The 57671-nt window shown below is 72.0% G+C and carries 31 protein-coding genes and 1 tRNA gene (1 of these 32 running past the window's edge); 17 read left to right on the top strand and 15 right to left on the bottom strand.

Annotated features, from left to right (window positions below; genetic code table 11):
- Both ACGFIV_RS15130 and ACGFIV_RS15125 read right to left on the bottom strand, forming a co-directional pair.
- Positions 1-17198, bottom strand: the 5' portion of a protein-coding gene (locus ACGFIV_RS15130; RefSeq protein WP_392835166.1) for an amino acid adenylation domain-containing protein. 4798 nt of this gene lie to the left of the window's left edge; only the first 17198 of its 21996 coding nucleotides appear in the window; its start codon is at positions 17196-17198; its stop codon lies beyond the left edge, outside the window.
- Complete coding sequence (locus ACGFIV_RS15125) at positions 17195-30844, bottom strand: SDR family NAD(P)-dependent oxidoreductase (protein ID WP_392835163.1); 13650 nt, start codon at positions 30842-30844, stop codon at positions 17195-17197. The genes ACGFIV_RS15130 and ACGFIV_RS15125 overlap by 4 nt, the downstream gene beginning before the upstream one ends.
- Between ACGFIV_RS15125 and ACGFIV_RS15120 the strand changes: the two genes are divergently transcribed.
- The 4 genes from ACGFIV_RS15120 to ACGFIV_RS15105 all read left to right on the top strand — a co-directional run bounded on the left by ACGFIV_RS15120 (position 30845) and on the right by ACGFIV_RS15105 (position 35164).
- Positions 30845-31024: a hypothetical protein gene (locus ACGFIV_RS15120; protein WP_358551175.1), complete on the top strand. Its 180-nt coding sequence runs from the start codon at positions 30845-30847 to the stop codon at positions 31022-31024. It abuts the gene before it with no gap.
- Between the two features lie 653 nt (positions 31025-31677).
- Entirely contained in the window at positions 31678-32436 is a 759-nt protein-coding gene (locus ACGFIV_RS15115; RefSeq protein WP_392835158.1) for a thioesterase II family protein, read from the top strand.
- Between the two features lie 72 nt (positions 32437-32508).
- Positions 32509-33933: an amidase gene (locus ACGFIV_RS15110; RefSeq protein ID WP_392835155.1), complete on the top strand. Its 1425-nt coding sequence runs from the start codon at positions 32509-32511 to the stop codon at positions 33931-33933.
- A 445-nt stretch (positions 33934-34378) separates the two neighbouring features.
- Positions 34379-35164 carry a pentapeptide repeat-containing protein gene (locus tag ACGFIV_RS15105; protein ID WP_392835361.1) on the top strand — a complete coding sequence of 262 codons (786 nt, stop codon included), beginning with the start codon at positions 34379-34381 and terminating at the stop codon, positions 35162-35164.
- Here ACGFIV_RS15105 and ACGFIV_RS15100 read toward each other — a convergent pair.
- Positions 35142-35864, bottom strand: a complete 723-nt coding sequence (locus tag ACGFIV_RS15100) for a 4'-phosphopantetheinyl transferase (protein WP_392835152.1) — start codon at positions 35862-35864, stop codon at positions 35142-35144. The genes ACGFIV_RS15105 and ACGFIV_RS15100 overlap by 23 nt on opposite strands.
- Before the next feature lie 87 nt (positions 35865-35951).
- Positions 35952-36089: a hypothetical protein gene (locus tag ACGFIV_RS15095; protein ID WP_392835150.1), complete on the bottom strand. Its 138-nt coding sequence runs from the start codon at positions 36087-36089 to the stop codon at positions 35952-35954.
- A gap of 110 nt (positions 36090-36199) precedes the next feature.
- On the opposite strand from ACGFIV_RS15095, the gene ACGFIV_RS15090 reads away from it, so the two are divergent.
- A complete protein-coding gene (locus tag ACGFIV_RS15090; RefSeq protein ID WP_392835147.1) occupies positions 36200-36433 on the top strand; it encodes a hypothetical protein in 234 nt (77 codons plus the stop codon).
- A 345-nt stretch (positions 36434-36778) separates the two neighbouring features.
- Here the strand turns inward: ACGFIV_RS15090 and ACGFIV_RS15085 are convergent, their stop codons facing one another.
- Entirely contained in the window at positions 36779-36967 is a 189-nt protein-coding gene (locus ACGFIV_RS15085; RefSeq protein WP_392835144.1) for a hypothetical protein, read from the bottom strand.
- 23 nt (positions 36968-36990) lie between these two features.
- Positions 36991-37064, bottom strand: a tRNA-Pro gene (locus ACGFIV_RS15080).
- A gap of 215 nt (positions 37065-37279) precedes the next feature.
- On the opposite strand from ACGFIV_RS15080, the gene ACGFIV_RS15075 reads away from it, so the two are divergent.
- From ACGFIV_RS15075 to ACGFIV_RS15055, 5 genes are all read left to right on the top strand, one after another.
- Entirely contained in the window at positions 37280-37732 is a 453-nt protein-coding gene (locus tag ACGFIV_RS15075) for a hypothetical protein (RefSeq protein WP_358551163.1), read from the top strand.
- 133 nt (positions 37733-37865) lie between these two features.
- Entirely contained in the window at positions 37866-38645 is a 780-nt protein-coding gene (locus tag ACGFIV_RS15070) for a hypothetical protein (protein WP_358551161.1), read from the top strand.
- Between the two features lie 6 nt (positions 38646-38651).
- Entirely contained in the window at positions 38652-39515 is an 864-nt protein-coding gene (locus ACGFIV_RS15065) for a hypothetical protein (RefSeq protein ID WP_392835140.1), read from the top strand.
- Positions 39516-39518: 3 nt separating this feature from the next.
- On the top strand, positions 39519-39704 hold the full coding sequence (locus ACGFIV_RS15060) for a hypothetical protein (protein WP_358551157.1): 186 nt from the start codon (positions 39519-39521) through the stop codon (positions 39702-39704).
- A 63-nt stretch (positions 39705-39767) separates the two neighbouring features.
- Positions 39768-40187, top strand: coding sequence for a CBS domain-containing protein (locus ACGFIV_RS15055; protein WP_358551155.1), 420 nt, complete (start codon positions 39768-39770; stop codon positions 40185-40187).
- Between the two features lie 176 nt (positions 40188-40363).
- On the opposite strand, the gene ACGFIV_RS15050 is transcribed toward ACGFIV_RS15055, so the two are convergent.
- The 3 genes from ACGFIV_RS15050 to ACGFIV_RS15040 form a co-directional block, all read right to left on the bottom strand.
- Positions 40364-41728 carry an NAD(P)/FAD-dependent oxidoreductase gene (locus ACGFIV_RS15050; RefSeq protein WP_392835136.1) on the bottom strand — a complete coding sequence of 455 codons (1365 nt, stop codon included), beginning with the start codon at positions 41726-41728 and terminating at the stop codon, positions 40364-40366.
- Between the two features lie 43 nt (positions 41729-41771).
- Entirely contained in the window at positions 41772-42221 is a 450-nt protein-coding gene (locus ACGFIV_RS15045; protein ID WP_392835134.1) for an ATP-binding protein, read from the bottom strand.
- A gap of 162 nt (positions 42222-42383) precedes the next feature.
- Positions 42384-43166, bottom strand: coding sequence for a SigB/SigF/SigG family RNA polymerase sigma factor (locus ACGFIV_RS15040; protein WP_358551149.1), 783 nt, complete (start codon positions 43164-43166; stop codon positions 42384-42386).
- A gap of 225 nt (positions 43167-43391) precedes the next feature.
- On the opposite strand from ACGFIV_RS15040, the gene ACGFIV_RS15035 reads away from it, so the two are divergent.
- Positions 43392-43760 (top strand): STAS domain-containing protein, encoded by a 369-nt coding sequence (locus ACGFIV_RS15035; protein WP_358551147.1) that lies wholly within the window; start codon positions 43392-43394, stop codon positions 43758-43760.
- A gap of 26 nt (positions 43761-43786) precedes the next feature.
- Here ACGFIV_RS15035 and ACGFIV_RS15030 read toward each other — a convergent pair whose 3' ends face one another.
- Entirely contained in the window at positions 43787-44515 is a 729-nt protein-coding gene (locus tag ACGFIV_RS15030; RefSeq protein WP_392835130.1) for a GAF and ANTAR domain-containing protein, read from the bottom strand.
- Between the two features lie 130 nt (positions 44516-44645).
- On the opposite strand from ACGFIV_RS15030, the gene ACGFIV_RS15025 reads away from it, so the two are divergent.
- Both ACGFIV_RS15025 and ACGFIV_RS15020 read left to right on the top strand, forming a co-directional pair.
- The gene (locus tag ACGFIV_RS15025; protein ID WP_392835127.1) at positions 44646-46541 is read left to right on the top strand and encodes a SpoIIE family protein phosphatase; all 1896 of its coding nucleotides are present in this window, start codon (positions 44646-44648) and stop codon (positions 46539-46541) included.
- 346 nt (positions 46542-46887) lie between these two features.
- Positions 46888-48063 carry a glycosyltransferase gene (locus ACGFIV_RS15020; protein ID WP_358551141.1) on the top strand — a complete coding sequence of 392 codons (1176 nt, stop codon included), beginning with the start codon at positions 46888-46890 and terminating at the stop codon, positions 48061-48063.
- Between the two features lie 80 nt (positions 48064-48143).
- Here ACGFIV_RS15020 and sthA read toward each other — a convergent pair whose 3' ends face one another.
- Positions 48144-49547 (bottom strand): Si-specific NAD(P)(+) transhydrogenase, encoded by a 1404-nt coding sequence (gene sthA, locus ACGFIV_RS15015; RefSeq protein WP_392835124.1) that lies wholly within the window; start codon positions 49545-49547, stop codon positions 48144-48146.
- 111 nt (positions 49548-49658) lie between these two features.
- Here sthA and ACGFIV_RS15010 point away from each other — a divergent pair, with 111 nt between their 5' ends.
- The gene (locus tag ACGFIV_RS15010) at positions 49659-50792 is read left to right on the top strand and encodes a family 16 glycosylhydrolase (RefSeq protein WP_392835121.1); all 1134 of its coding nucleotides are present in this window, start codon (positions 49659-49661) and stop codon (positions 50790-50792) included.
- Here ACGFIV_RS15010 and ACGFIV_RS15005 read toward each other — a convergent pair.
- On the bottom strand, positions 50777-51850 hold the full coding sequence (locus ACGFIV_RS15005) for a PucR family transcriptional regulator (protein ID WP_392835118.1): 1074 nt from the start codon (positions 51848-51850) through the stop codon (positions 50777-50779). The two genes, ACGFIV_RS15010 and ACGFIV_RS15005, sit on opposite strands and share 16 nt — an antisense overlap.
- 95 nt (positions 51851-51945) lie before the next feature.
- Here ACGFIV_RS15005 and ACGFIV_RS15000 point away from each other — a divergent pair, with 95 nt between their 5' ends.
- The 3 genes from ACGFIV_RS15000 to ACGFIV_RS14990 all read left to right on the top strand — a co-directional run bounded on the left by ACGFIV_RS15000 (position 51946) and on the right by ACGFIV_RS14990 (position 55543).
- Positions 51946-52863 carry a proline dehydrogenase family protein gene (locus ACGFIV_RS15000; protein ID WP_358551133.1) on the top strand — a complete coding sequence of 306 codons (918 nt, stop codon included), beginning with the start codon at positions 51946-51948 and terminating at the stop codon, positions 52861-52863.
- An 8-nt stretch (positions 52864-52871) separates the two neighbouring features.
- Positions 52872-54497 carry an L-glutamate gamma-semialdehyde dehydrogenase gene (pruA, locus tag ACGFIV_RS14995; protein WP_392835115.1) on the top strand — a complete coding sequence of 542 codons (1626 nt, stop codon included), beginning with the start codon at positions 52872-52874 and terminating at the stop codon, positions 54495-54497.
- 200 nt (positions 54498-54697) lie between these two features.
- On the top strand, positions 54698-55543 hold the full coding sequence (locus tag ACGFIV_RS14990) for a HEAT repeat domain-containing protein (protein WP_392835112.1): 846 nt from the start codon (positions 54698-54700) through the stop codon (positions 55541-55543).
- 432 nt (positions 55544-55975) lie between these two features.
- Here the strand turns inward: ACGFIV_RS14990 and ACGFIV_RS14985 are convergent, their stop codons facing one another.
- From ACGFIV_RS14985 to ACGFIV_RS14975, 3 genes are all read right to left on the bottom strand, one after another.
- The gene (locus ACGFIV_RS14985; RefSeq protein WP_358560446.1) at positions 55976-56389 is read right to left on the bottom strand and encodes a type II toxin-antitoxin system VapC family toxin; all 414 of its coding nucleotides are present in this window, start codon (positions 56387-56389) and stop codon (positions 55976-55978) included.
- Positions 56386-56610, bottom strand: a complete 225-nt coding sequence (locus ACGFIV_RS14980) for a hypothetical protein (RefSeq protein ID WP_358560448.1) — start codon at positions 56608-56610, stop codon at positions 56386-56388. Before ACGFIV_RS14980 ends, ACGFIV_RS14985 begins: the two co-directional genes overlap by 4 nt.
- A gap of 75 nt (positions 56611-56685) precedes the next feature.
- Positions 56686-57429, bottom strand: coding sequence for a lysophospholipid acyltransferase family protein (locus tag ACGFIV_RS14975; protein ID WP_392835108.1), 744 nt, complete (start codon positions 57427-57429; stop codon positions 56686-56688).
- Positions 57430-57671: the final 242 nt, after the last annotated feature.

The raw sequence follows: 57671 nt of genomic DNA, 5'->3' as shown, positions 1-57671 counted from the left end.
TCGGCGACGCGCCGTCCGAGCCCACCGAACGCGCCGGTGACGAGATAGGTCCCGCCAACGCGCAGCCCCGGGCGTGCGGTGGGCGCCGTAGCGACGTCAACCCGCTCCACCCGGCCCACATGGCGCACACCGGCCCGGTACAGCGCGCTGACCGGCCGTTCCTGGTGCTGCTCGGTGAGCAGCAGGTCGGCCCAGCGGGCGGCGGGCGCCTCGCCGTCGTGCATGACCACGCGCAGCGAAGTGCCGGGCAGCACCTCGGCGAGGGACCGCTCGTAGCCGATCAGCGAGTCGAGGACGGCCTCTTCCACGGCGTCGCGGAAGTGCCCGGCGACGAGCACATGGGGGACCTCCAGCCGGGCGCCGGCCAGGGCGCGCACCAGGGCGGCCACGCGCCAGGGCTCACCGAGGAGGGATGCCTCGGTCTCGTGTTCGGCCGACCACAGGTAGTGGATCGCGTCGACGCGCCCGGACTCGGCGGCGACCTCCTCCAGGACCCGCCGCAGGTCGTGCTCGCTGCCGGGGTCCGCCACACGGGCGGTGTCGCCGTCCCCGGCGCCGGAGGCCGTCCGGCCGACGAACACGGGCCGCACGCCCGGGGCGCGCTCGCGCAGTTCCCGCGCGTACGCCCGCTGCGCGGCCTCCCCGGAGAGGAAGCACAGGACGACCTGGTCACCGGCCGCGGGGGTGCCGACCGCGTCCGCCGGTACCCAGCGCTCCTCGAAGAAGTGCACCTGCGCGTCGGCCGTCTCCGGCTCGTCCGGGTCCGCGCCCAGCCAGTGGTACTCCTCGCTGAACGGATACGTCGGCAGGCTGACCCGGCGCGGCCGGTGCTCCCCCGTGTGCAGCTGGTGCCAGTCCACGGAGGCGCCGTCCACCCACAGGCGGGCCAGCTTGTCCAGCCTGCCCTCGGTGAGCCAGCGGCCGGTGAGCTCGCGCAGGTCGTCCTCGTCGAGCAGGGCTGCGGACGCGCCCAGGGAGCCGCGTGCGCACGCGGCGTGGTCGCGGCCGGCGGCGAAGTCCTCCAGTGCGTCCACGAGTTCACTCACGCTGTGCACCACGAAGGCCACCCGCTCCGGCAGGGCGGTGCGGCCGACCTGGAGGGTGTACGCCACATCCGCCAGCCACCGGGCCGGCGCGGTGCCCTCCGGCTCGGCGAGCCGGTGCGCGAACTCGCGGGCGTACCGCATGAGGTTCTCCGGCTTCGCGGCGGAGAGCGGTACGAGCTGCGGCCCGGTGAACGAGGTGCCCTCGTCGCCCGTGGTGGGCGGGGCCTCCTCCAGGATGGCGTGGACGTTGGTGCCGCCGATGCCGAAGGAGCTGACCGCCGCCCGCAGCGGCCCGGTCGTCGGGGTGAGCTCGGTGAGCCGGTCCACGACGTGGAAGGGCGAACGCGCGAAGTCGATCTGCGGGTTGGGCTCCCGGTGGTTGACGGTAGGGGGCACCAGCCGGTGGCCGAGGACCAGCGCGGTCTTGAGGACGCCCGCCAGGCCTGCGGCCGCGTCGAGGTGGCCGAGGTTGGACTTGACGGAGCCGATGCCGCAGAAGCCGGTCCTGGCGGTGTACCGCCGGTAGGCCTCGGAGACCGCCATGACCTCGATCGGGTCGCCGAGCCGGGTGCCGGTGCCGTGGGCCTCCAGGTAGGCGATCGTCTCCGGGTGAACCCCGGTGCGGTCGAGAACCGCCGAGATCAGCTCGGTCTGGCCGCTGACGCTGGGCGCATAGTAACCGGCCTTCCGGTCACCGTCGTTGTTCATCCCGACGCCGCGCAGCAGCGTGTAGACGTGATCGCCGTCGCGCACCGCCGACGCCGCGTCCTTGAGCAGCAGCACGACGACGCCCTCGCCGCCGACCATGCCGTCGGAGTCGGCCGAGAAGGGCTTGCAGTGCCCGTCGGCGGACAGGGTCATGCCCTCCTCGTGGAGGTAGCCGACGGCGAGCTCGCCGTACATGCCCGCGCCGCCGACGAGGGCGTGTCGGGTCTGCCCGGACTGGATGGACTGCACCGCGAGGGCCAGCCCGGCCAGGGAGGAGGAGCAGTTGCTGTGCACGTACAGGCTGGGGCCGCGCAGTCCGAGCCGGTGGGAGATGGTCGTGGGGATGGTGCCGGGCTGCGCCTGGAGGAAGGCGACGAGGCCCTCCGAGTCGCGCCGGGCGCCACGGCCGGCAAGCGGTGCCTGGTACAGGGCGTTGCTCGTGGACATGTACACGGCCGCATCCGCGACGTCGCCCGGCAGGTGGCCGGCGTCCTCCACCGCCTTCCAGGAGTGCTGGAGCAGCAGCCGCAGCTGCGGGTCCATCAGCTCGGCGTCGCGGGGCGTGACCTGGAAGAACTCCGGGTCGAAGTACCCCTTGCCGCGCATCGCGGCCCGCACGGGCACGTAGTCCGGATGCGCGAGCAGTTCCTCGTCCACGCCGAGGTCGCGCAGCTCCTGCTCGGAGCAGAGCTCCACGCTCTCCTCCCCGGCGACGAGGTTGCGCCAGAACTGGTGGTGGTCGTCCGCGCCCGGCAGACGGCAGGACACGCCGATGATGGCGACGCTGTCCCCGAGATGAGCGGGGAGGGCGGACGCGGGGGCGGCGGCCGCCGCCGGCGAGCGGTTCTCGGCGGGGCGCCCGGGCTGCTCGTCGCCCGCGCCCAGGGCGGTCAGGTGCTCGCTCATGCCGCGCGCGCTGACGCATTTGAAGACCTCGGCCGCGCCGAAGGGCAGCCCGTACCGCTTGCCCGCACGGTCGGCGAGCACGGCCGCCAGCACCGAGCTGCCGCCCGCGTCCAGGAACGCGTCGGTGGGGCGGAGGTTGGCGACCCCGAGGACGTCGCGCCACAGCGCGAGCACGTCGGCCTCGTCCGGTACGCCGGTGGCGGCGGCCGTGGCCCGTGCGGCGGGCCGGGGCGACTCCGGTACGGCCGGTCCGCGGGTCTCCGCTGCGGCGGGCCGGAGGGCGTCCGGTACGGCGGATTCGGCCGCCTCAGGCAGCGTCACGTCGCGTTCCTCCAGCGCCTTGCGGTCCACCTTGCCGTTCGGCGTCCGGGGCAGCCGGTCGACGGGGAGGAGGAACGGCGGAACCATGTAGTCGGGCAACCGGCGGCGCAGGTGCGCGGAGAGCTCACCGGCCTGCGCGCCCGTCCCGGCCGCTCGGGTGTAGTAGGCCACGAGCTGCTTGCTCTCGGACTGCGTCCGGGCCACGACCGCGCACTCGCGGACGGCCGGGTGGTCGGCCAGGACATGTTCGATCTCGCCGAGTTCGACACGGAAGCCGCGAATCTTGACCTGGGAGTCGATGCGGCCCAGGCACTCGAGGGAGCCGTCGCTGAGCCAGCGCGCCAGGTCGCCCGTGCGGTACAGCCGGGTGCCGGGTGCGAAGGGGTTGTCGGGGAAGCGTTCGGCCGTGAGTTCCGGCTTGTTGAGGTAGCCGAGAGCGAGCCCGTCCCCGGCGATGCACAGCTCGCCGGGGACGCCCGCGGGCACCAGCCGCCCCCGCTCGTCGAGGATGTGGATCCGGGTGTTGTCGATGGGCCGGCCGATGGTGGCGCGCCGGTGCGCCTCGATCCGCCCGGCCGTGGACCACACCGTGGTCTCGGTCGGTCCGAACAGGTTCCAGGCCTCGCAGCCGAGTCCGACGAGGCGCTCCCGCAAGGTCTCCGGCAGCGCCTCGCCTCCGCACAGGACGCGCACCCGCTCCTCGTTGGCCCACCCGGCGTGGAACAGCATCGCCCAGGTCGACGGGGTCGCCTGCATCACCGTCGGCCGGACGGCGCCGATCAGCTCCTTCAGGCGCTCGGGGTCCCGCGCGGTGGCGGCGTCGCAGACGTGGCAGAGGGCACCGGTGACGAGCGGCAGGAAGAGTTCGAGCACGGCGATGTCGAAGCTGTGCGTCGTCACCGCGAGCATCCGGTCGTCGGCCGTCAGGCCGGGCCTGCGGGCCATCGCGCACAGGAAGTTGGTGAGGGCCCGGTGTGGCACCATCACCCCCTTGGGGTTGCCTGTGCTGCCCGAGGTGTAGATGACGTAGGCCAGATCGGCTCCCCCGACGCGCTGCCACGGCACCCACGGGGCGTCGTCGGGCCGCTCCTCGTCGATGAGGACGACGTGCGGCGCGGCCGGCTCCGTCGTCAGCTCCCGGAGCCGGCCGTGCAGCCCCGAGTCGGAGACCACGACCCGCGGCCGGGCGTCGGCCAGGATGTATGCGAGACGGTCGCTCGGGTAGCCGGGGTCCAGCGGGATGTACGCACCGCCCGCCTTCATCGTGCCCAGCAGCGTGACCAGCAGCTCGGCGGAGCGCTCCATGTAGACGGCGATGAGGCTGCCGGGGCCGACACCCAGCGCCGCCAGGCGGCCGGCGAACCGGGTCGAGCGGGCGTCCAGTTCGGCGTAGGTGAGCGTGTCGGCGCCGCTCACCACCGCCACGGCGTCGGGTGTGCGCGCGGCCTGCTCGGCGAAGAGCTCGTGGACGCACCGGTCGGGCTGCGCCACCTCCGTGGCGTTCCACTCCACGGTCAGGGTGTGCCGCTCCTCGGGCGACAGCAGGGAGCACTCGTCGACCGGCAGGCCGGGCGCCTCCGACACCGTGCGCAGCAGATGCTCGTACTGGCGCAACAGTTGTTCGGCCGTCTCCGGGTCGAACAGGGCGGCGTCGTACTTGCAGTTGACGGTGAAGCCGGGTCCGTGCTCGCCGGGCTCGACGACCTCCAGGACGAGTTCGTACTCGCCCTCCTGGTGGATGCCCTCGACGTACCGGAACGACGGGGCGGGCGCGGTCACGTCCTCGTACCAGTCCTGGTACATGAAGACGCAGGTGAAGACCGGTGAGCCAGCGCCGGACAGGCCGAGTTCGCGCACCAGCGCCGTGAAGGGGTAGTCGTGGGCGAGGCCGTCGACCAGGGTCTTCTGGACGCTCGCGCACAGATCGGCGAAGGGTTCGGCCGGGCTGATCCGGCTGCGCACCGGCATCATTTTCACGAAGTGGCCGACCGTCGCGGCGAAGCCGTGCGCGGGCCGGGTGTTCACCGGCATGCCCACGATCACGTCGTTCTGCTGCGTGTACCGGCTCAGCAGCACCTTGAAGGCCGCGAGGAACAGCGCCGACGGGTAGAGGCCGTGGTCGCGGGCGGCCTGTGCGATCCGCTCGCTCAGCTCCGGCGACAGGCGCCGCGTCGCGGTGGCCCCGCGCACGGGGCCGGAGAGCGCGGAGCGCGGCCGGTCGGCGGGCAGCGCGAGCGCGGGCAGCGGCGGAGTCAGCCGGTCGCGCCAGTAGGCGAGCCGGGCGCCGGCGTCCGCGGCTCGCAGGCCGGCCTTCTCCAGCGCGACGAACTCCTCGTACCCGGCGGTAGGCTGGAAGGCGTCGGCGGGCGTGCCGTCCAGCCGCGCCTGGTAGCCGCGGAGCAGGTCCTTCACCAGGACGACGGCTGAGGTGCCGTCGAGGACGATATGGTGGGCGTTCAGCAGCACCCAGGACTCGCCGCCTGGCCCGTGGAAGACGCCGATCCGGCACAGGGGGCCCTGCTCCAGGTCGAACGGCGCCTTGGCCGCGGCGCGGACGCGCTCGAGCACCTCGGCCTCGCCGTACGTCGTGAGATGGTGCTCCGTCAGCCACTCTCCGTCCGCCGGGGCCTCAACGAGCAGCAGGAGGCCGTGCTCCTCCCGGACGACGCCGCGCAGGACCCGATGCCAGGAGCGCACGGCGTCGAACGCACAGCGCAGCGCCGCCACGTCGAGCCCGGTCACCCGGAAGCACAGAGGCACGTTGTAGGCGCTCGCGTCCGGTGCCGCCTTGTGCAGGGCCCACAGTCCCTGCTGGCCATCGGAGAGCGGGTGGCGCAGGACCGCATCGGCGGTGGTGTGGTGCCGTACGGCGTCGTCGGCGGCCTCCCGCGCGGCGGGGGCGGTGACGCCCCGCCCGGCCAGGTGAGCGGCGAGTTCGTCGACCGTGCCGTACTCGAAGAGGAGCGCGGTCTCGAACTCCGGGTCGAGGTCCCGGATCTGCCTGCCCAGCCGTACGAGCGCCATGGAGGACAGCCCGACACCGGTGAAGTCGTGGTCGGTGGGCACCTGGGACGCGTCGCGGCCGAGGTACGCCGCGACGGTCCTGCGCAGCCAGTCCCGCACGCCCTCCTGCTTGGCGGGCGCGGAGATTCCGCCGCTCGGAGCGGGGGCCGATGCCGGGCGCGGCTCCGTGTACCAGTGCGGGGTGCGCCGGAAGGGGTACGTGGGCAGGCTGACCCGCCGCGCCGGGCGGCCGGCGTACAGCGCGTCCCAGGAGACGGCCGCGCCCGAGAGCCACCTCCGGGCCGTCTCGTGCGGGTCGGCCCCGACGGCCACAGGCCCGTCGGAACCACTGTGGCCGGGACGCGGTCCACCGGTGAGGTCGGCGTACTCGTTGGCGCCCGCTTCCCCCGTCTCACGGAACTCCGTGAGACGGGCGGCGAGTTCCGCCGTGGACCGCACCACGTACGCCAGCCGGACAGGCAGTTCGTCCCGACCGACCTGCAGGGTGCGGGCGAGGCCGGGCAGCGCCACCGGGTGGGCGGTGCGGGCCGCGTCGGCGAGGAAGTCCGCCAGGCGCCCGGTCACGGTGCGCAGTTCCTCCGGGGTCCGCGCCGACAGCGGCACCAGGCAGGGCTCCTCGTGCGTGTGCTCCAGCGCCGGGGCCACGTCGCCGCCTCCACTGTGTTCCTCGATGATCAGATGTGCGTTCGAGCCGCCCGCGCCGAAGCAGGAGATGCCGGCGCGGCGCGGGAGGGCCCGGCCCTCGGCGTCGGTCGGCGTCCAAGGGGCGAGTTCGCGCGCCACGTGGAACGGTGACCGCTTGAAGACGATCCCCGTGTTGAGCTCCTCGGCGTTGATCGAGGGCGCGAGCTGCCCGTGCCGCATCTGCATCAGTACCTTGGTCAGGCTCGCGATGCCCGACGCGCTCTCGCAGTGCCCCAGGTTCGACTTGAGTGAGCCGACCGCGCAGTACTGGCCCGCGCGGTCGGTGCCGAACGCGCGCGACAGCGCCGCTATCTCGATGGAGTCGCCGAGAGCGGTGGCCGTGCCATGGGCCTCAACGTAGCTGACGGTGGCCGGGGCCACGCCCGCCTTCTCCAGGGCTCGCGCCACGACGTCCCGCTGCGCCTTCGGGCTGGGCATGCTGTACCGGCTGGTGCGCCCGCCGGCGTTGACCGCGCTGCCCTTGATGACCGCGTACACGTGGTCGCCGCCGTCTAGCGCGTCCTGGAGCGGACGTAGCAGTACGGCGCCCACACCCTCGGCCGCCAGGAAACCGTCCGCGTGCTCGGAGAAGGGCCGGCACCGGTCGCCGTCGGACAGCAGCCCGTGCTCAGCGAGGACGTCGAAGTGGTCCGCGTTCAGCAGCAGGTTGACCCCGCCCGCGATCGCGCAGTCGTTGTCGCCGCTGCGCAGGCTCTCCACGGCCAGGTGGACGGCGGTGAGTGAGGACGAGCAGGCCGTGTCGACGGCGATGCTGGCCCCCTGGAAGTCAAACAGGTGGGACGTGCGGTTCACGATCGACGAGTAGGCGGTGCGCCCGTTGTACGTCGAGTTCATGACGCCGGCGAACACACCGACCCGGCCCTGCCGGTTGAGGGCCTCGGCCGTGTAGCCGGCGTCCTGGACGCAGCTGTGGACCGTCTCGACGAACAGCCGCTCCTGGGGGTCCATGGCCGCCGCCTCGTCCGCGGGGATGGCGAAGTAGTCCGCGTCGAAGGAGGCCACGTCGTCCAGGAAGCCGCCCCACGGGCGGCCGCGCCCTTCCTCGTCCCAGCTCACCCACCAGCGGTCGGCCGGGTACGGGGCCGTGCAGTTCATGCCCCCGCGGACGTTCTCCCAGAGTTCGGCGGGGCTGTCGGCCTGCGGGTAGCGGCAGGCCAGACCGATCACGGCGATGTCTCCGGAGGGCCTGGTGGCGCCTCCGGTCCGCGACACGGCCGGTGTGTCGGTGGGCTCGACGGCGGGCGCCGGGGCGGTGAGCACGGTCCGGGGCGCGTGTACCTCGACCGGCGGCTCGGGGCGCTCGGAGTGCTCCGCGACGAGGTGCGCCACGACGTCCCTGATGGTCGGGCAGTCGAAGAACAGCGTGCTGCTGAGCCCATCGAAGTCCTGGCTCAGCGCGTTGTTGAGCTGGACGACGAGGATGGAGTCCAGGCCGAGGTCGAAGAGGTTGGCGTCGGGCGACAGCTCTCCCGGGGCCAACCGCAGTGTGGCCGCGACGAGTTCCGTGACCCGGCGCGTGGTGCGCTCGACGCGGGATGCGGCGGCAGGGCCGGATTCCGCGGCGGGCTCCGGCCGTTCGGCCGGCGCGCTGCCGAAGAGCCTGCGCAGCTCCGCCTCCCGGGTCTCCAGGAAGTGGCCGACCAGTTCGTCGAGGGTCCGCAGCTCGAAGAAGAGGGTGCTGCTGACGTCCTCGAAGTCCCGGGTGAGGGCGTTGTTCATGCCGGACACCAGGATGGAGTCCAGGCCGTAGTCGTGCAGGTCCTTGTGCGGGTCGAGGACCTCGTCCGGCAGGCGCAGCGCCTCGCGCAGCAGCCGTTCGAAGTACTCGGTGGTCCGCGCCCGCAGCGTGCCGTCCGGCACGGTGCCGCCGGACACGGTCGGCGGCCGCTCCTGCCCCCGCGGGCCGGTGTCGGCCTTCGTGCGCGGTACCCGGAACAGCCCGTCGCTCTCGGCGACGGTGAGCTGCTGGCCGAGGGCGTGCGCCTCCTGCTCCGGCTGGACGGCCCTGCGGAAACCCTCGCGGGCCAGCACGTCGAGCCAGCGCTCGGGGGTGAGCACCGGGCTGCCGGGGATGCGCAGCTCGGCGTCCTGCGAACGCCACCAGCCGTCGACGAGCCCGAAGGTGAGGTGGGCCAGGAGCGTGTTTCGGCTCATCTCGTTCAGGAACAGCAGTCCGCCGGGCCGCAGGGCCGCCTTGACGTTGCGCAGGGTCCGGGCGATGTCGGCGGTTGCGTGCAGGACGTTGGTCGCCACGACGACGTCGAAGGAGCCCGGTTCCAGGCCCTGTTCCCCGGGCGGGCGCTCGACGTCGAGGATGCGGGTCGTCACGTACGGGTGGCGCGGGAGCAGTTGCTCCTCGGCTCGAAACAGGAACGCCTTGGACAGGTCGGTGTAGCAGTACTCCTCGATGCGGTCGCGCAGCGGTTCGAGGGTCCCCAGGACCCGGGCGCTGGTGGCACCGGTCCCGGCGCCGACCTCCAGGATGCGCAGCCGCCGTGCGGGGTCGGCCGCGCCCCACCGGCGCACGGCGTCGGCGAGGAGTTCGCCGAGCCGGTCGTTGAAGTAGTCGGCGATGGGGTCGCCCCGGTAGATGCCCTCCACCCGGGACATGGACGAGCCGGGGAAGAGGATCTCGGTGGCGGGCCGAGCTCCGACGAGGACGTCGGGCAGCGCCCGCAGACAGGATTCGACGAGGTCGACGTGGGCTCGCTGGTGGGCGCCGTGGTGCCACTGCTGGCGCTCGTCGTGCCACTGGCGCCACAGTTCGGCGCTGTCGAGGCCGGCGGGCGCGAGGGCGACGCGGCGCCCGCCACGCACCTGGAGCAGTCCGGCGTGCGTCAGCACGCGGTCGCTCTCCTCCAGCCAGCGCCGGTACTTGGGGAGCACGCGCCGCTCCAGGCCGTCCAGGCCGAGGTCGCGCAGCGTGGTGACGAGCAGCCGTTCCGCGAGCTCGCACAGGCGGGGGTGCGGCAGGAAGCGGCTCAGCCGTGCGACCTCGCCGGGCGGCGGGCGGTGGTCCGCCACGACCCGGTCGAGCACGGGGGGCAGCGGGGCGGATCCGGCCACCTGCCGCTCGTCGAGGGCGAGGCCGTCGAGCGCCTCGTCGCCGAAGGTCCGCATGAGCGCCACCTGGTCGTGCTCGCCGCCGAGGAAGTGCGCCAGGTGGCGCAGCGCCTCCTCGGGGTCGAGGGAGTCGATGCCCTCGGCCGCCATGCGGCTGCGGTAGAAGTCGTCGCTGACGACACCGGTGGCGCCCCAGTAGCCCCAGTTGACGCTCTTCACGACGGTGTCCGGCCACTGTTCGCGCAGGGCGGCGGCAAGCGCGTCCTTGAAGGTGCACCCGGCCGCGTAGTTGGCCTGCCCGGCGTCCCGGACGTGGCTCTCCACCGAGGAGAAGAAGAGGACGAGTTCCAGGGGTTCGGCGCCGAAGACGCGGGCCATGGCGGCGCCGACGTCGACCTTGGAGGCCAATGCGGCGCGAAACCGCTCCTCGTCCATGTTGGCGAGCGTCTTGTCGGCCAAGACGATCGCGGAGTGCACCACGCCGTCGATGCGCGGGCGGCGCTCCTTGATCCGGCGGTGGGCGGCCGTGAGGCTGTCGACGTCGCGCGCGTCGGCCGGGACGTAGAGGGGTGCCTCCGCGCCGACGGACCGCGCCAGCGCGGCGAGTTCGGCGAGCCGGCGCTCGATGTCCTCGTCCTGCTGCCGCCGGCCGATCCATACGATCGCCGCCTGGTGGTGCTCCACCATGTACCGGCTCCACAGCTCGCCGATGCCGCCGGCGCCGCCGATGACGACGTAGCAGCCGCGGCGGCGGTAGGGCGCTCCGGCGGGCTCCAGGGCCGGGACGGGGAGGAGTTCGTGCGAGAACCACCGGCCCTCGCGCAGCGCCAGCGTGGTGCCGGGCCGCACGGCGGGCATCGCGTGCCAGGCCCGCTCCAGGGCCGGTACGACGTCCGCGCGGTCGTCGCCGGGCAGGTCGAGCAGGCGGACGGCCCACCGGGCGTGCTCCTTGGCCGCGCTGCCCATCAGCCCGTGCACGCTCGCGTGGGTGGCGGCGACCCGGTCGCCGGGGTTCACCCGCTGCGTGCCGTACGTCAGGACGGTCCAGGTGAGCCGCCTCGTGCCGTGTCCCAGGGACAGCAGCGCCCGGACGATCCGGTAGACCTCGATGACGCCGTGCTCTTGGCCGCGTACCAGGTCGCCGCCTTCGTGCGGGGCGACCCAGACGACGTGCGCGGGGGCGTCGTCGCCGCAGACCTCGCGGATCCGCCCGGCGATCTCCTCCCAGGTGGCGCCCGGGTGCAGCGAGACGCGCCGGTGGCCGGGTGCGCACGCGCTCAGGGCGTCGCCCAGCCGCCGGTCGGCGTCGAAGACCAGGACGACGCCCGGCTCCCCGGCAACGCCGTCCGCCGGGAGGGCGAGGTTCCGCGGCTCCCACACCGGGAGCAGGGTGCGCAGCGCCGAGTTCCGGCGCTCGCCGACGTCCGACTCTCCCGTGTCGACCGCGCGGTACGTCAGACCGCGCAGCGCCGCGCAGACGCGGCCGCGGGCGTCGGTCAGGTCGATGTCCAGGACACGGGCGACGCCCTCGGGCCGTGCCCCGGCCGCCGGGCGCACCCATGCGTACATCGACTCGCCGCAGTCGGCGAACACGTCGAGCCGGTCCAGGGCGAACGGCACCGCCATCGCAGCGCCGTCGTCCAGCAGCTCCGCGCCGGGCTCGTCGAGGGCGGTGTGCAGGCCGAGCGAGGCGTGGATCGCCGCGTCGAGGAACGCCGGGTGGAGCGTGTACCGCTGGAGCGAGTCGCGCGACGGCTCGTCGACGCGCAGCTCGGCCAGTACCTCGCGGCGCCCGTCGGGGGCGCCGCGCCAGAGCGTCCGTACGACGCGGAAGCCGGGCCCGTAGTCGACGCCGGCGCGCGCGATGTGGTCATAGCACTCGGCGCCGGTCATCGACCGCCGTGTCAGGGCGGCGCGCAGCCCGTCGAGGTCGACGGACGGCCGGGGGGCGGCGCCCGCGAGGAGCGCGCGGCCCTGCACATAGACCTGGCCGCTCTCGTCGGCGGAGGCGGTCAGCTCGAAGCGCAGCGGGCCGTCCGCCGTCCCCGGGCGCTCCTCGGCCAGGGTGAACTCGATGTCGAGGCCGTCGCCGTCGACGGCGACCGGGCGCACCCAGGTGACGTTCCTGAGCGTGATGCCGCGCTGTGCGGCGCCGGGCACCGCGCGTCGGGCGGCGGTGTACGCCATCTCCAGGCTCGCCACGGCCGGCAGCAGCCGTCCGCCGCCGACCACGTGGTCGCGGAGGACGAACTCCTCGCCGGTGAAGCGGGTGCGGTAGCGGACGGCGCCGAGGCCGGAAACGTTCTCGTGCAGCAGCGGATGCGCGGGGGCCGCGGTCTGCGGTGCCGGGGTGCCGGGGCGGGCCGGCCAGGGGTGGGCGACCTGGCTGAAGGGGTAGGTCGGCAGGCTGAGCCTCCGGCCCGCGACGGGCCGGGGCAGCCGCCGCCAGTCGACGTCGGCGCCGCCTGCCCAGGCCCTGGCGAGCTTCCTCAGCTTGCCCTTCTCCCACCAGCGCGCGAGCTTCGGCTCGGGTTCCCCGGAGGCGGCGGCGGGCGCCGTGTCGCCGGTGAACCGCCGCGGCGAGTCCTCGCCTTCGACGAACAGCGCGAGTTCGGCGGCCAGTTCGCCGAGGTCCCGCACGACGAACGCCACCCGTGCGGCCATGGGCACGCGGCCGACCTGAAGCGTGTACGCGAGGTCGCGCAGCCGGACGCCGGCCGCCCGGGGGGCGCGCAGATACGCCAGCAGGTCGCGCGCGTACCGGTCCAGGTTGGCGTGGGCGCGCGCGGACAGGGGCACGAGCTGCGGGGAGCCGTCGTCGGCTGGGGCGGCGTGGTCGGCGGCGTACTCCTCGAAGACGGCGTGCGCGTTCGTGCCGCCCAGTCCAATGGAGCTCTGCGCCGCCCGGCGCGGGGCCGGGCCGGAGGGCCAGTCCCGCAGCGTGTCCACGACGTGGAACGGCGACCGGTCGAGGCGCAGCTCCAGGTTGGGGCGGGTGTAGTTGAGGGTCGGGGGGATCTGCCGGTGGTAGAGGGACAGCAGGACCTTGATGCTGCCGGCGAGCCCCGCGGCGGAGTCGAGGTGGCCGAGGTTGGACTTCACCGAGCCGATGCCGCAGTAGCCGGTCGCGTCGGTGAAGTCGCGGTACGCCTCGGTGAGCGCGGCCAGTTCGACCGGGTCGCCGAGCTTGGTGCCGGTGCCGTGGGCCTCGACGTAGCCGATCGAGCGGGGGGCGATGCCCGTGCGCTCAAGGACGGCGCGGATCACGCGGCTCTGCCCGGTGACGCTCGGGCTGTAGAAACCGGTGGCGTCGGCGCCGTCGCTGTTGGTGGCGATGCCGCGCAGCAGGCCGTAGATGTGGTCGCCCGCGGCCACGGCGTCCGCGGCGCGGCGGATCAGTAGCACGGCGACGCCCTCGCCGCCGGCCATGCCGTCGGCTTCGGCGTCGAAGGCCTTGACGCGGCCGTCGCTGGAGAGGTTGAGGCCGGGCTGGTGGACGTAGCCCCGGCTGTCGGCGCTCGCCGCGGACGCCGCGGCGACCAGCGCGAAGTCGGTCTCGCCGGAGCGCACCGCCTGGGCGGCCAGCGAGAGCGCGGTCAGCGACGAGGAGCAGTTCGAGTGCACGGACATGCTCGGTCCGCCGAAGCCGAGCTGCTGCGAGATCATCGAGGCGACGGTGCCGCCCTGGCTCATCACCCACGACAGGTACTGCTCCGGGGTCTCGACGACGCCGGTGGGCGCCCCGTCGGGGGGCGCGCCGTAGAAGTGGTTACCGTGGGTGACGTAGACGGCGGTGTCGGGGATGTCGCGGTGGTTGTACCCGGCGTCCTCGACGGCCTTCCAGGCGTGCAGGAGCAGTTGGCGGAACTGCGGGTCCATCAGGGCAACGTGATGCGGTGATAGCCGGAAGAACTCGCCGTCGAAGAGTTCCTTGCCGTCGATGGAGGAGCGCAGCGGTACGAAGCGCGGATCGCGCATGAGGTGCTCGGGCACTCCGGCGTCGCGCAGCTCCCGCTCGCTCCACCAGCGGGTCGCCGCGTCGCCTCGCGTGAGGTTCTCCCAGAACTCCCAGTGGTCGTCGGCGTTCGCTAAGCGGCAGGCGATGCCGACGACCGCGATCGCGTCCGGCGGCACCGGCTGGGCCTGTTCCGGGGCCGGGCGGTCGGCCTCGGCCGGCATGTCGTCGTCCGCCTCGTCGCGCGGCGCCGCCGTCGTGGACACGTACTCGGCGATGGCGCGGACGCTGCTGTGCTTGAACAGATCGGCGGCCGCGAAGGGGACCCCGAACTCGCTGCCGATGCGCTGCGCTAGCAGCACCGCCGTCAGCGAGTTGCCGCCCACCTCGAAGAAGGAGTCCGTCGGGGCGATGTCCGCGACCTGGAGGACCTCGCGCCAGCAAGCGAGGACCCCCTCCTCGGTCTCGGCACGCGAGGCATACGCGGCGTGCGAGGCCCGCGAGGCGTGTGGGGCGGGCCGGTTCGGCTCGGGTGCGAGCGAGATCTCACGCCGCATCAGCGCGTTGCGGTCCACCTTGCCGCTGCCCGTCAGCGGGACGGCGTCGAGCGCGACGTAGAAGTCGGGGACCATGTACGCCGGAAGGCTCGCACGCAGATGCTCCTTGAAGGCCGCGGCGGCGCCCGCCCGCTCACGGGCGGGCACGTAGTACGCGACGAGATGCTTCGCCGCGTCCTCGCCGCGCGCGACGACGACGCACTGCGCGACGTCCTCGTGCCGGCCCAGGTGGTACTCGATGTCGCCCGGTTCGATGCGGTAGCCGCGGATCTTCACCTGGAAGTCCAGCCGTCCGAGGTACTCGATCTCGCCGTCGTCGGTCCAGCGGGCCAGATCACCGGTGCGGTAGATCCGGCCGCCGAGCGCGGTCGTGTGGTCGACGAACTTCTCCGCGGTCAGCTCGGGGCGGTTCACATAGCCGTCGGCGAGCCCGGTGCCGGCGATGCACAGCTCCCCGCTCTCGCCGGCGGGCACCGGCCGCAGCCGTCCGTCGAGGATGTGGACCTCGGTGCTAGGGAGGGGCCGGCCGATGGTGATCGGGGCGTCGGCGCGCACGAGCGTGCCGGTGGAGTACACCGTGGTCTCGGTCGGGCCGTAGAGGTTCCACAGCTCGGTGTCGGTGCTTAGGAACTGCTCCTTGAGCGTGCGGGAGAGGGCCTCGCCGCCGCAGAAGGCCCTCAGGCCCTCCGGGTTGCGCCAGCCGGAGTGGAAGAGCATGCTCCAGGCGGCCGGTGTGGCCTGCATAACGGTCGGCCGCACGCGCGCGATGCGCTCCTTGAGCCGCTCGACGTCCTTGAGCGTCGCGCTGTCGCAGACGTGGCAGCGTCCGCCGCGGACCAGCGGCAGGAACAGCTCCACCTGCGCCATGTCGAAGCTGATCGTGGTGACGGCGAAGAGCGTGTCCGTACGGTCCAGTCCGGGCTCTTCGGCCAGCGAGCGCAGCAGGTTGGTGAAGCCGCGGTGCGGGATCATCACGCCCTTGGGCTTTCCGGTGCTCCCAGAGGTGTAGATGACGTACGCCAGGTCGTACTCGGTCGCCGTGACCTCCGCGCGGTCGCCCCGGGCCGCGGCCTCGGCGAGTTCGGCGCGCTGCTCGTCCAGCACCACGAGGCCGCCCGCCGCCCTGGCTCCCCGGCCGGCGAACAGGCCCCGGGCCTGCTCCTTGTGGCGAGACTGGGTGACGACGAGGGACGTGCCGCTGTCCGTGACGATGTCGGACAGGCGGGCGGCAGGCAGTTCGGGGTCGAGGGGCACGTAGGCCGCACCGGCCTTGAGGATGCCCAGCAGCGCCACGACCACGGCCGCCGACCGGTCCAGCAGGACGGTCACCAGATCGCCCCGCCGCACGCCGCGCGCCACCAGGTGCGCCGCCAGGGCGTCGCTGCGGCGGCCGAGTTCGCGGTACGTCAGGACCTCGTCGTCGGCCTCGACCGCGACGGCGTCGGGGTGGCGGCGCGCGGCCGCCTCGACCATGTCGTGCACGCACGGACCGTCGCCCTGAGCCGTGCCGGGCTCGTCGGAGATCCGGCACAGCTCACCGACCGGGACCGCCGGCTCGCCGGTCACGGCCTGGAGCAGGCGCAGATAGCGGTCCGCGAGCCGCTCGACGAAGTCCCGGGTGAACAGCTCGGGGTGGTACTTCCAGTGCAGCGTGTAGCCGTCACCGGTGCGCCACGCCTCCACCGAGAGCTCGTACTCGCCCTCCTGGTGCACATCGTGGACCAGCTCGTACGGGAGGCCGGGGCCGCCGATGCCGTCGAGGACGTCCTGGTAGATGAACGCCGTCTGGAAGATCGGGGAGCGCTCCGGGGCCTGGCCCTGCGGCAGTTCGCCGACCAGGGCCGCGAATGGGTAGCTGTGTAGCATCCCGTCGACGAGGTCGCGCTGCACCCGGCCCGCCATCTGCCGGAAGGGCTCGTCCTCCTCGAGGCTCACCCGCACCGGCACCATGTTGATCATGAGGCCCATGGCCTCGGCGAGCGCCTCGTCCGCGCGCTCATTCACGGGCACGCCGACGACGAACTCCCGGTCGTCCGAGTACGTGGCCAGCACCGCCGCATAGGCGCTCAGCATCAGCGCCGAGGGGGTCACCCCCCAGCGGGCGGCCGACTCCGCGATCCCGGAGGCCAGCGCGGCCGGCAGCTCGCTCAGGTAGGTGTCTCCGGCGAACCGGTCCACGACCTGGCTGTGCGGCCGGTCGGTGGGCAGGTTCAGAGTCGGCAGCGGCCCCGCCAGCTTCTGACGCCAGTGGGCGAGCAACCCGGCGCACCGCGCGGGCAGGGTGGCCTGCTGCCGGTCCACGAAGTCGTGGAAGGCCGCCGCCGGTGCCGCCGGGTCGGGCTCGGCTCCGGCCAGGACGCGCGCATATGCCTCGAACAGCGCGCGCATCAGGATCCGGGCCGAGGTGCCGTCGAAGACGATGTGGTGGACGCTGACCAGCACGATCGACTCGTCCGCGGGGCGGGTGAAGACGCGGATGCGGACCAGCGCCTCCCCCTCCATCGCGAACGGGCGCTTGTGCTCGCGTTCGACGGCGGCCAGCGCTTCGGCGTCCGGGAGAGCCGATAGGTCCACCTCGGCTAAGTCGGGCTCACGACCGGGGTCCACCGACTGGTACGGCCCGTCCTCGTCGCTGCCGATCACCGTGGTGAGCACCGGGTGGCACTCGGACACGGCACGCCATGCCCGCAGGAACGCGGCGGTGTCCAGGCTACGGACGCGGAAGCACAGCGGCACGTTGTAGGCGGTGGCCCCGGGGTACGCCTTCTGCAGCGCCCACAGGCCGCGCTGACCCTCGGAGAGCGGGTACGTCCGCGCTCCCGACCTGAGCCGCCTCAGCAGGTCCCCGACCTCGGTGTCGGTGATCTTCCCGGCCCTGTAGTCGGCGATCAGGGCGCTGAGCTCGTGCTTCACTTCGTGCTTCTCTCTGCGTCGAGGAGCGCTATCGCGTCGTCGAGGTCCAAGGCGCCCGTCCCCAACCGCTCTAGCAGGCTGAGGACTTCGGGCCGCGGTGGGGCGGCTGGTGCCGTGAGCGGCTGCGGTCCCGCGTCGTCCCGGACCAGACGGGCCACCCGGTCGGGGTGGGCGCCGGTGAGGTGGGCGGCGAGCCCGGCGACCGTCGTGTGCTCGAAGAGCGTGCTCGGCACGAAGCCGGGCGCGATGGTCGCGTCCAGCTCCCGGGTCAGCCTGACGGCGCCCAGCGAGCTGAGGCCCAGCTCCAGAAAGCCCGTGTGTACGGGGATCTCCTCCGCGGCGCGGCCGAGTTGAGCGGCGAGCAGCTGCCGCACGAAACCGCGCGCCCTGGCCTCAGAGGACGCGTGGTCCTGCGCCGGGAGCGGTTCGCTCGCGGCGGCGAAGCGCCAGACCGGGCCAGCCGCGAGGGTCCGGGGCTGACGGGCCTCGGGTTCCGTGGCGGCGGCCGGGGCCGACGGCTCCGGCAGCGACTCGGTGGTCGGTGCGGCCGCAGCTATCCAGTGGCGCTCCCTGGCGAACGGGTACGTGGGCAGGTGCAGTCGCCGCGGCGTCCGCCCGTGGAGGCGGTGCCAGGGGACGTCGTAGCCCTCCAGCCACAGCTCGGCGATCTTGCTCCAGTGACCCTGGGCGGACCACCGGGAGACCAGGTCGTCGAGGACGTCGTCCTCATCCAGCAGCCGCGACTCCCGCGGGAGGTCCTCGGCGCGGGCCCACCACACGTTCGCCGGCCGCGTGCCCCGCAGGAAGCCACGCAGGGCGTCCTTCACCTCGTCGAGGCCGTGGGCCAGCAGCACCAGGCGCTCCTCCAGCGCCACGCGGCCGCTCTGCAGGGTGTGGGCGAGGGCCGCCAGGTCGACGTGGTCCCGCGCGTCGAGGAAGCCCAGGAGCCGCTCGGCGTAGGCGCGCAGCCGGTCCTCGTTCTTCGCGGACAGCGGGACGAGCACAGCGCCGGACGCGGCGGCGGGCCGCGGATCGCACGGACCGGGCGCCTCTTCGAGCACGACATGGGCGTTGGCGCCCGTGGCGCCGAAGGCGCTGACGCCCGCCCGGCGCGGGGAACCCGCCCCGGGCGTGACGACGGTCCACTCCTGCGTCTCCGTCTGGAGGCGGAATGGTGAGCCGTCGAGGTCGAGGTACGGGTTGTCCCGTTCCGCCCGGACGAGCGGGGTGAGCGTCCTGCGGTGGAGCTGGAGCACGGCCTTGGTCAGGCCGCCGATGCCGGCGGCCGCCTCAGCGTGCCCGATGGCGGACTTGAGGGAGCCCAGGGAGCAGAAGCCGGTGCGTTCCGTCCGCCTGCCGAAGGCCCGCTCCAGGCCCTGCAGTTCCATCAGGTCGCCGATCTCGGTGCCGGTGCCGTGGGCCTCCAGGCAGCCGAGCGAGGCCGGGTCGACGCCGGCCCGGTCGAGGCAGTCGGTGATCACCGCTTCCTGCGCGGCCGCCGACGGCACACGGAAGCCGGGGGTACGCCCGGAGTGGTTGACCGCGCTGCCCTTGATCACCGCGTAGACGGCGTCGCCGTCCTGAAGTGCCTTCTCCAGCGGCTTCAGCAGCACGGCACCCACGGCCTCGGCCGGAACATAGCCGTCTCCCCCGGCGCCGAAGGAGCGTGCGGGCCGGTCCTGTGCGAGCAGCCCGAGCCCGCCGTACGTCCGGTACTTGGCCGGATGCAGGGACAGGTTGACCCCGCCGGCGATCGCCGCCTCGCACTCGCCCCGGCGCAGCGCCTCGACGGCCAGGTGCACGGCGTTGAGCGAGGAGGCGCACACCGTGTCGACGGCCAGGGACGGGCCGTGGAAGTCGCAGACGTGCGAGACGCGGTGGGCGACGGTCGCCGCGTTGAGGGCCAGGGGGATGCGCTGCCCCCGGCGCACGGCCTCCTCCTGGAGCAGTGCGTAGTCCTGGTGCATGACGCCGACGTACACGCCCACGGCGCGCCGCGGGCCGGTGCCGCGGCCCCCGGCGAGCTCGGCCGGGGTGTAGCCGGCGTCCTCGATCGCCTCCCAGCAGACCTCCAGGAACAGGCGTTCCTGCGGGTCGAGGAGGGCGGCCTCGTCCGCCGGGATGCCGAAGAATCCGGCGTCGAAGCAGTCGACGTCGTCCAGGAACCCGCCCCAGCGGGACCCATCCGGCACCTCGCCGTGCGGCCAGCGGGTCTCCGGGACCTCGGTGATGCAGTCCCGTCCCGCCTTCAGATTCTCCCAGAACTCGGCGAGGTCCCGGGCCTTGGGATAGCGGCCGGCCATGCCGACGACGGCGATGTCCCCGGGGCCGCCTGTGCCGCTCACGTCGGGGGTCTGCTCATCGCCCGCTGCCGCATCGGCCCTCGGACCCTCGGCCCCGGTGACCGGGTGCGCACCAGCGAGATGCCGGGCCAGCTCGGCCACCGTGGGGTGCTCGAAGAGCAGCGTCGGGGAGAGCCGCGTGTCCAGCGCCTCTTCCAGGCGGGTCGCCGCCTGGAGCAGTTTCGCGGAGTCCAGCCCCATCTCGTAGTAGCTCGTGGTCGTGGAGACCTGGTTCGGGGGGACGCCGAGCTGCTCGGCGACCACGGACCGGACCACCTCGGTGACCCGGCGGCCGTCGACTTCCACCACCGTGGCCGCCGTCGCGGGAGCGGACGGCCGAGCCGTGTCGGCACCCCCGCGCGCGGGGTTGATGTGTCCAGCCTGGCGCACCGCCTTGCCGGTGTACTCCGCCAGCGCGCCGACCTTCCGCCCGTCGGCGTCGAAGAACTCCATGGTGAAGGTGAGGAGTTCCGCGTGCAGGTCGACGGAGTCCCGGCGGATGCGCGTCACACAGGCGTCGCGCAGCGGCGCGGCAGCCCGGAAGGACTTGTAGAACAACGGCAGGAACAGGCGTGACTCGCCGCGGGACGGCCCGGCGAGGACGTCGCTGGCCGCGACCGCGCTGCCGTCGATCAGGGCGGGGTGGAAGAGGTGGTCCTCCGGGTTCTCCCCCTCGTCTGCACGGACCCGCACCCAGAGTGCCTCGGGGGTGTCGGCGACCGAGCCGTGGGCCTTCATGGGGCCCGAGTGGGCCAGCTCCAGCTCCCGGTAGCCCCGGTACACCTCGTCGAGGCTCTTGGCCCCGGCGTCCTCGGGGACCTGGGCGCGCTCGTCATAGGACGTCGGAGCCACTCGGTGCATCTCGGCCGTGATGTAGCGCCCGGCGGCATCGCCGGCCTCGATACGCCAGCTGTCCGCGGTATCGCGGCGTGCCTCGATCCGGATGTCCAGGGCGCTGTCATCCACCGCGAGCGGACGGTAGATGGATAAGTTTCGCAGTTCGAGCCCCTCGCAGGCCGCACCGGACTCGGCGAAGCACCGGTACAACAGGTCGATCCAGGCCAGTCCGGGCAGCAGCCGGCGGCCGTAGACCCGGTGGTGATCCAGGACCGGGTGCGCGGGATCGAGGCGCCTGATCCATACGGTGGTGTCGTCGGGCACGACAGGGCCCGCGGTGCGCACGTCGGTGCGCGTCAGCTCGGGAAGGGCCACCGGCCCTCGGCGCACCGCGCCGGGAGGCGCGCTGTACCGGCCGACGATGACATGCCCGTTGGTGCCGCCGTCGGCGAAGCTGCTGAGCGCCGCGTACGACAGGTCGGCCGCCTCGGCCCGGCGGGGGAAGGCGAGGCCGGCCGCGTTGACGGAGAAGTGCTCCATCGGCTGGTGGCCCGACAGGAAGGGCACCAGGCGCTGGTGGTGCACCATCAGCGCCACCTTGATGAAGGCGGCGATGCCCTCGGCGCACAGCGGATGCCCGATGTTGGGCTTCATGGAACCGAGGTGCAGCACGGGGCTCGTATCGGTCGCCCCGTCGCGGTACACAGCCTGGACGGCTTTGAGTTCGAGCAGGTCGGTCAGCTGGGAGCCGGAGCCGTTGGCCTCCAGGTAGCGCAGCTGCCCGGGAGAGCGGCCCGCCCGGCGCAGCGCGTCGCGCATCACCCGCTGCTGCGCCTGGAGGTTGGGCGTGGCAGGGCCAGCCGTACGTCCGTCGTTGTTGACGGCGATGCCCTCGACCACCGCGTACACCGTGTCCCCGTCGCGCTCCGCCTGCGCGAGCGGCTTGAGGACCACCACACCGGCGCCTTCGCCGAGCACGACCCCGGCCGCGTGGCGGTCGAACACATGGAACTCGCCGTCCTCGCGCAGCAGACCGCGGCGCCGGAACAGCTCGTGGTCCGAGGGGTCGGTCAGCAGGCTGACGCCCGCCACCACGGCGAGATCGACGGAGCCCGCCACCAGGGCGTCGGTGGCCAGCTTCATGGCCACCAGCGAGGAGGAGCAGGCGGTGTCCAGCACCATGGCCGGGCCCTGCCAGTTGAAGAACTGGGAGATGTTGGCCGCCAGGTAGTTCTGGCCGACCGCCATGATCGGATTGCGGGCCGCGTCCACCAGCCCGGCGTCCGCACGGCCGCGGCCCCGGGCTCCCACGTACACACCGGTGTTGCTGCCGTCGAGGTCGTCGAACCGGTATCCCGCGTGGTGGATCGCCTTGAGGCTCTCCTCCAGCAGCACCAGCGCCTGCGGGTCCATGGCCCGCACGTCCTCGGCGTGCAGCATGAAGTAGCCCGGGTCGAAGCCGTACACGTCGTCGACAACGCCGGCCGAGAAGTCGGCGGGCCTCCCCCACCGGTCCTCGGGGACCCTGCGGATGGCAGACCTGCCCTCGGACAGCAGGTCCCAGTAGGCGGCGAGGTCGGGTGCGCCGGGCAGGCGGCAGGCCATGCCGATGACGGCGACGGGCGCCGCGGCGGGCTCGGCGGGTCCGGCGGGGGCGGGGCGTGCGGGCTCCAAAGCCGACGCCGGGCTCCTGGGCTCCGGGGTGAGGGGTGCGGCCCCCGAGGCCGGGCGCGCGGGCTCCAGGGCCATCGGGGCAGGCGGCGCGGTGGCCGGCGATGCGGGTTCCCCCTCCGCGGTGGTGCTCGGGGCGCCGAACTCGGAGGCCACCTCCGCCGCGTACGTGTCGAGCAGCCAGGCCGTCAGGTCGTGCAGCGTGGAGTGTTCGAGGAGCGCCGAGGGGTCCAGAGTGACATCCAGGCGTCGCCGGATCCTCTGCAGCACCTGGGCCAGGAGGATCGAGTCGGCACCGTAGTCGGCGTACGAGGTGCGCGCGTCGAGCACCCCGGGCTTCAGCCGGAGTTCGGCCTCGAAGGCCTCGCCGAGGAACGCCATGAGCCGCTCGGCCAGGGCGGAGCCGCCGACGTCGAAGGCGGGCGCGGGACCGGCGGGGTGCGTGGCGGGGCGGGGACCCGGGGCAGCGGCCGGGCGGCGCCTGGGGCGCAGCAGGGCGGCGGGGTCGAAGCGGGCGGCGTCGACGACCAGCGGCATGACGACCGGGGCGCGCCTCGACGTCAGGATCTCGTCGAGGAGGGCGAGGCCCTCGGCGTCGGTGATGCTGAGCATGCCGGTGTCGGTGTAGGCCTGGTTGGTGACCTCGCCGAATCCGGTGTCACGCCAGCTGGGCCACTGGATGCTCGTGACCGGCAGGGTTCCTTCGTACGCGTGGGCCACGTAGTCCAGGTAGGCGTTGCCCATGGCGTAGTCGCTCTGCCCGGCGCCCAGGGTGGGCACGGCCGCGGAGACGGAGGAGAACAGCAGCACGAACCGCGGCGCCGAGGCGTCCAGGGCGGCCAGCAGGTTGCGCGTGCCCTCGGTCTTAGGGGAGACCACTCGGGCGATGCCCGCGATGGACTTGCGGACGAACGCCGGGTTCTCCGTGTCGACCAGTCCGGCCGCGTGGACGACACCGGCGATCCTGCCCATCGATTCCTCTACGGAGCGCAGGCCCGCGCCGACCTCGTCGCCCCGGTCGAGCAGCAGCGCGAGCACGCGCACCTCGACACCCTCGGCCTCGAGGTCCAGTACCGCGCGGATCTTGCCGCGCACGGCGGGTTCGCAGGCGTCCGGGTCGTCCCACAACTGGCGCGGGGGCAGCGGGTCCCGGCCGATCAGCACGAGCCGCCGGACGCCGTACCGCCGCACCAGGTGCCGCGCGCACAGCATCCCGAGGCCGCGCGTGCCGCCGGTCACCAGGAGCACCTCGTCGTCGGCGAAGGTGAAGGCGGAGGCGTCGGTCGGCGCGGCCGGTTCGAGGTCGTCGAGCACGGGGGCGTAGCGGACGCCGTCCCGGTGGCAGACCTCCACCTCGTCGTCCGCTTCGTCTAGTTCGCGGCGGATGACGGCCGCCAGCCGTTCGTCGCCGGACACCGCGGGGTCCAGGTCGACATGGCGTGAGACAAGGCCGCCGTACTCGCTCTGGAGCATCCGGTAGAGCCCGGCGCGCGAGGCGCCGGCCAGGTCGGTCCGGGTGCGCGGGTGGGCTTCCAGTCCCTGGGTCACGTACAGCAGCCGCAGGTCGCGCGCCGCCTTGGCGGTGAGCAGCGTCTGGAGCAGCGCGAGCGACTCGCCGGACCGATCGTGCGCGGACAGGCCGGTGAGGTCGATCCAGGCGGAGCAGTCCTCGGCCCGGCGTCCGAGCCGCTGCTCGGCGCGGGGACCCGTCTCCACCAGGGTCGCGCCGTCGCACAGCCGGGCCAGCGCGGCGGCCAGGGGCGCGGTGGCGGCGTCATGCAGGACGACGACGGAGGCGGCCGCGTCGCCCGGCCGCGGGGCGGAGTGCGGCGCCGGGCGCCACCGCTTGGTGAGGAAACGGACCTCGCCGCGGGCCGGTTCGGCGGGGGTGGCATCAGGCACAGGTGCGGTCACGCTCGCCGCGAGCGCCTCCGGCACCCAGTGCCGTTCCCGAGCGAAGGGGTACGTCGGTGCGCTGATCCGGCGCGGTGCGCCGGCGGTGTGCAGTCCGCGCCAGTCGACCGACGCGCCGCGCACCCACAGGTCGGCGAGGCGGGACAGCTTGCCGTGCTCCAGCAACCGCCGCGTGGTCTCGGCGAGTTCGTCGGCGGGCAGGAGGGAGGCGAGGGTGTCGCGGGCGCGCTTGGCGTTGCCGCTGACGACGTCTTCGATGTCCCCGTCGCCCGCAAGGTACCGCTCCAGCTTGTCGGCGAGCGACGCCCAGGTGCCGGCCACGATCGCAAGACGCTCGTCCATGGCCTCGCGCCCGACCTGGAGGGTGTACGCCAGGTCCGCGGGTAGAGCCGTACCGGAGCCGGCGTCCTTCTCCCGTACGAATCGCAGCAGTTGAGCCGCGTAGGCGCGCAGGCGGTCCTCGTCCCTGGCGGACAGCGGGAACAGCACGGGCTGCCCGGAGGGCGGCGCCGGGCGCCGGTCGGTGTACTCCTCCACCAGCACATGGGCGTTGGAGCCGCCCGCGCCGAACGACGAGACACCGGCGAGCCGGGGCCGGACGCGGCCGTCGACGACGGGCCGTACCCACTCGCGCAGTTCCTGGTTGACGACGAACGGGGTCGCGGCGAAGTCGATGTTGGGGTTGAGCGTGCGGGAGTGCAGCGAGGGGGCGATCTGGCTGTGTTCCAGTTGCAGCAGGACCTTGGTGAGTCCGGCGATGCCCGCCGCGCTCTCGCAGTGGCCGATGTTCGACTTCACCGAGCCGAGGAGGCAGTACTGCCGCTCCGCGTCCTCGCCGAACGCCTGGCTGAGTCCGGTGATCTCGATGGGGTCGCCCAGCTTGGTGCCGGTGCCGTGCGCCTCGATGTAGCTGACGGCGCGGGGGTCGGCTCCGGCCTCGCGCAGCGCGTCGGCGATGGCCGCCTTCTGGGCTCGCGGGTTGGGCACGGTGTAGCCGTTGGTGCGGCCGCCGTGCGAGATGCCGATTCCCTTGATGACGCCGTAGATGTGGTCGCCGTCGCGTTCGGCGTCGCGCAGCGGCTTCAGTACGACGACTCCCACGCCCTCGCCCGGGATGTAGCCGTCCCCGCCGATGCCGAAGCTCTCGCAGTGGCCCTTGCCGGAGATGAACTGACCCGCGCTGAGGCTCAAGTACTTGTTGGGGTGGACGGTCACGTTGACACCGCCCGCGAACGCCAGCCTGGTGCGGCCGTCCCGCAGGTCCCGGCAGGCTAGCCCCAGCGCAGTCAGCGAGCTGGAGCACATCGTGTCCACGGTCATGCTCGGGCCGTGGAGGTTCATCACGTACGAGACGCGGTTGGCGACGCTGGCGAAGCTGCTGCCGACCGCGCTCGGGTTGCCGTGCGGGGTGCCGCCGCCGTTCCGGAACAGCAGTTGGTACTGGCTCCACATGACGCCCGCGTACACGCCGACCTGCCCGTCGATGCGCCGCAGGTCCTCGCGCGTGTGACCGGCATCCTCCAGCGCCGCCCAGGCGTGCTCAAGGAAGAGCCGCTCCTGCGGGTCCAGGAAGTCGGCCTCGTACGGCGAGATGTTGAAGAACAGCGGGTCGAAGCGGTCGACTTCGGCGATGAAGCCGCCCCACTTGCTGTAGTGGCGCCCGGGCTCGGTGCGGTCCCCGCTGTAGTACGCGCGCCAGTCCCAGCGGTCCTCGGGCACCTCCACGACACAGTCGCGGCCGTCGCGCAGGTTCTGCCAGAACTCGCGCAGGTCGCGGGCCTCGGGGTAGCGGCCGGAGACACCGATGATCGCGATGTCCAGGGCGGACGTCGCCGGCTGGGCGGGCTCGTGTACGGCCGTCCGCTCCGCTACGGGCGGCAGTGGCTCGCGCTCGGCCTCGCGGGGCGCGCCGGGCTGGGCGAACAGCTGCTCCAGGGCCGGCCGGTGCCGGTCGACGAAGTAGCCGGCCAGCTCGGACAGCGTGTAGTACTCGAACATCAGCGTCTTGGGCAGCGAGCCGAAGGTGGACTCCAGTGCGGCAGTCAGCTCGGTCGCCAGGATGGAGTCCATCCCGTAGGCCCCGAAAAGTTCGTCCGCGTCGAGCCCGTCCGCGACCAGGCCCGTGACGCGGGCCAGCGCCTGCTTGAGGAACCTGACCGTCTCCTCGGTGAGTTCGGGGCGGGTGCCGCCCCCGGAGGCGTCGTCCCCGGCCTGACCGGGCTCGGGTGCGGCATCGAGCAGGGCGCGAAGTCCCGCCTCGTCCCCGGCGCCGACAAGCACGTGCGGCTCGCCCGAGGCCAGGGCGCGGTGGAACGCCTCGACGCCGGCCGAGGTCGTCATCGGCACGAGCCCCGTGCGCACCCGGAGCGCCTCGCGTGTGGTGTCGTCGGCGCCCATGCCCCCGCTCGCCCACAGCGGCCAGCCGATGGCGACGGTACGGCCGCTGCGGGAGCCGGCCCGGACCAGCTCGTCCCTGCGGTGGGCGAAGGCGTCGAGGAAGGCGTTGGCTACGGCGTAGTCGGCCTGGCCGACGTTGCCGGTCGTGCCCATGATCGACGAGAACAGGGCGAAGAAGTCCAGTTCCGTGTCCCGGGTGGCCTCGTCCAGGCTCACCGCGCCGTCCAGCTTTGGGTGCAGGACCCGGGCGAACTCCGCCGCCGACTTCTTGAGCAGGAAGGCGTCGTGGAGCACGCCCGCGCAGTGCAGCACACCGTGCAGACCGCCGAAGCGGCGCACGAGGTCGGCGACGAGGTCGCGGGTGCCCTGCCGGTCGGCGACGTCCAGCACGTGGTACTCGACGGTCGCGCCCGCGTCGCGCAGGGCCGCGAGCCGCGCCTCCCTGTCCGCGGTCAGCGGGGAGCGGCCGGTCAGGCACAGCACCGCGCCCGGTGCCCGGCGGGCGATCTCCGCGGCGAACACGAGGCCGAGGCCGCCGGCGCCGCCGGGGACGAGGTACACGCCCCGCTCCCGCCACGGGACCTCTCCGGCGCCGTCCGCCGGCAGCGCGGCCAGGGGCTCCCAGCCGAGGACGTGCCGTCGACCGCCTTCGTAGCGCACCCGCTGGTCCTGCGGGGAACGGCTGTCGTCGTCCAGCGTCGCGGCCAGGGAGGCCGCCGTGGCGTCGGCCGGCATGGACAGGAGCTGGCCCACCAGGGCGGGGTTCTCCAGGTGCGCCGTCCGCAGCAGACCCGACAGTGCCTCGTGCAGCCGCCCGGCGCCGTCGGCGGGCACCAGCACCTGCACGAGCACCGGGCCCGCCGGCCTGCCCAGCAGGATGCCCTTGAGCGCCTGAAACAGCTCGATCGCCCGGGCGGCGACGGCCTGCTCGGGCCGGGTCCGCGGGTCGGAGGGGGTGGCCGGCCCGGACACGGCCTCCGGCTCCGCCGGGTCGAGGAACGTGATGTGCGGGGCCAGCGTACGGAGTTCCGCCAGGCGCTCCTCGAAGCCGCAGGCCAGCGCGACGCGCGCGGTGTAGCGGGGCGCCTGGCCGGAGGCGGCGGCCCGCTCGCTCCACGTCGGCCGGAGCAGCGTGACCCGCTCGGTGGCCCGCGGCGCGGCATCCGGGCGTCGGCGCGCGCAGTAGCCGCGCAGCGCCGCGAAGACACGGCCGTGCTCGTCGCAGAGGTCGATGTCCCAGCGCCGCACGTCGTCCGAGGAGCCGACGGCCTCACGCAGCCACGCGTACGCGGTGGCGGGAGTGGAGCCCCATACCATCAGGGAGTCGAGGGTGAACGGAAGCGCCGCGTTCCATTCGGGCGCCTGCGCGGCGCCGTCCGGCCGGGCGGCGTGGATCTCCGGCGCGTACACCGCCTGGAGCGCGCCGTCGAGCACGCTGGGGTGCAGCACGTAGTCGTCGCGTGTCGCCGCCACGCAGTCGGGTACGACCAGGGTCGCCAGCACCTCTCGCTCCCCCAGGCGCACCTCGCGCAGCGCCCGGTGGGCGGGTCCGTAGTCCAGTCCGGCGGCGCGCAGGGCCTCGTAGCACTCGTCTGCGCCGAGAACCGCCGTGTCCATACAGGCCGTCAGCGCCGCGAGGTCCAGCGGGGCGTGGGCGGTCGCGGGGCCGCGCGATCCCCGTCCGCGTGAGTGCGTCACCGTGTCCGTCGTGCCGTCGGGCCCGGTCGTGCGGATCTCGAAGCCGACCCGGTCGTCGGCGCCGTACGTCACGGTGGTGTGGACGGTGCGCGGAGCGTCCCCGACGACGACCGGACGCGACCACACCACGTCGTCCAGGCGTACGGACGCGCCCTCGCCCGACGCGGGCAGCGCACGGTAAACGGCCTCGCGCGCCAGCTCCAGAAAGGCGACGGCGGGCAGGACCGGCTCGTCCTGGACGCGGTGGTCGCGCAGAAAGAAGTCCTGCCGGGTGAACACGGACCGGTACGTCCGCGCGCCGTCCTCGTCCGTCGCCGTGCCGTGCAGCAGCGGGTGGCTCCCCGCCGGGCGCGCGGGCTCCTCGGCGTCGAGCCAGTAGCGGGTCCTGGCGAAGACGTGCGTCGGCAGGGGGACCCGGCGGGGCTCGGCGCCGTCCTCGTACAGCACCGCCCAGTCGACGGCCGCGCCGAGCACCCAGTCCTCGGCCAGCCGCGCCACGTCGCGCCCGGCCGGGCTCGGGGTGGTGGCACGGCCGACGCGCTTGGCTCGGCCGCGGAAACCGGCGGGCGCCGCCACGTCCTCACCGGAGACCACACGTGCCAGCAGGGTTTCGAGTGCTGCCGCGTCGGTGGCCAGCAGCGCCAGCCGCTCGGTCAGGGGTTCCCGGCCCACCTGGAGCGTGTGGGCCAGGTCCCGCAGAGCGGCCGGGTCGGGCCGCGTGGCGCGAAGGTGTGCGAGGAGCGACTCGGCCTGTCGTACGAGCTGCTCGCCGCTCTCCGCGGAGAGTACGACCGCCACAGGGGCCACCGCCGCGTCAGCGGGCGTCGAGCGGGGCGCGGGTACCGGGGGCTCCGCGACGATCACGTGTGCGTTGCTGCCGCCGGAGCCGAAGCTGCTCACCCCGGCGACGCGCACGCCGTCCGCCACGGGCGGCCAGTCACGGAGTCGGTCGACGACGGAGAACGGCGTCCCGTCGAGGGCGATCTTGGGGTTGAGGCGCTCATAGTGGAGCGAGGCGGGCAGTTGCCCGTACCGCAGGGATAAAACGATCTTCAGGAGCCCGGTGATGCCCGCGGCGGCTTCGAGGTGGCCGAGATTGGTCTTGACGGAGCCGAGCCCGCAGGGGGTGGTGCTGCCGGCGAAGGCACGGGTGAGGCCCTGGACCTCGATCGGGTCGCCAAGCGCGGTGCCGGTGCCGTGTGCCTCGACGTACGTCACGTCGGCGGGCGTCACGCGTGCGTCGGCCAGCGCCGCGGAGACCAGGCTCGCCTGCATCCGCGCGCTGGGCACGGTCAGCCCGCCCGCCTGGCCGCCGTGGTTGGTGGCGCTGCCCTTGATCACGGCGTGCACGTGGTCGCCGTCCGCGAGCGCGTTGGCCAGCGGCTTGAGCAGCATGACCACGCCGCCCTCGGAGCGGACATAGCCGTTGGCGGACGCGTCGAAGGTCTTGCACAGGCCGTCCGGCGACAGCATGCCCGCCTGATGGTAGGCGACGCTCGCGGCCGGATGGCACAGAACGTTCACCCCGCCGACCAGGGCGGCCTCGCAGTCGCCCGCGCGCAGCGCCCGGACGGCCTGGTGGACGGCGACCAGAGAGCTGGAGCAGGCGGTGTCCACCTGGATGCTCGGTCCGCGCAGGTCGAAAAAGTAGGAGACCCTGTTGGCGATGATCGCCATGGAGGTGGCCAGCCCGCTGTGCGCGCGCACCGGCAGCTGCCGGGTGTCCATGACGCGCTGGTAGTCCGAGCCGCTGGCCCCGATGAACACGCCGATCGAGGCGCCCGAGACGGCACTCGCCGCACATCCGGCGTCCTCCAGGCAGGCCCAGCTCAGCTCCAGCATCCAGCGCTGCTGGGGGTCCATGCGCCGGGCCTCGTTCGGCGTGATCCGGAACAGCCCGGCCTCGAAGCAATCACCGTCCGTGACGAATCCGCCCCGGTCGATTCCCGGGTGGGTCTCGGGGCCGATGCCGTCGGGCCACTGCCAGCGGCCGTCAGGCAGCGGCCCTACGGCCGTGCCGCGGTCCGCGAGGAGGCGCCACAGCTCGGTATAGTGGTCGATGCCTCCGGGCAGCCGGCAGGCCATGCCGACGATCGCGATGTCCTGCCCACCCGGCGCCGGTGTGCTGCGGACGTCCGGCTGCTCCGGATCGGTCTCCTCCCGGAGACCGTCGAGATAATCCACAATCTTCGAGCCGGTGTTGCACTCGAAGAAGAACAGCGCTCCGAGCTGAATGCCGTACCGGCCCTGTATCCTGTCCTGGAGATCGAGAAGACTCGCCGAGTCGATTCCCAGCTCGAACAGCGGGCTTTCCAGCAGGATTTCACCGGACCGGTCCGATTCCGCGGCACCCGCCGTTTCCTCCAGGAATTCCCGCACCTCATCGGTCAGCACCTCAAGCGGAGGAATGTCGGCGGCCTTTTCGGCTGCGGTCCGCTCCAACTGCCGGACCCGTTCCCGGCGGCCGTCAAGGTCGTATTCGACCAGGACGCCGTTTCCCCGGTTGACGGTGTCGGCGGGCCGGTAATCCGGCACGAGTCGGCGTATCTCGGCGCCGTGCAGCTGGTGCATCCGCAGCACGGTGTCGAGGCAACGCCCTTGCCCGTTACGGGCGTTGATGTACTCGGCGAGCTCCCAGCCGGGGTGCCGCTCGAAGTCGTGGCAGCGGGTGACGCCGACCACGGTCCAGACCTTCGCCTCCTCATGGCACCACGTCAGGAGGTGTTCCAGGAGGGCGTCCCCGTAGCCGAAGCTGTGCATGCGGGGGTCGATGTTCAGGGACAGCACATGGGCGATGGCACCGTCCGCGCGGTGCAGCCGGTCCGCGGTGTCGAACCGTGCGGAGCCCAGTTCGCCAATGTCGGCGATGCGCTGCGAGTAGATGACCCCGCACACGCCGTCATCGGTCTCAACGACGAATTGCCCGGCGGGATTGACGGCCAGTCGGCGCTCGATGATGCCGCGTGAAACCCGCAATCCCTCGGGCCAGCACAGCTCCTCGAGTTCAATGAGCCGGGTGAGGTCGGACGCGTCCGCACGGCGAATGACTGCATGGCGCTGCCAAAGCATGATGAGATGGTCCGTTCCCCCGCGTGCCAGACCGTCCCGGACACACCAAACGACTATCTTTCTCGCCGCCGAAGGTGAAACCACCTGGACATGAAATATGTCCACCGTGAGGGTGAACGCATTTCCTGCCGTTGACGGCTTTGCGACTATTTCACCCGGAGATCACTTAGTCAAACCATGCCCCCGGGCAGGGTGACTCGCATAGTCTTCATCGCAGGTCAAGCCTCTATTCGGGTGAAATTCCAGCCCTAGGACGGCCATGAGGTGGTGCGGGTCGTGCTTGAGCTTGCGGATGGTCGCGGCGATCTTCCGGGTCCCGGATTGGCGGATCATCCACCGGCTCACGACCATTCGTGACGCAGCCGAACACCTCACCTATTACCTGATCTACCTGCGGAAACGACTTTGCGGGTCGCCCTGTGCCCCCGGGGGCGGCGCTCCCCCCGCATACCCTCTAAGGTGACCGTCGCCGCAAACATGCCTTCGCGGGCGCGAGCCCCGTGGTTGAAGGCCCGTCAGGGCGGCTCTCGCACGACGAAGGGGAACAGACCGTGGCCGAACCGTCGATGAGGAGCGCCTGGATCCGGCGGTTCCACCCGGCGCCCGAAGCCCCCGTCCGCCTGGTCTGCTTCCCGCACGCCGGCGGTGCCGCCACGTACTACCACTCGCTCTCCCAGGCGATGTCGCCGGACGCGGACGTGCTGGCGATCCAGTACCCCGGGCGGCAGGACCGCCTCGGCGAACCGTGCATCGAGGACATACCCACACTCGCCGACCGGCTCGTCGACGAGCTGGTTCCCTGGTCCGACCGCCCGCTGGTCCTTCTCGGCCACAGCATGGGGGCCGCCGTGGCGTTCGAGGTCGCGCTCCGCCTGGAGCGCCGCGGGGTGGTGCCGCTCGGGCTGTTCGCATCGGGGCGGCGCGCGCCCTCGCTCCGCCGCGACCAGCGCGTGCACCTCGCCACCGATGCGGAACTGGTTGCCGAGCTCAAGAAGCTCAACGCCGCCAACGCCGAGGTCTTCGCCGACGAGACGCTGCTGCGCATGGTGCTGCCGACGATCCGCAGCGACTACCGCGCCATCGAGCGCTACCACAATCCGTCGGCCCTCCCGTTGCGTTGCCCGATCGTCGCGCTGACCGGAGACGCCGACCCCGTCGCGGACGTTGCCGACGTCGAGCTCTGGGCGCGGCACACCTCGGCGTCCTTCCGGATGCGGGTCTTCCGCGGCGGCCACTTCTTCCTTGACGACCACGCCGACGCGGTCCGGCAGGAGATCCGCGACCACATCGCGGCCGTGAGCACGTGCTGACCCCGCCGGGATACCCGGCCCACGATCGCGCGGCGCAGTGGGTCAGGCTGACGTCGGCCGCGGAGTCGAGGAGTGGGACCGCTGGAACCGCATGAATACGCCTCCCTGGACGCGGTCGGCCTGCGCGACCTCATCCAGGCGCGCGAGGTGACCGCGGCCGAGGTCGAGGACGCCGCCCGGCGCGCCCTGGCCCAGGTCGGCCCCGAACTCGGCGCCCTCACCCGTCCACTGTTCGAACCGGCCCTCGTCCACGATCCCGACGGCCCGTTCGCAGGAGTCCCCTTCGTGATCAAGGACAGCGGTCCGTTCGCCCGGGGGGTTCCGTTCACCCTGGGCAGCCGCAGCATCCAGGGGGCCGTGGCCGCCGTCGACCACGACCTGATGGCCCGCTTCCGGGCGGCGGGCCTGGTGGCGCTGGGCCAGAGCACCGCGCCCGAGTTCGGCCTGAGCTTCGCGACCGAATCCGTGCGGTACGGCGTGACACGCAACCCGTGGGACCCAGGCCGGGGCGTCGGCGGGTCCAGCGGGGGGGCGGCCGCGCTCGTCGCCGCCGGTGCCGTGCCGGTGGCCCACGCCAACGACGCCGGCGGGTCGATCCGCGTGCCCGCGTCCTGCTGCGGGCTCGTCGGCCTCAAGCCGAGCCGCGGCCGCACCCCCTGCGGCCCGCTCACCGGCGAGGCCGCGTTCGGGCAGCTCGTGGAGTTCGGGCTCACCCGGTCCGTACGGGATACGGCCCATCTGCTGGACGCGGTCTCGGCGCCGCCGGTCGGCGACAAGTACCAGGCGCCGGCACCCGCGCGCCCCTTCGCCGAGGCGCTGCGCACCGACCCCGGCCGACTGCGGGTGGCCCTCGCCACCACGCCGTGGTTCGGCACCCCTGTCGACCTGCAGGTCGCCGAGGTCACGGCGAACGCCGGCAAGGTGCTGGAGTGGATCGGGCACTCGGTGACCGAGGCGCGGCCCGGCATCGACGCCGACGACATCATCGAGGCGGCCATGCTCAGCGTCGTCTCCACGGGCGGAGCGGTCCTCAGGGGCGCCCCCCGCCGCCCGGACCCGGCCTCGCTGGAGGCCGTGTCGCGTACGGTGCTCGCCGAGGCCGAGGCGTTCACCGCGCTCGACGTGCTGGCGGCGATGGAGGCCCAGGACCGCGTGACCCGGCCCGTGGGGCGCTTCTTCCTCGACCACGACCTGCTGGTCACCCCGACACTGGCCGCCCTTCCGGCACCGCACGGCACGCTGGCCTACGACGCCCCCGGCCAGACCGCACGCTCCTGGCTGCGCCGCATCTTCGCCCACGGGCCCTTCACGGCCGCCTTCAACGTCTCCGGCCACCCCGCGATCAGCCTCCCGCTGGGGCAGAGCCGGGAGGGCCTGCCCATCGGCGTCCAGCTCATCGCCGCCCACGGGCGAGAGGATCTGCTGCTCCAGGTGGCCGCCCAATTGGAACAGGCGGTGCCGTGGAAGGACCGGCAGCCGCCGGTCTACATCGACTGAGAGCGACGGGACCTCGGCGCCTGGGCCCGCACGGGCACCGCGTGCCGGCCGACCGAGACCGGACGGCCGCGGTCCCGTCGGCCGCTCGGGCATCGCGCGCCGTCTGCGAGAATGAAAGCCTTCTCGGAGCGCCGCGCTATGCGGTGCTCGACGCCCAACAGGAGCACGCACGGTGTCGCCACAGCACGGAGCCCCCTCTTCCTCCGGGGGGCGCAAGCGCCCCTCCGCGGGCGAGGACCGCAAGCAGCCCTCCTCTGCCGGTGAACCCAAGCGGTCTTCTGCCGCCGGCGGGCAGGGGCGCCCGTCCCAGGCGCGCGAGCGCAAGCGTCCGTCCGCAGCGCAGGGCCGCGAGCGTGCCGCGTCCGCAGGCCAGGGCCGAGAGCGCGCCACCGCCGGCCAGGACCACACGGCCCAGGACCGCAGGGCACCCCAGAACCGCAAGGACCTGCAGGCCGACTGCGCCAACTGCTTCGGCCTGTGCTGCGTGGCCCTGCCCTTCGCCCGCTCCGCCGACTTCGCCGTCAACAAGCCAGCCGGGCAGCCGTGCTCGAATCTCCAGTCGGACTTCCGCTGCGGCATCCACGCACAGCTGCGCGACAAAGGCTACCCCGGCTGCACCGTCTTCGACTGCTTCGGCGCCGGGCAGAAGGTGTCCCAGATCACCTTCGGCGGCACCGACTGGCGTCAGGCGCCGAAGACGGCGCGCTCCATGTTCGAGGTCTTCCCCGTCATGCGGCAGCTGCACGAGCTGCTCTGGTACGTCACCGAGGCCCTCGACCTCGCACCGGCCCACCCCGTCCACAAGGAGCTGCGGCGGGCGCTGGCCCACATCGACGGCCTGACCCGCGGCAGCCCCGAGTCGATCACCGAGCTGGACGTGAACGCGCTGCGCGGCGAGGTCAACACGCTGCTGCTGCGGGCCAGCGAGCTCGTCCGGGCCCAGGTCCCGGGCCGCAAGAAGAACCACCGCGGAGCCGATCTGATCGGCGCGAAGCTGTCCGGCGCCGACCTTAGGGGGGCGAGCCTCCGCGGCGCCCTCCTCATCGCCGCCGACCTGATCGGGGCCGACCTGCGCGACGCCGACCTGATCGGGGCCGACCTGCGCGATGCCGACCTGAGCGGCGCCGACCTCACCGGCGCCCTGTTCCTCACCCAGGCGCAGCTGAACGCGGCCAAGGGCGACGCGGCCACCGAGCTGCCTCCCGCGTTCAGCCGACCTGCTCACTGGTAGGCGCGGGGATCACCACGGCGGTCACCACCAGCCCGTGCCGGACCCGCCACCGGCCGTCAAAGCAGTCCAGGCGCACCCCGCCCACCACCGGCCCGGGCACCTTCAGGACCGCGGTGAACGTGCCGCGCTCCGGGTCGGGCGTGATCGCGCACTGGCCGAAGTCCAGCCAGCGCCCGGTCAGCGGGAACCACGCCTTGTAGACGCTCTCCTTCGCGCTGAACAGCAGACGGTCCCAGTGCACGTCCGGGTGGGCGGCGCCGAGCCGCTCGAGTACGGACCGCTCCTCGGGCAGCGTGATCAGCTCGCGCACGCCCTCGGGGACGGGTTCGTTGGGCTCCCCGTCCACGCCGAGTGCCGCGATGGACGCGCCGCGCGCGACGGCGGCCGCGTGGTATCTCACGCAGTGGGTCATGCTGCCGACGATGCCCTCGGGCCAGCGCGGTGCCCGGCGGGCCCACTCCGGGCCGCTCCCACTGGGCACGAGCGGCCGGGGCGCCACACCGATCCGCGCCAGCGCCCGGCGCGCGCACAGCCGGACCGAGCCGAACTCCCGCCGCCGCTTCTCCACCGCACTGGCCACGGCCTCGGCCTCCTGCGGAAACAGCTCGACCCCGTCGACGGCGTCGAACAACTCGGCCACGGCGACGTCCTCGTGCAGCAGCCCCTCCAACAGCCCGCCCGGCGCCGTAGCGTCGAACACATCGCCTCCTGCTAGTTGAACAGCGGCACCGGGTGACACCCTATGCCGCCACGTCCGCTCCGCGATCAGCACCGTCCCCTGCCCGCCTCACGCGCCGTCGCCGTCGCTCAGTGTCTTGAGCCCCCGCAGCAGCAGATGGGCCCACTCGGTCCGGTCCAGCAGCCCGGACGGGAAGTCGAAGGAGCTACGGCCGTCGTCCCCGTCGACCAGATCCCCCGAGAACACGGCCGGCTCCCCGCTCTTCGGATCCAGGGCTGAGGCCCCGATCTATTGGATCTTGGCGCGGGCGCCACGCCTGGCCGGACAGCCCTCGCGTCACCTGAGAGACTGCTGTCATGACCCACAGCCATGATGAGGACCCCGCGTGCGACGCCGCCCACGGCGACGCGCCCTTGGAGGGGACGCGGCCGACGCTCGTCGCGGTGTTCGCCTCCCCGGTGGCGGGTCACCTCCTGCGGTTCGGCGCTGAGCTGGGCTTCCGGCCGATCCTGCTGGAGCCGGACGCGGATCGCGGACTCAACGGCCTCCCGATGGACTCGCGCGGGCCTGTTCCTGATCGCGCCGGGTGAGGTAGCGGACGTGGTTGGCGTGGGCGTCATAGCGCCACCGGTACGGCTGGGCGCTGGCGTTGTGCCGGATGGTGAACGTGTCGATCTGCTCCATCAGGTCCTCGCGGGAGGTGAACTCGCCACGACGGAGCAGGCGGCGGGTCAGCACCGAGAAGCCAGCTGGCGTGCTTGGGCGTGTAGGTGACCTTGAATCTGGGGTGGGCGGCCCTCCGTCGTCCGTGACCCTGCGGGCTGGCCGCCGCAAGCCCCTGCGGGATCCACGGTGGAACCATTCTCCGCGACCCTGCTGTTCCATGCCATCAGGAGGAAAAGAAGATCATCCAGTCACGTCCTTTACGTTGTAGATCAGACCGGGTCGACGGCCAGTTGCGAGTAGCCATTTGAACATTCCGCGTGCCCATCGGCTTCGAGCCGCCGCAACAGGCGGCAGCCTGCGGCAATGACGGGCAGCCGGGTGTCGGCAACTGACGTCTCGTCCGAGCAACAAACGAGCAACGAGAAACAGAAAGCCGTGATCGCATCCCTCGCGATCACGGCTCCGACCTGCCGAAACAGTGTCGGGACGACAGGATTTGAACCTGCGACCCCTTGACCCCCAGTCAAGTGCGCTACCAAGCTGCGCTACGTCCCGTTGCTCACCGAGGCGAGCAAGAACAACCTTAGCGCAGATCTAGGGGTCGTGTGTACGGCTGCCCCTGCGGCGGAGGCCCGTCCGCCGCGCGACGAATGCCTACGGGACCGCGCGATGTGCGGCCGGCGGGGGAACGTCTGGGGATGACGGATGATCAGGCGGCGGGGAACATAGGGCTGTGTGACTGGTGGGACGTTCGAGAGTGGGATGGGCTAATGGGGCGGAAGGCGCACATCGAGCGGGAAGAGCTGCGGCGGCTCGTCGCCGAGGGGCGGTCCAACGCGGAGCTGGCCGGGCACTTCGGGGTGACCGAGTCGGGGATTCTGCAGGCGAAGCGGAACGCGGGCCTCGCCAAGCCGATGCTCGACCACAGCAAGGCCATCCCGTGGAAACTGAATCGCGCCCACAACCAGACCGGCCCCGCCACCAATCTGAGGAACCTCTCCGCGATCGCCCAGGGCGGCGCCGTGCCACAGACCAAGATCAACACGGCTCTGCGCTGGGCACAAAGGCTGGTCGACGGTGACCTGGACATCGCCTACGGCCCGGAAGAGGGGTTCCACGAGGTGCCCGCCGGCGGGGGCTCCCACATCCGGGCCGTACTGGACGACGCGCTGGACAGGCTCGCCCAGCGGGAAGGCGTCCCTGCGGACGAGGACGACGGGTAGGGGCTGCCGGCTGGGACCCCTGGGCTACGGGGCGTGGCTGATCACTTGACCTAATGCATGCGTCGAGTCTGTTTTGCGGTCTCCATCTCGGGCAGTCGGGGGGTTACAAAGGCACACATAACCGGAGGCAGACATGACCATCACCTGGGTGGCCGTCGTTGTAGCCGCGGTGGTGGCGATCTTGGCCGTCGGCTACCTCGTGACGCAGCGACAGCGCAGGCACCGGCTCCAAGAGCGCTTCGGCCCCGAGTACGAGCGGACCGTGAGCGAACGCGACAACCGTCGCGAGGCGGAGCAGGAGCTGCTCGAACGTGAGCAGCGTCACGCGAAGCTGGACATCAGGCCGCTTGCTCCGGAGACCCGATCGACCTATTCCAAGAAGTGGACCGAGGTGCAGGAGCGGTTCGTCGACGCTCCCGGCTTCGCCGTCACCGAGGCCGACCACCTCGTGACCGCCGTCATGGCGGACCGGGGCTACCCCACCGAGGGATTCGAGCAGCAGGTGTCCGACCTGTCGGTCGTCCACGGCCCGACCCTCGACCACTACCGCAAGGCCCACGAGATCAGCAGCCGGGCGGCCAGGCAGGAGGCGTCGACCGAGGAGCTGCGACAGGCCATGGTGCACTACCGCGCCCTGTTCGAGGAGCTGCTGGAAGACACCACCGCCTCCGGCCGTGGCGACCGGGAGACCATGACCCCGGACCGCCGGGGAACCGTCGACACTGACCGCCGTGAGGCCGTGGACCCCGCACACAGGGGAACCGCCGACCGCCGTGAGGCCGTGGACCCCGGCTACAGGGGAACCGCGGACGTCAACGGCCGTGAGGCCGTGGATCGCGACCACAGGGCAGCCGTGAACGACGCTCGACTGGCCGAGGACCGTACCTCGCATCGCAACACCCAGGGAGGCTGACCAGCGATGGAATCCTATCGCCGAGACACCACAGGCGAGCCGCTCCGCGACCCGGAGACCGGCCAGGTCCTTGACCCCGCCGGCACGGCGGACGGCCGTACGGACGGCGAGCGCGCCGGCGACCGTACGGGTGAGGTCGATACCGCCTACGACCACGCGGACCACGACCGGGGCAGGCACGAGCTGACTGACGACGACGAGCTCACCGAACGCGACGACCTCACCGGGCGGAACGACTTCACCGGACGCGACGACTTCTCCGAGCCGGGGGGCATGACCGGGCGGGACGAGCCCACGGATCCGGACGGGCCCGCGGGCACCGGGTTCGCGGACGGTGTCTCCGAGCGGGACCGTGTCCCGGGTTTCGGTGAGCCGGACGCCGAGGCCGTGCGGGCGAAGCAGGACGAGCAGGCTGATCTCATCGTGTACCCGGACGAGGCCGACTACCCGACCCGGTCCGACGACGACGGCGGGCTGACGGCCGGGGTTCCCGACCTGGAGCCGGAGCCCGTCCTGGCCACGAGCGGCAGCGTGAACGACAACGACGCGCATCGCTCCGAGACCGGCCACGCGGAGCAGGGCACCGGATCCGCCGACTTCCAGCAGCGCTGGCGCGAGGTCCAGGCCGGTTTCGTCGACGACCCCCGGGACGCCGTCGAGCGGGCCGACCAGCTCGTCGAGGAGGCCGTGACGGCCCTCACCTCGCGCAGGCAGGGGCTCGTCGACCGCTGGAAGAACAGCGACCAGGGTGACACCGAGCAGCTCCGGCTGGCTCTGCGCGACTACCGCTCCCTGCTCGAAGAGCTCGTAGGGCTCTCCTACTCGACCGCCGGGCACGGAAGCCTCCCGGCTTCACAGGAAGTGAGGTAAGCGATGCTCGCCATCGCCGCGGCGATCGTCTTCGGTATCGCCTTTCTCTTCAGTCTCATCGGCACCAGCATCGGCGTCTCCACCACGGCGCTGATCGCGCTCGGGCTGTGCCTGCTGGCCCTGCACCAGGCCGGCATCGGCACTTCGACCGTCAGCGGCCACAGCTGGCGCGGACGCGCCCGCCGCTGAGCGCCAGAGACTAGCCAAGACCAGCCAGAGATACACGGACCAAGCAGAGATGGGGTGTCCAGGATGAACCAGAAGGTACGGGACGTCATGACGCACCGGCCGATCTGCCTGCCCGCCGACGCGTCGGTCTCCAAGGCCGCTCGCCTCATGCGGGACCAGGCCATCGGCGACGTGCTGGTGACCAAGGACGACCGGTTGTGCGGGGTCGTCACCGATCGCGACATCGTCGTACGCGCCGTCGCCGAGGCCCGGGACGCCGACTCGACGCCCCTTGGGTCGCTGTGCAGCTCCGAGCTGGTCACCGTACGGCCCGACCAGAGCGCCGACGAGGTCATACGGCTGATGCGGGAGAAGGCCGTACGGCGGGTGCCGGTCGTGGACCACGGCCGTCCCGTCGGCATCGTCTCCCTCGGGGACATGGCGCTGGAGCGTGAGCCCTCCTCGCCGCTCTCCGAGATCAGCGGCGCTCCCCCGAACGGCTGAGCGGCCGGGGGGCCGCGACGCGCTGGAGCCGCTCTGGAGCCGGGCGAAGGCTCGGACGGGGTTTCTCAGCCGGAAGCGCGCCAAAGACGCCGTGCCGACCCAACCGGGCCTCGGGTCGCGCGGTCTGAGAGAAAGGGCGCCGCCCCGCCGGGGCGGCGCCCTTTCGCGTGCCGGGGCTAGCCGCCGAGCCGGGCGGCTCCTGAGTGGGCGGGAGGGCGCTCGCGGGCCTCTCGGTGGCCGGAGCGGGCGGCGAACTCGAACTCCTGGCGGGGGTCCTGCATGGCGCCCAGAGAGACGATCTCGCGCCGGAAGAAGAAGCCCAGCGTCCAGTCGACCATGATGCGGGTCTTCTTGTTGAACGTCGGGACCTTCGACAGGTGGTACGCCCGGTGCAGCAGCCAGGCGGGGAATCCCCGGACCTTGTGCCCGTAGATGTTGGCGACGCCCTTGTAGAGCCCGAGGCTCGCCACCGAGCCGGCGCTCCTGTGCACGTACGGCTCGCGCCTCCCGCCGCGCAGGGTGGCCAGGAGGTTGTCGGCCAGCCGCCCGGCCTGCCGCACGGCGTGCTGGGCGTTGGCCGGGGTCGTCTCCCCCGGTCTTGTGAGGTCGGGCACCGCGGCGCAGTCGCCGGCCGCGAAGGCGAAGGATGTGCCCTCGACGACGAGGCACGCGTCGACCTTGACCCGATCGTGGGCGTCGAGCGGCAGGTCGCCGGACCTGACCAGCGGGTTCGGCCTGACGCCCGCCGTCCACACCAGGGTGTCGGCGTCGAACTCGTCGCCGTCGCTGAGCACGATGTGGTGATTCTCGGCCGATCTGAGCAGGGTGTTCGTCCGGACCTCGATGCCCCGCCCGCGGAGCTGCTCGGCGGTCCACTCCCCCATCTCGGCGCCGACCTCGGGAAGGATCTTGTCGCTGGCCTCGACGAGCGTCCAGCGCATGTCCCACGGCCTGATGGCGGGGAAGTAGCGGCACGCCTCGGTCGCCATGTCCTCCAGCTCGGCCAGGGCCTCGACACCGGCGAAGCCCCCGCCCACGAAGACGAACGCCAGCGCCCGCCGCCGTACCCGCTCGTCGGTGGTCGAGGCCACCAGGTCGAGCTTGGCGAGCACGTGGTTGCGCAGGTGGATGGCCTCTTCCAGGGTCTTGAAGCCGATTCCGCACTCGGCGAGTCCGGGGATCGGGAGCGTACGGGAGACCGAACCGGGCGCGAACACGAGATAGTCGTATTCGAGCCGGCGACCCGGCCCCTCGTAGGGCTCGAAGTCGGCCGAGCGCGAGGCCAGGTCGACCCTGGTCACCCTGCCGCTGAGGATCTCGCATCCCGGCAGCACGCGGCGCAGGAAGACCACGACGTGCCTCGGCTCCACGCTGCCGGCCGCCGCCTCCGGCAGGAAAGGCTGGTAGGTCATGTAGGAGTCCAGGTCGGCCACGGTCACGCGGGCCTCGTACCGGCGGAGCTTCCTCTGCAGGCGGAGGGCCACGAACATGCCGACATAGCCGCCTCCCACGATGAGCACCCGAGGGATTCGCTGAGTCATACCCCGGGACGTACCCCACCGGAGAGCGACATACAGAGATTTGTCAGAGCTTGAAGCGCATTACGACGTTCGTCCCGTTTGCGCCGGTTTTGAGGGTGAGCTTCTTCGTCAGCCGCCTGGCCACCCACAGGCCCATCCCGCTGGTCGAGTAGTCGTGCGGGGCGATCATGCCCGGCGCCTCGCCGGGGATCCAGTGGCCGTCGTCGTGGACGTCGACCAGGAGGTCGCCGCCCTCGCACCACACGCGCACCCGCGCCTTGGCGGCTCCGTGCGTCACGGCGTTGGTGGCGACCTCGTTGACGGCGACCAGGTAGTCGCCGATGTCCCCCTCGACCATGCCCGCCCGGCGGGCCTGGAGGGCGGCGAAGTCTCGGACGTCCGGGAGGTCTCCCACACAGAACGTCATTTCCCTGACCGCCGCGCCGGACGGAAGCGGCGAAGGGCCGCTCCCGTCCGTGAGGAAGCGGGGAGGAGGGACTTCGTCCTCGTTCACCCGATAACCGCCTCCAAGAGCGATCAGCTTGAAAGGTCACCCTGCACCCGGGGCCGCCGATTTACACCGACGAAGATACCCCGGGTTGCCGGTTCGTGAGGGAAGTGCCCCCTCCGCGTAACTTCTGTTCGGCGGTTGAGTGCCCCGGGAGGGGCGGATTAATCAGCAAGTGGCGACCAGCTGCGACCGGAGCTGGTCGAGAACCTTGCGCAGGATGCGGGACACGTGCATCTGGGAGATGCCGAACTCGGCGGCGATCTCGGCCTGGGTCATGTTGCCGTAGTAGCGCAGGAGCAGGATGTTGCGCTCGCGCTCCGGCAGCTGGTCGATCAGGGGCTTGATGGCCTCGCGGTCCACGAGCGTGGCCAGCTCGTCGTCCTCGTCCGGGATCAGGTCCCCGAGCGCGGCGGCGTCGTCGTCGGCGCCCATCGGGGCGTCCAGCGACAGGGTGCTGTACGCGGCGGAGGCGTCCATCGTGAGGAGCATGTCCTCCTCGGAGATGCCCATCCTCTTGGCCAGCTCGGCGACGGTGGGGAACCTGCCGAGCTCCTGGGTGAAGTCGGCGACGAGCCGGTTGAGCTCGGAACGCCGCTCCTGGTAGAGGCGCGGGACCCGGACGGCCCAGGTCCTGTCGCGGAAGTGCCGCTTCACTTCGCCGGTCATGGTCACCATGGCATAGCCTCTGAAGCTGTGTCCCAGCTCGGCGTCGAATCCGTTGATCGCCTTCATCAGGCCCACGTACGCGGCCTGGAGCAGGTCTTCCATGGGCTCGCCCCGGTGGAGGTACCGGCGGGAGATCTCCCTGGCCATGGGGAGGTGCATCTCGACGATCATCTCGCGCAGCCGCGCTCGCCGGTCCTCGGTGACGCCCGGCTCCACGAGCTCGCGCAGGAGGTCTTCGGCGGTGACGTCGGTCTGGGGGAAAGTGCGGTCCTCGGCAGCCATTGCTGCTCCCTCGTATGCCTTGCAAGCGAGGCGCAACCGGCAATGCCCATGCAGAGCCGACATCGCCTCGCGTACTACTGTCGAGACGAGGCCCTCTGCTGGACCTCGGCTCCAGTATTCCCTAAAAATCAAGAGTATTGCTACCCCCCAGGCAACAGTAATGTTGCGATTGACCCCCCGATGGGGTTGGCGCCATGCGCCAGGGAAGCGGCGAGGAGGCGCGTGGTGACCGTTCCAGATAGGGCAGATTCGGCCCTGACCCTTACTTCGGCGGTCGCCGAGGGGGTGCCCGTGGTCAAGGTGACCGGCATCCTCGACGCGACCACGCGGGAGCAGTTCACCGACCGGCTCGCCGAGATCGCCGACGACTACGGGCCCGATCTGGTCCTCGACCTGGCCGGCGTCACGTTCATGGACTCCCGTGCGCTCGGGCTGATCGTGCACCACTGGCAGCGCACGATGGCGGCGCAGGGCCACTTCGCCCTGGTCGGAGTGCAGTACTCCAACTCCAAGGTCATGTGGGTGACCGGCCTCGCCCAGCGCCTCCCGCTGTACGACACCCTCGACGAGGCGCTGGCGGCCTTCAGGGCCTGAACGGCGCGGCCGATCGTGAAAGGCGGTCAGGACGGCGCGGCCCCGCCGTGCTTGCTCTGGTGCTCGCTGACCAGCAGGCGGGCCAGGTCGGCGACCTTGACCTGGTGGTGCTGCGACAGGCGGCGCAGCTCGTCGAAGGCCGCCTCGGACGAGCAGCCGCTGGCGTGCATGATGATGCCCTTCGCCTGGTCGATCACCGCGCGGCCCGCGAGCGCCTCCTGGAGCTGCGCCGCGTCGGTGAGCACGTCGTCGTAGTCGGAGATGTTGGCCAGGGCCACCGTGAGCTGCTCGGTGAGCAGGGTGGCGAGCGACTCGGCCGAGCCGCCGGCGAACGCGCCCGGCCGCACCGCGTACAGGCCGAGGACGAGCGTCGCGCCGTCGACGGCGATCGGCAGCACGAAGATCGAGCGCACACCGTGCTTGACGGCCGTCGCGGCGTACCGGGGCCAGCGGGGGTCGAGCAGCACATCGGTGACGACGACGTTCCTGCCCGTGGCCAGCGCCTCGGAGGAGGGACCCTCGCCGAGCGCCTGCTCCCGGTCGACCAGCGCGATCAGGTCGCTGTGGGACGCGGAGAGCATGAGCCGCTCCTCGCGGCGCAGCTCGACCGTGCCGCCGGCGCAGCCGGGCACGCCGACGGCCACGGCGCCCGTGATGCCCCGCAGCACGCTCTCCATCGAGGTGCCCTCGTGGACGCGGCCGAGGGCCGCGAGGTCCCGGGCGAGGGCGGGGCTGAACATCCTCATGGTCTCCATACAAGGCTCCCGTTTCCCTTGAATGCCAGGTTAATTCCAACCGCGAGGTGCTCATCGATGGGAAGCGTCTTCTTGACGTACGGTCTAGCAGGGGAACCCACGCTCCCCTCGGCCATACGAAGGACCACAATTGACCGACCCTACTGATGTTCCCGCGCTCGAACAGGCGCTGAGCGGGCTCACGGCCCGCATATCGTCCCTTCGCGACGCGCGCTCGGCCTACCCCGGCGACCCGGGTCCGACGCTGGACGCGGCGCTCGTGGAACTGGAGACCGCCCGCGACCTCCTGCGCGCCTCGATCGGCGAGCTGAGCAAGTCGCGACGCAGGTCGGGCGGCAAGGAGAGCAGTTCCAACCGCGAGCTGAAGCTGCTGCGCACCATCTACCGCACCATGCCGGTGCCGGTCGTCGTCCTCGACACCGCGGGCACGGTGCGGCGCGTGAACGCCGAGGCCTCCCGCCTGCTCGGCAGCCCGGACGGCTACCTGACGGGCCGGGCCTTCCCGCTGCTGGTGGACGTCTCCCGCCGGGCCGCCTTCCGCTCGCACCTGACCTCCGTGCTCCACACCGGGGAGACGGCGGCCTTCCCGACGCGGCTGGCCCACCAGGGCCGCGCCCACAACGTACGGCTCGTCCTGACCCAGCTCCGCATGCCCGGGGAGCCCCAGGAGATGATCGCCGCGGTGGCGCTGCCGGTCGAGGTGCGGATGCCGGAGCCGGGGCAGGGGGCCGAGCCCGAGTCGGCGCCCGAGGAGTCGGCCGTGATGGCCACGGCCCGGCGTCAGGAGCTGATGTCGCGGCTCACCCGCCTGCTCCTGGACGAGGAGAGCCTGAGCGAGCCGGTGGCGCTTATCCGGGCGGGCCGGCTGCTGGCCTCCCATACGGCCGACTGGGTGTTCGCCGACGTCGTCCGTAACGGCGTGGCGCAGCGGTCGCTGGTCATCGGGCCCACCAACCAGCCGGTGGCGCGCCTGGTGCAGACCCTGGAGCGCATGGACCCCTCGGCGGCCCCGCTCGTCGCCCACGTGCTCGCGAGCGAGGGGGGCGTGGTGCAGGAGATGGTCGAGGACGACTCGGCGCTCGGCGTGCTGCCCGACGGCACCCCGGTCCTGCACGCGACGCGGGCCGGTTCGGTGCTGAGCGTCCCCATCCAGGCGGGCGAGGAGACCCACGGCGTCGTCACGCTGCTGCGGCTGCGCGAGCGGCCCCCGTTCGGCCTCGCCGACCTCGCTCTGATGGAGGACGCCGGCGCCCACATCGGGCTGGCCCTGCGCGCGCAGCGCCTCTTCCAGGGCAGGTCACAGGCCGCCGACACCCTGCAGACCGGGGTGCTGCCGCGCACCCTGCCGGACGTCCCCGGCTACGACACGGCGGCGGCGTACCACACCGGCGCCGGGCCGAGGGCGATCGGCGGGGAGTTCTACGACGTCTTCCGCGTCAAGAACGGCTGGGGCTTCGCCGTCGGCGGTGTGGTCGGCCAGGGCGACGAGGCCGCCTCGGTCACCGCGATGGTGCGCGGCGGCCTGCGCACGCTCAGCGTGTGGGAGGACGACCCAGGATCGGTGGTGGCCAAGCTCAACGACGCCCTGGTGATGCAGGACACCGGCATGTTCGTCATGGTGGCCGCCGGGTTCGTCACCCCCGGCAGGCGCGGGGGCCGCATCCGGCTGGCCTCGGCGGGCAACCATCCTCCCGCGGTCCTGAAGGGCGACGGCGGGGTGCGCTTCACCTCGGGAGGCGGCATGCCGCTCGGCATCGAGACGGGCGCGGAGATCCCTGTCGAGGAGGTCAGCGTCGCCCTCGGCGAGTGCCTGGTGCTGTACTCCGACGGGCTCGCCGGCTCGCGCGGCCGTACGGGCCAGGCCGAGCTGGCGTACGGCGAGGGACGCCTCACCGAGGTGCTCACGCGCTGCACCGGGCAGTCGGCCGGCGCGGTCGTCAAGGCGGTCGAGGAGGACCACCAGGCCTTCTGCGGCGGTCAGGTGCTCGACGAGACCACCATCCTCGCCCTGCGCCGCACCCGCTGAAGGGCCCGCCGCCCCCACGCCCGTCCAGGAAACGGGCTTGCGGTCGACATGGCACGCACGGCTTCCCGCCCGTCCGGGCGGGGTTCCGCCGGTGAGGCCGTACCGGTCCTCGGGTCGCCGGGGGATGAGATCCGGTGACCATCCGTGCGCTCAGGACAGAAGTTTCCTTTGGGACTGTCCGCCTAGGTCAGGCGCTTTCGCGGGCGCTCTCTTGAGATTTTTTTACCTTGAGGGGTTTCCCCTGTTCCGGACACCGGTACACTGAGTCACAGATTCAGTGCCTAAGACGCAGGCACAACTCAGTACGTCTGTGGGTCGACGCGACCCGACTCCCCTGAGGTGTGCCATGAACATCGCCATCGTCTCCGTGCACGATCTTCCCGCCGACATCCCGGCCATCGCCCGTGAGCTCAGCAGTGCCCACCGCGTGACCGTGTACACCCGCCGCAACGCCGCCGACCGCAAGCCGCGGGTGAAGGTGGCGGCCGGCGTGACCATCGAGTACCTGACGGCGGGCCCCGCGGAGCCGCTTCCGGAGAACGCGCTCATGCCGTACATCTCCGAGTTCAGCGCGCAGCTCAGGCAGCGGTGGAGCAAGGACCGCCCCGACGTCGTCCACGCCCACTCATGGACGGGCGGGCTCGCCGCCATCGCCGGCTCCGAGGGCCTCGGCGTGCCGATCACCCAGACCTTCCACCAGCTCGGGTCGTCCCGCATCCGGCCCGGCGCCGACCGCGGCCATGCCGCGCGGGTCCGGCTGGAGCGCGCGATCGGCCGCCGGGCCAACGCGGTCATCGCCTCCTGCGACGACGAGGCCGCCGAGCTGATCCGCATGGGCGTGCCGCGCAGGAACATCGCGGTCGTCCCGCACGGCGTCGACGTCGAGCGCTTCCGCCGCCAGGGCCCGTCCCTCACCCGGAGCGACCGCCCCCGCCTCGTTCACGTCGGCCACATCACCCCCGGTGGCGGCGCGCACACCGCGATCCGTGCGCTCGACGGCATCCCCGGCGCCGAGCTGCTGATCGCCGGCGGCCCGGTGCCGGGCGCGCCCGACACCGAGCACGACCTGGAGCGCCTGCGCCTGCTGGCCAAGGAGTGCGGCGTCGAGGACCGCGTCACCCTTCTCGGACACGTCCCCCACAACGGCATCGCCAAGCTGATGCGCAGCGCCGACGTGGTGCTCTCGCTGCCGATCGCCGTCCCCAACGGCAAGGTGGCCCTGGAGGCCATGGCCTGCGGCGTCCCCGTCGTCGCCTCGGCCGTGGGCGCCCACCTCGACTCGGTGGTCGACGGCGTGACCGGCATGCTGGTCCGCTCCGACAACCCCGCCGTCCTCGCCCGCCGCATCCGCCAGCTCCTCGGCGACCTCACCCGCCGCACGGCCCTCGGCTTCGCCGGCGCCGACCGCGCCGGCTCGCGCTACTCGATGGAGCGCATCAGCCGCGAGCTGGTCCGCGTCTACGACAACGTGACGGGCCGTCAGCAGGCCGAGGCCGAGGTCGAGGAGGCCGAGGCCGCCTGAGCGGGCGCACGCTCCCCCGCCCGGCCCGAGCCCGTGTCACCCTCCGGTGGCACGGGCTCCCCCATGTCCGGACGTCTCGCTCACTCCGCGAAGCGGGCCATCCGGCGGATCTTGTTCATGGCGTCCAGGGCCGCCACCTTGTACGACTCGGCGAGCGTCGGGTAGTTGAACACCGCGTCCACCAGGTAGTCGACCGTGCCACCGCAGCCCATGACCGCCTGCCCGATGTGGAGCAGCTCGGTGGCCCCGGTGCCGAAGACGTGCACCCCGAGCAGGGCACGGTCCTCCGGTGACACCAGCAGCTTGAGCATGCCGTAGGTGTCCCCGATGATCTGTCCCCGCGCGAGCTCCCGGTAGCGGGAGATCCCCACCTCGAAGGGGATGAGGGACTTGGTGAGCTCGTCCTCGGTCTTCCCGATGAAGCTGATCTCCGGGATGGTGTAGATCCCGATCGGCTGCAGGTGCGACATCGCCTTGAGCGGCTCGCCGCAGGCGTGGTGGGCGGCGATGCGCCCCTGCTCCATGGACGTGGCGGCCAGCGACGGGAAGCCGATGACGTCCCCCACCGCGTAGACGTGCGGCACCGCCGTGCGGTAGTTCTCGTCGACCGGGATGCGGCCCCGGTCGTCCGCGCCCAGGCCCGCGGCTTCGAGGTCGAGCCCGTCGGTGACCCCGTGGCGGCCCGCGGAGTACATGACGGTCTCGGCGGGGATCTTCTTGCCGCTCTCCAGTACCGTGACGCAGCCGCGCGCCCGGCGCTCGACGGCGGCGACCGTCTCGCCGAACCTGAAGGTGACGGCGAGGTCGCGCAGGTGGTACTTCAGCGCCTCGACCACCTCCAGGTCGCAGAAGTCCAGCATGCGCTCGCGCCGCTCGACCACGGTCACCTTGGTGCCGAGGGCGGCGAACATGGAGGCGTACTCGATGCCGATCACCCCGGCGCCGACGACCACCATCGAGTCGGGCACCCGATCAAGCCGGATCATGCCGTCGGAGTCGATGACCGTGCGGTCGTCGAACTCGACGCTCTCGGGGCGGGCCGGCCGGGTCCCGGTGGCGATGATGATCTTGTCGGCGGTGACCTTGCTTCCCTTGCCGTGCTCGTCGACCACCTCGATGGTGTGCGCGTCGACGAACCTGCCGGTGCCGACGAGAACGGTGACGTGGTTGCGGGAGAGCTGGCTGCGGATCACGTCCACCTCGCGGCCCACCACGTGCGCGGTGCGCATGGTGAGGTCGGCGACCGTGACATCTTCCTTGAGGCGGTAACTCTGGCCGTACATCTCACGCTGGTTGAGGCCGGTGAGGTAGAGCACCGCCTCGCGCATGGTCTTCGACGGGATCGTGCCGGTGTTGATGCACACCCCGCCGATCATGTTGCGGCGCTCGACGATCGCGACGCGACGCTCCAGCTTGGCCGCGGCGATGGCCGCTTTCTGCCCGCCGGGCCCGGAACCCAGAACAAGAACCTCGAAATCCGACACAACGCTAAGTGTGGGGCTAACTACTTAATCCGTGAAGCTGTGCGAGCCCTCTGGGAACGCCAAATCGCTATAACACTGTGAGCGCGGGAAGATGCTTGCTTTCATGGGCGCATGTCGATTCGTGACGCATACATGATCGTAGCGGCGACGACGTTGAGCCTGTGTCCCAGCCCCGGCGACGGCGGGCCGTACGACGGCCACTCCCGGAGCGCGACGCGCCCGCCCGCCGTCCACGGCACGGCCTCTCCCCCGAGTGCGGCGCGGAGCCACCCTCCGCACGCCGGCCCGGTCGCGAGCCGCCCTCCAAGCGGCTACGCGAGCCGCCCTCCCGGTGACGACGGCGGCCGGCCGGGCGAGGGCGACGCCCCGGGCTATCCGCCGCCCCCGGTCTACGACCACCGGTACGGGCGGCCCGGTTCCCCGCCTCCCCCGGGCGAGAGCCCGTACGGGGGGCCCGGCTCGCCTCCGCCGCCAGGGGGCCGTCCGTCCGGAGGGCCGGGTTCGCCTCCGCCGCCAGGGGGCCGCCCGCCCGGTGGGCCGGGTTCGCCTCCGCCGCCGGGCGTGCGCGCCTCCGTGCCGCCCGGCGCCCTTCCGCCGGCCGGCTCCCGGTGGGGCACGCCGGTGTTCGTGGAGGACTTCGACGGGACGGGGATCGACCGGAGCAAGTGGGAGGTGTACGACTCCCCCGACGCCCAGGTGAACCCGCGCACGGCGCGGGCGACGGCGGTCCACGACGGCATGCTCCAGATGACCGGCGGCTTCTACGGCGGCAAGGACCTCTCGGGCGGCGTCGCGAGCCACCTGTCCCAGACGTACGGACGGTGGGAGGTGCGCTTCCGCGGGGAGGTGGGCGCGGGGTACTCCCTGGTCACGTTGCTGTGGCCGAGCAGCCAGGGCGGCGAGTACTCCGAGATCGACTTCGCCGAGGTGATCGACCCCACCCGGCGGACCGGCGGCATCTACATCCACAGGGGCGAGGCCGAGCAGGCGCAGAGCCAGGTGCGCGCCGACTTCACCCAGTGGCACACGGTGGCCGTCGACTGGCTGCCCGGCCGCCTGACCTTCTGGCTCGACGGCAGGCAGACCTGGGACTACACGGGCCCGCGCGTTCCCGAGGGCCGGCCGATGCACCTGACGCTGCAGAACGACGTGGTCTGCAACCAGTGGTCGCCCTGCCGCGACTCCTCGACGCCGAAGACGGTGTCGATGTTCGTCGACTGGGTCAGGATCTACCGCGCTCCTTGACGCGCGCCGGGGCCCTTGAGGAGCTCCGCCGCCTTGAGTCCGAGGTGGAGCAGGAGGCGGCTCTCGCCGTCGGCGAGGTCGAGGCCGGTCACGCGTTCGGCCTTCGCCAGCCGGTAGTACAGCGTCTGGCGGTGGACGCCGAGCCGCGCGGCGGTCTCGCGCGCCTGCCCTCCCTGGTCGAGGTAGGTCTCGACCGTACGGGCGAGCTCACCGTCCAGCGCCCCCGCCTCGGCCGCGAGATCGGCCAGCTCGGCCCCCGACAGGCGCACCAGCACGCGATGGACGCCCAGCTCGGCCCAGGTGGCGACGGGGGCGAACCTCGGCACCCGCTGGGCCACGCGCAGGGCGAGCGTGGCCTCCCGCCAGCTTCGCCACGCCTCGGCCGGGTCGTCGCGTGGGCCGCCTATGCCGGCGGCCGTGCCGTACATGCCCTGGACCCTCACCGCGACGGCCCGGGCCTGCGCGGCGGAGGCGAGGACGGCGGTGAGGGGGTCGCCCGCGCCGGCGAGCACCCCGCGCGGCAGGGTCCACAGCGGCGCGACCCGCCCCGAGGCGGCCTGCACGGCTATCGCGGCGACGGGGCCGGTGAGGTCCAGACCGGCCGAGGCGCGGACCTCCGGGTCGGCCGACAGCAGGTCCCGCAGGCGGGCGCCGAGGTCCTGGCGGCTGCGGGCCTCCTGGGCGAGCACGGCCGCGGCCCGGCCGACCAGGGGCGACACGCTCGCCAGGCGCAGGTCGCTCAGTGAGCCAGAGTCGAGCAGCCAGAGGTACCCGTACGTCACCTCGCGGTGGCGCAGCGGGACGCAGACCCTGGCGAGCACGCCGAGGCCCTCGTCGGCGGGGATGCGGACCGGCCCGGCCGCCGAGGCGATGCCGTAGTCCTCGAAGTAGGCGCGGACCTCGTCGGAGGCGCGGCGGCGCAGGATCGACTCGCTCCTCACCGTGTCGATGTCGCCGCTCTGGGCCGCGTACGCGAGCAACTGGAACGTACGGTCCTCCAGCGTCGCCGAGGAGTCCAGGAGGCGGGCGATGTCGTCGACGATTTCCTGCAGGTCCACCCGCCCATTGTCATACATCTGTATGAAGGGGGTAGTCGTGGCCCGTGGCGGATGTCCATGGAAGGCTATTGAGCTGCGGATTTATGGTGGTGAACATGCTCGGTTCCGTACTGCTCGCGGTCTCGCGAAGCCCGCTCGCGCGCCGCGCCGTCTCAGGTTTCCCGGTGACCCGGCGCGTGGTCGACCGGTTCGTCGCCGGCGAGGACACCGGGGACGCGCTGACCGCCGTCCAGCGCCTCACCGACGCCCGCCTGTCGGTCACCCTCGACCACCTCGGCGAGGAGACCACGGACGCCAAGGCCGCCGCCGAGACCGTCAAGGCCTACGTGACCCTGCTCGACGCGCTGAGCCCGCTCGGGCTGGGGGGCCGCGCCGAGGTCTCGGTCAAGCTGTCGGCCGTCGGCCAGGTGCTCGGCCACGACCTGGCCCTGGACCACGCCCGGGAGATCTGCGCCGCCGCGCGCGACGCCGGGACGACCGTGACCCTCGACATGGAGGACCACACCACGGTCGACTCCACGCTGTCGATCCTGCGCGCGCTGCGCGAGGACTTCCCCGCGACCGGGGTCGCCGTCCAGGCCTACCTGTTCCGCAGTGAGGCCGACCTGCGCGAGCTGTCGCACGAGGGGTCCCGGGTGCGCCTGGTCAAGGGGGCCTACGCCGAACCGGCCTCCGTGGCCCACCAGGGCAAGGGCGAGGTGGACAAGGCCTACGTGCGGTGCCTGCGTATCCTCATGGAGGGGAAGGGTTACCCCATGGTGGCCACGCACGACGACCGGCTCATCTCCATCACCGAGCTGCTCGCCGACCGCGTGGGACGTGAGCGCGAGACCTTCGAGTACCAGATGCTCTACGGCATCAGGACCGACAAGCAGGAGGCGCTCGCCCGCGCCGGATCCTCGGTCCGCGTCTACGTCCCCTACGGCGACGACTGGTACGGCTACTTCATGCGCCGCCTCGCCGAGCGCCCCGCCAACGTCGCCTTCTTCCTGCGTTCACTCCGCTCCAAGTGAGGTCTTCCATGGATGCCGTCAGCAACGTCCCCGTCCCGGCCAACGAGCCGATCTACGGCTACGCCCCCGGCAGCGCCGAGCGTTCCGCGCTGGAGGGCCGCGTCAAGGAGCTCTCCGGCTCCGCGATCGACCTGACGATGACCATCGACGGCGAGCAGCGCATGGGCTCGGGCGACGTGATCGACGTCGTGCAGCCGCACAACCACGCGCACGTGCTCGGCCGTACGGCGGACGCCTCGGCCGCCGACGTGCGCGCCGCCGTCGACGCGGCGCTGAGGGCGGCTCCGGCCTGGCGGGCGCTGTCGTTCGACGAGCGCGCCGCGATCTTCCTCAAGGCCGCGGACCTGCTCGCCGGGCCGCGCCGCGCCACGCTGAACGCGGCCACGATCCTCGGCCAGTCGAAGTCGGCGCAGCAGGCGGAGATCGACGCCGCGTGCGAGCTGATCGACTTCCTGCGGTTCAACGTGTCGTTCGCGCGTCAGCTCCTCACCGAGCAGCCGATCTCGTCGCCGGGCGTGTGGAACCGCATGGAGTACCGGCCGCTGGAAGGCTTCGTGCTCGCGATCACGCCGTTCAACTTCACCGCCATCGCCGGAAATTTGCCGACTTCTGCGGCGTTGATGGGAAATGTCGTCGTCTGGAAGCCGTCGCCGACGCAGCAGTTCGCGGCCCACTTCACGATGCGACTGCTGGAGGAGGCCGGGCTCCCGCCGGGCGTCATCAACCTGGTGACCGGCAACGGCGCGGCCGTCTCGGAGGTCGCGCTGACCGACCCGAACCTGGCCGGCATCCACTTCACCGGCTCCACCGCCACCTTCCAGCACCTGTGGGGTACGGTCGGCGCCAACATCGCCTCCTACCGGGGCTACCCGCGCCTGGTCGGTGAGACCGGCGGCAAGGACTTCGTGCTCGCCCACCCCTCCGCCGACCCCGCCGTGCTGTCCACGGCGCTGATCCGCGGCGCGTTCGAGTACCAGGGCCAGAAGTGCTCGGCGGCGTCCCGCGCGTACGTCCCGCGCTCGATCTGGTCGGCGATCCGCGACGACCTCGTGGCCACGGCCGAGTCCCTGACGGTGGGCGACGTGGCCGCCGACCTGTCGACGTTCATGGGCGCCGTCATCGACTCCCGGTCCTTCGCCAAGAACAGGGCCGCCATCGACCGGGCACGCGCCACCGACTCGATCGAACTGCTCACCGGCTCCTACGACGACTCCACCGGCTACTTCGTCAGGCCGACCATCCTCGAAGGCGCCGACCCCGCGGACGAGATCTTCGTCAAGGAGTACTTCGGCCCGATCCTGTCGGTCCACGTCTACGACGACAGCCGCTTCGACACTGTGCTCGACCAGATGGAGAGCGTCTCACCGTACGCGCTCACCGGATCGATCATCGCGCAGGACCGCTACGCCATCGCCTCGGCCACCGAGCGCCTGCGCTTCGCCGCCGGCAACTTCTACATCAACGACAAGCCCACCGGCGCCGTCGTCGGCCAGCAGCCCTTCGGCGGCGCCCGCGCCTCCGGCACCGACGACAAGGCCGGCTCCATCTTCAACCTGATCCGCTGGGTCAACGCCCGCGCCATCAAGGAAACCTTCAACCCACCGACCGACCACCGCTACCCCCACATGGGCTGACCGTTCTCGTCCCAGGGAGCCCGGTAACCAGCGCTCACCCACGAGAACGACAACGCCTGGGCAGCCTGACGCAGGCCGCCCGGGCGTTCCGCTTTCCAGGCGTTTCGCAGGCCGCCGACGTCCGCAGCGGGAATGACCACAGCGGCGCGCCGTCCTAAAATCTCTTGCAGGCGGGATATGCCGGAACCGACACTTTCGTCATGTCCATTCCCACGCTTCCGCCCATTCCGGAGGAGATCCTCACGCGGCTGAACGCCCCCGGCGACTGGGACGAGGAGTTCTTCGACGAGTACTTCGATGCCGTCGACCGGTTTCGTGACTCGCTTGGCGATCCGGCGGTCACCCTCGGTCTGGCCAGGAGGCTGTGGGCGGATCCGGACGAGAAGATGCGCGCACTCGGATTCGACCTGCTCGCCTTCAAGTCCCCCGATGTCTCCTGGCAGCTCACTCCACTCGTCGAGGCCGCCGAGGCACTTGACCTGGATAGGGTCGACGAGAATCTCCGCTGGTCCGCCGCCCACGCGCTGGCAGCCGTCGATCATGAGCGGGCGCTCGTGCCTCTCCTGCGTTTCGCCCGCGACCCTGACCCCGACGTGCGCCGGCATGTGGCCCGCGGGGCCAGTCCCAGTGGATTGATGCTGCTGCCGGAAGAGGCGGTCACGGTGCTGCTCGATCTCATGCGCGATCTGAACCCCGGCGTCCGCGACTGGGCCACCTTCTCGCTCGGAGTGCGGTCGGGCAATGACACTCCCGAGATCCGCGACGCTCTCGCCGCCGTTCTGGAGGACCTGGAAGCCGACACCGCGGGGGAGGCGGCCGTGGCGCTCGCACTACGTCACGACCCCCGAGTGCTTCCGGTGCTCAAGGAGAAGCTCGCCGACCTCGACGTCGGGAACCTCTACCTGGAGGCGGCCCAGGAACTCGGCGACCCACAATTCCTGCCCCTCCTGCGTCAGCTCAAGGACCGCGGATGGGGCGTCGAGACCGGTGACGCCTTCTATCTCGACAGCGCCCTGGAGATCTTGAGCGGATCCTCCACGGCTTAGACGAAAGTCCGGCTGTCGTGCCTTCTGACCTGTATCACCGACGGTGGATAGCTGTGGGTCTCCGCCCGGTGCCCCGCCGAGCCGGCGAACTTGGTTTCCGCCGCCCGTAGCGACCTGGACATCGCGAGCCTCGGGGGGCGTGGCCACCGCTGGCCCTTGTCCAGCGGTTCACAGGGGTACGCCTGGACCGGGAGTGGCTTATGCGTCCGCATACGCGTTTATCTGATCCGGTAATCCATCCGGCTGCTGGAGGGCTACGGCGATGCGAGTGGTGCAATGGCCCGATACCGCCGTGGAAGAAGGCCCGGTGTACCGCTTGGTAGATCAGCTTCGCCACGTGCTCCAGAAGCGCCATGATGGCCCTTCCGGCCGATGAGGACATGACGATCAGGTTGCCCGCGAAGAGGTTCAGCAGCGACCGACAGCGGTGATCTACGCCAACGGCGGCGGGTACCGGTGAATCTCCGCCCGGTGCCCCGCCGAGCCGGCGAACTTGGCGTCGTCGGTCAGGAGCGGAACGCCCAGCGACTCGGCGAGCGCCACGTACATGCCGTCATAGGCGGTGAGGTTGTTCCGAAGCTCCAGGACGCGCGGCTGGAGAGGGAGCATCGAATGCCGGACGATCTTCAGCTGCGCGTAGCGCTCCAGCATGACCCGGGCACGGGCCTCGGAGATCCGCACCTCCGGCCTGCTGGTGATCACATGCCCCCGTACCACCGAGGCGAGCTCGACGTCGATCAACGCCGGGGCATGCAGCTTGCGCGCCAGCCGCTGGCGGAGAAGATCGTCGCCCTTCACGTTGGCCAGCAGGCGGAAGACGATCGAGGCGTCCACGACGAGGCTCACCGGTGGTCTTCTCGCAGCGTCTCGCGAACGAAGTCAGGGTCGTACGGCACCGGCTCGTCGGAGGCGATCTTGGCCATCACCTCGTCCAGAGTCGGCGTGACCGCCTCCTCGTTCAGAAGGTCGCGCACATATGCCGTCAGCGACTTACCTTCGCGCTCGGCCCGTGCCTTCAGTGTCCTCTCGGTCGCATCGGGGACATCGCGGATCTGAATCGTTCCCATGCCACCAATTTAGCATGCAACTTGCATGCACACTCGGCTGCCTCGTCCACGACAACGCCCGGTGGCGCCCGCCGGTCAGCCTCGGCGGCGCGATGCCCGCTCGGCGGCGTCCAGTGCGGCGGCCTCCTCGGGGGTCGGAGCGGTGCCGCCGAGGTGGGCGGGCTGCCACCACACGCCCTGCGGGATCTCGGGATAGCTCCGCTGCACCCGATCGAGCTGCTCCGACATCCGGGTCCGCAGGCCGTCCGCGAGCTCCGCGATGTCCTGCCCGGCCTTGGGGAACAGGGGCTCGCCCACGTCGACCGTGATGGGCACGTGCCGCTGGGTCAGGGCCTTCGGGCGGCCCTTGGTCCACATGCGCTGTGTCCCCCAGACCGTGACCGGGATCAGCGGGACCTCGGCCTGGGACGCCATGCGCACGGCGCCGTTCTTGAGGTCCTTGAGGGTGAAGGACCGGCTGATCGTCGCCTCGGCGAACACGCCGACCACCTCGCCCGCCCGCAGGGCGGCCACGGCGCTGCCGTACGCCCCCGCGCCCGCCGACCGGTCGACCGGGATGTGGCGCATGCCGCGCATCAGCGGCCCGGAGACCCGGTGGGCGAAGACCTCCTTCTTGGCCATGAACCGCACGAGCCGGCGCGAGGGGTAGGCGCCGTACCCGACGAAGATGAAGTCCAGGTAGCTCACGTGGTTGCTGACCAGCACGGCGCCGCCGCTCCTCGGCACGCGTTCGGCGCCGTTGACCTCGATCCTGAGGTCGAGCGCCTTGAACAGCCCTCTCGCGGTCGTGATCACCAGGGGGTAGAGGATCTCAGCCATGCCTGCACGGTAACCTACGCGGGAGTAACTTGGCGTCTCGGTGGCCCAGGAAGGCCTTCTCCAGCCATCGGGATCCCTGATCCGCGGTCATCTCACGGATCCGCGTTCGCCAACGGGCGGAGCCCGCTTCGCGTACTCACCCCACCCCCAGGGCCCCGGCGAGTTTGTGATTTGGTCAGCTTGATTCCCTCACTTCCATCTTGAACAGATTGAGGGTGCGTCGGTGGCTGTAGACGTGGTGG

The organism is Sphaerisporangium sp. NPDC049003, assembly GCF_043197795.1.
GTDB lineage: Bacteria > Actinomycetota > Actinomycetes > Streptosporangiales > Streptosporangiaceae > Sphaerisporangium.
This window is presented reverse-complemented; position numbering and strand designations above follow the sequence as displayed.

Excerpts from the sequence above, each read along its gene's own strand:
- ACGFIV_RS15120 (WP_358551175.1), top strand. The coding sequence starts at position 30,845 with ATGGGCGATGGCACCGTCCGCGCGGTGCAGCCGGTCCGCGGTGTCGAA.
- ACGFIV_RS15090 (WP_392835147.1), top strand. The coding sequence starts at position 36,200 with ATGACCCACAGCCATGATGAGGACCCCGCGTGCGACGCCGCCCACGGC.
- ACGFIV_RS15075 (WP_358551163.1), top strand. The coding sequence starts at position 37,280 with ATGGGGCGGAAGGCGCACATCGAGCGGGAAGAGCTGCGGCGGCTCGTC.
- ACGFIV_RS15070 (WP_358551161.1), top strand. The coding sequence starts at position 37,866 with ATGACCATCACCTGGGTGGCCGTCGTTGTAGCCGCGGTGGTGGCGATC.
- ACGFIV_RS15065 (WP_392835140.1), top strand. The coding sequence starts at position 38,652 with ATGGAATCCTATCGCCGAGACACCACAGGCGAGCCGCTCCGCGACCCG.
- ACGFIV_RS15060 (WP_358551157.1), top strand. The coding sequence starts at position 39,519 with ATGCTCGCCATCGCCGCGGCGATCGTCTTCGGTATCGCCTTTCTCTTC.
- ACGFIV_RS15055 (WP_358551155.1), top strand. The coding sequence starts at position 39,768 with ATGAACCAGAAGGTACGGGACGTCATGACGCACCGGCCGATCTGCCTG.
- ACGFIV_RS15050 (WP_392835136.1), bottom strand. The coding sequence starts at position 41,728 with ATGACTCAGCGAATCCCTCGGGTGCTCATCGTGGGAGGCGGCTATGTC.
- ACGFIV_RS15040 (WP_358551149.1), bottom strand. The coding sequence starts at position 43,166 with ATGGCTGCCGAGGACCGCACTTTCCCCCAGACCGACGTCACCGCCGAA.
- ACGFIV_RS15030 (WP_392835130.1), bottom strand. The coding sequence starts at position 44,515 with ATGGAGACCATGAGGATGTTCAGCCCCGCCCTCGCCCGGGACCTCGCG.
- ACGFIV_RS15020 (WP_358551141.1), top strand. The coding sequence starts at position 46,888 with ATGAACATCGCCATCGTCTCCGTGCACGATCTTCCCGCCGACATCCCG.
- ACGFIV_RS15010 (WP_392835121.1), top strand. The coding sequence starts at position 49,659 with ATGTCGATTCGTGACGCATACATGATCGTAGCGGCGACGACGTTGAGC.
- ACGFIV_RS15000 (WP_358551133.1), top strand. The coding sequence starts at position 51,946 with ATGCTCGGTTCCGTACTGCTCGCGGTCTCGCGAAGCCCGCTCGCGCGC.
- pruA (WP_392835115.1), top strand. The coding sequence starts at position 52,872 with ATGGATGCCGTCAGCAACGTCCCCGTCCCGGCCAACGAGCCGATCTAC.
- ACGFIV_RS14990 (WP_392835112.1), top strand. The coding sequence starts at position 54,698 with ATGTCCATTCCCACGCTTCCGCCCATTCCGGAGGAGATCCTCACGCGG.
- ACGFIV_RS14980 (WP_358560448.1), bottom strand. The coding sequence starts at position 56,610 with ATGGGAACGATTCAGATCCGCGATGTCCCCGATGCGACCGAGAGGACA.
- ACGFIV_RS14975 (WP_392835108.1), bottom strand. The coding sequence starts at position 57,429 with ATGGCTGAGATCCTCTACCCCCTGGTGATCACGACCGCGAGAGGGCTG.